Below are 44,837 nucleotides of genomic sequence, written 5' to 3' on the forward strand. Positions count from 1 at the left end.
CATGACGGCCGCTGCGCCAGAGGCGGCTGTTGTTGTAGCCATTGCCGTTGCTGCGAGTGCAGTAGCCCCAAATGCGGAGCCTGCGTTAAAGCCAAACCATCCAAACCATAATAATCCAGTTCCTAGTAAAACATAGGTAATCCTAGCCGGCGTATGTTCTTTACATTCATTTCCTTGCTTTAAATAGATAGCGGAAGCGAGCGCAGTCAATCCAGCAGACATGTGCACAACGGTACCCCCTGCAAAATCCAATACGCCCATTTTAAATAAAATGCCATCAGGATGCCATGTCGCATGCGCTAAAGGCGCATAGATAAAGATGAAAAAGAGACATATAAAAAGTATATAAGAGGTAAAGCGGATACGTTCTGCAAAAGCACCGGTGATCAATGCCGGGGTTATGATTGCAAACTTTAACTGGTACATCGCAAAAAGTGTAAAGGGTATGGTAGGTGCTCCGCCCCATGGCTCGTGATCAAGCACGCCATTAAACATGAAAAAACTCATAGGGTTTCCTATCACTCCACCAATTGAATCACCAAATACCAAGCTAAAACCAAATGCGATCCACAATACTGCCACAACGGCCATGCATATAAAACTTTGTAACATGGTTGAAATAACATTTTTCTTTTTCACCATACCACCGTAGAAGTAGGCCAAACCCGGCGTCATAATCAAAACTAGCGCTGTCGAGGTGAGCATCCAAGCAACATCTGCGGCGTTATACTCATACTCATTAACATTTTCAGGCAATGATGGATTAAAAAAGGCCACTACCACTAAAATGACCATGATAATAAATGGAAATAATGATTTTTTTTGTGCTGTAGACATGTATTTCAGATTTTATAATGCAATTATATACAAAAATTACAAGATTTCAATTATTTTTTTGAAAAACTCAAAACTAAATACACAATAATTTGTTTGAAAACCAAAATTCACAGCAATTTTCGATAAAGAAAGCAATGAAAAAGATTCGATACAACCATGGAAAACCGTAAATAAAACACTAAATTGTTCTAAAAAAGGCATGAAAGTATTTATAACGAAAAAGATTCCACAAGCGGGCATTGATACTTTAAAAGAAGCGGGATTTGAAATTAGTGTGCATGACGAAAGTGATAAATTATCGCAGCAGGAACTTATAAAAGCCTGCCAAGATGTCGATTTACTGCTGAACGTAGGCCAGGGAAAGTTAGATTCAACCTTCTTTAGCGCGTGTTCGCATCTTAAAGGCATCGCACTAACTAGTGTTGGGTATGATCATGTAAACCTAGACGCTGCAACGAAGGCAGGTGTGCCGGTCAGTAATACCCCGGATGTACTGAGCGACGCGACAGCTGACATTGCATTTTTACTGATGCTCGCGGTATCACGAAAAGCTTTTTTCAGAGCCAATCAAGTGCTTAATGGCGCTTGGGCAGATTTTGAATTCACGAAAGATCTTGGCATCGAATTATACGGCAAAACCTTAGGTATATTTGGACTGGGAAGAATAGGGTTATCACTCGCCAGAAAGGCACAAGCAGCATATGGCATGAACATCATTTACCACAACAGAAGTAGAAATACCGAAGCAGAGAAACTTGTGGAGGCGACCTACGTGAATTTCGATACCTTATTAAAAGAAAGTGACGTCCTATCAGTCCATACCAACCTGACGCCCGAAACGCAGCACCGCTTTAATGCGCAGGCTTTCCAGCGCATGAAAGATTCGGCGATCTTTATCAATACAGCTCGAGGCAAGATACATCACGAAATGGATTTAACGGAAGCGTTACGGACGGGTGAGATTTGGGGCGCCGGACTCGATGTCACGGATCCTGAGCCTATGCAAGCGGACAATCCACTTTTAAAGATGTCAAGTGTTTGCGTATTTCCACATATTGGATCTGCAACTATTGAAACGCGTACACAAATGGCAATCCTCGCGTCTAACAACTTGATCGCGGTCTTGAAAGGTAATAAAATGCCGCAAGTGGTGAATGCCGATGTCTATAAAGAAAAGTAGGTCTTCGTATGGCGTTATGTAAAAGGGTTATTCGATTTCTCGAACAACCCTTTTTATAATATTGTATTGTTAAACTTATTTAGTGAGCTGGGTTACCGTCGACACGACGAATCTCGGCTCCTAATGCTTTTAGGCGCTCTTCAATATCCTGATAACCACGCTCTATTTGCTCTATGTTGTAGATGACCGATTTCCCCTGTGCAGATAAGGCTGCGATGAGCAAAGACACCCCAGCGCGGATATCGGGCGATGTCATTTCAATACCGCGTAGCTTCGTTTGTTTATTTAAACCAATGACTGTTGCGCGATGTGGATCACAAAGAATGATCTGTGCGCCCATGTCAATCAACTTATCCACAAAGAACAACCGACTTTCAAACATTTTTTGATGGATCAACACATTGCCTTTTGCTTGAATCGCTGTTACCAACACGATGCTTAATAGATCTGGCGTAAAGCCTGGCCATGGCGCATCGGAAACGGTGAGGATAGATCCATCAATAAAAGTGTCTATCTCGTAAGATTCCTGCGCAGGGATATGAATATCATCGCCCCGTAACTCAAATTTTATTCCCAATTTCGCAAATATGGTAGGAATAATACCTAATTCTTGAAAGCAAACATCTTTGATGGTAATTTCTGAGCCGGTCATTGCGGCAAGGCCAATAAACGACCCAATCTCAATCATATCGGGCAACATACGATGTTGCGTACCGCCTAAACGTTCAACACCTTCAATAGTCAGGAGGTTCGATCCGATCCCAGATATTTTTGCTCCCATCCGATTGAGCATTTTACAAAGTTGTTGCAAATAAGGTTCACATGCAGCATTATAAATAGTTGTAACTCCTTTGGCCAAAACGGCTGCCATAACCACATTTGCCGTACCGGTAACAGAGGCTTCATCTAGCAAGATGTACGCACCTTGCAAGGCAGTAGCATCTACATTAAAAAAATTGTTTTCCGCATCGTATATAAACTTTGCACCCAATTTCTCGAAACCCAAAAAATGGGTATCTAACCGACGGCGTCCAATTTTATCGCCACCTGGTTTCGGAATAGCTGCTTTCCCGAAACGCGCTAGCAAAGGTCCTACTATCATAATAGATCCACGTAGCCCACCACCCTTATGTTTAAACTCTTCTGATTTGAAATAGTCAATATTGATATTTTTCGCCTCAAATTCGTAGGTATCTTTATTTAGACGGTTGACAGCCACTCCCAATGCGGCGAGCAAATCAATTAGCTTGTTAACATCCTTTATATCAGGAATATTGCTAATTGTCATTTTTTCTTCTGTCAGCAATACAGCAGACAGTATCTGCAAGGCTTCATTTTTAGCGCCTTGAGGGATTATTTCTCCTTTTAATTTTTTTCCTCCAATTATTTCAAATGCATTCATACAGTTTTCGGATACGATTTTATTATAATTAAAAAAGAGAGCAATTGGTCAACGATCTTCGCCACACAATTGCTCTCCTAGCACGTAGTTAGCAAAAAGGCTTATCTCTTGAAGCCGCCTTTTCTAGGAACAAAATTCTTCTTCCCACCAGCGCCGCCGCCGCCGCCATTAAATTTCCTATTATTATCGCGATGTCCATGGCTATGCCCTGAACCGCCGCTTTTCTGATTATTGTTGTTATTATTATTTGACGTCGTAGCCGTTTTTGTCCTATTCCCCGGAGGCGGCGTTTTAAAGTCAAGCTTCGTCAACACGGTATCTGCCGGCAAACGCAGCTGACCTTTTGATAGTTCAAACAAATCCTGAATAATATGCTCATCCTGCACAGAATCTTTGTTCCATGTGGTGTAAGCCATTTTCATGAAATTAGCCACGGAGATAGCCATCTTATCGCGGTACTCTGGCGTTGGCATCGCGAGCGCTTTTTCGATCATGCGCTCCACGGTATATCCGTAATGTTTGAAACGGATATTATGCTGCGGATAGTTGAGCAGTTCCGGCTTTTTATGGATAGCATCACGATCTGGAACGGGATAAGGCGATTCCACGTCAATTTTGAAATCTGAAATGATATGGAGATGATCCCATAATTTATGTTTGAAATCCGAAACGTCGCGCAAATGCGGGTTTAAAACCCCCATCATGTCTATCACGACCTGCGCGTAGCGGTTTCGTTCTTCGTGAGTGGGAAGTGTACATATATAATCAACCATATTCTGTACATTCCGTCCGTATTCAGCCAAAATCAGTTTCGGCCGGGTGCTATTGTAATCGAAATCCATATCGTTAAGTTTCACGCTAATTCAACGTAAGAACAGCGCAGTTATTATTTTATTCTAAACTAATATTCCTTAGACTATTCTAAGTTTTGCAAATTTAAGCAACAATTGTTTCTGTCCCAACTCTTTGAAAAAAATTGTAGCTTTTATATCGGGTTTATTGCCTTCGAGGTTTACCACCTTCCCAAAACCAAAACGTTCGTGTTCAACTTGCATGCCAACTTGAAGGCCAGCCGTATCTGAAGGCGCAAAGCCTTCGCTTGGCACGTGCGCTTTTGGCAATATAGACGTAGTCTTAACGACCTTCGGCTTCGGTTTTGAATAGGAGTCTGTTTCCTTTTGTTTCCAGGCAATGCGCTCCGATTGAAACCCAGCATCCATCCCCGTAGACACACTTCGCGGCTGAAAGTCAAGCTCTAAGCAAGCGGGATTCAGTTCATCCAAAAAACGACTAGGTTCACAGTTATTCAATGTTCCCCAGCGATAGCGGGATGTGGCATAAGACAGATGCAGTTTTTTCTCTGCACGGGTAACAGCCACATAGAATAGCCGACGCTCTTCTTCCAATTCTGAACGTGAGTTGAGCGACAGCTGTGATGGGAAAAGATTTTCCTCTAGCCCAACGATAAATACCACAGGAAACTCCAACCCTTTGGATGAGTGAATCGTCATCAGCGATACCGTATCGGCATTTGGGTCTTTATCCTTATCGTCATTGGTTAGCAAGGCAATATCCTGCATAAAGATATCTAGTCCTTTTTCTTCTATATCTTCTCGCTCTGAAAACTCCTTAATACCATTTAGTAGCTCTTGGATATTTTCGTAACGGCTGAGGCCTTCGACTGATTTATCTTCGTATAAATCTTTAAGTATTCCGGAATGCTGGGCGATATGCATCGCCGTATCAAAAGCAGATCCTGTTCTCGCTACAGCTTGAAAACTTTGGATCATCAAACCGAAGTTTCCTACTGCCGTCGCACTACGCCCATCTAAAAATGTCTGCGCATTCGCAACCACATCCCACAAGCGGTATTGTTGCTTATCGGCAGCAACCAGTATTTTCTCTAGCGAAGTATCTCCTATTCCACGACGCGGGTAATTTATAACGCGTTTTAACGCTTCCTCGTCATTCGGATTAAACGTTAACCGGAAGTAAGCAATCAGATCTTTAATTTCCTTCCGCTGATAGAACGACGTTCCTCCATACAATTTGTAAGGAACGTTTAGCTTTCGCAAGGCTTCCTCCATCGCACGGGACTGTGCATTGGTTCGGTAAAGAATAGCGAAATCCTTATATTTTAACCCCTTCAACGATCGTTCCTGCGTGATTGCTTCAGCGACAGTTTTACCTTCCTCGTTATCGGAAAATGCTCGTGTCACTTTAATCTTCTCACCATCTTCATTTTCAGAAAACACGTTTTTCTCCAATTGGTTTTGATTTTTTTCAATGACGCTATTTGCTGCATTGACAATCATCTTTGTGGAACGATAGTTTTGCTCGAGCTTAAAGACCTGAACCTCGGGATAATCTTTTTGAAAATTTAAGATATTTTGAATGTTGGCACCGCGGAAAGCGTAGATACTTTGTGCGTCATCGCCCACTACGCATATATTTTCATTGACCGCTGCCAATCTCTTTACGATGAGGTATTGCGAGAAGTTGGTATCCTGATACTCATCCACCATCAGATATTTAAATTGATGCTGATATTTATGGAGTACCTCCGGATGTTTATTCAATAAAACATTCGTCTTAAACAGCAGATCGTCAAAGTCCATAGCCCCCGCGCGATAACAGCGTTGGGCGTAGGTCATATAAATCTGTCCGAGTTGCCCACGGCCATTGGCAATATCCTCTGCCATGATCGCTTCATTTTTATTATACTCTTGCGGAGAAATCAAATTGTTTTTGGCGGAAGAGATACGGCCATACACATGGTTGGCATTGTATAGCTTGTCATCCAGATTCATCTCCTTTATAATAGCACGGATTAAGCTTTTCGTATCATCAGTGTCATATATCGTGAAATTTTTCGGATAGCCTATAAGCTCAGCTTCCACGCGCAAAATGCGCGAAAAAACAGAGTGAAAGGTTCCCATCCAAATGTTTTTCGCTTCTGATCCGACCACGTTCATGATACGCTCGCGCATTTCCTTTGCCGCTTTATTGGTAAAGGTTAACACGAGGATATTGAAAGGATCTACCCCCTGTCTAATTAAGTGCGCTACCCTGTACGTGATAACCCGTGTCTTTCCGGATCCTGCGCCAGCTACAATCATTACCGGCCCTTTAATCTGTTCAACGGCAGAACGCTGTGAAGGATTTAATCCTGCTAAATAATCCAAATCTCTCTCCTAAATTTTATGAAAGTTGCAACAAAAAAGTATGGTAAAATTAGTAAAAATTATCGACACCTCAGTGGCAAATAAAAAAGCAAGCTATTTGCATAGGCTTGCCTGTATGTTGTGGTGTATGTGCGACGATTTTTAAAATGGCGCGTCGTCAGGCATATCATTCATCCGCGATGGCATTGTTATTCCACCACCATCGAAGCCACCGCCTAAATTGCCAAATGCATCTGAAGGATTGATTGCAGAGCTGAAGCTATCCTGCCCCCCACCGAAGGAATCTCCTGCCGGGCCACCGAAATCTTCCTCAAGATCGACGAACTTCACGTACTTACCCACAAATTTCAGGGGCACGATCCCCGTTTCGCCATTCCGGTGCTTTGCAATGATAACCTCCCCGACACCTGCAGTTGGGCGCCCTTCCTCATCCTCCGTTAAACCATAGTATTCCGGTCGATAAAGGAATAGCACCATATCCGCATCCTGCTCAATAGAACCCGATTCACGCAAATCGGATAACATCGGACGCTTGCTATTTCCTGGTCTGGATTCTACGGCACGACTAAGTTGTGAAAGAGCCAGTACCGGAATATTCAATTCCTTAGCGACGGATTTCAAGGCACGGGAGATCGAACCAATCTCCTGCTCACGGTTTCCACCACCTTTCCCTTCCGACTTTCCATGCATCAGCTGCAAATAATCGACGATCACCATTTGGATATCATGCTGCGCCTTTAAACGACGGCATTTGGCACGAAATTCAAAAACGTTCAATGCCGGCGTATCGTCGATAATAAGTGGTGCTTCGGTTAATCGACCAATACGGGAATGCAATTGCTGCCATTCGTGATCAGCTAGGTTTCCTTTTTTTAGCTTTTCCTGTTCGATTTCAGTCTCACCGGCGATAAGACGATTTACCAGCTGTACGGAAGACATCTCTAGCGAGAATACCGCAACAGCACGCTGGTGATCCACGGCAGCATTACGCGCCACAGACAGTACGAAAGCGGTCTTTCCCATGGCGGGACGCGCAGCGATGATAACTAAATCCGAAGGTTGCCATCCGGAAGTCATTCTATCGAGAGCAGTCAGCCCTGATGGTATCCCCGTTAAACCATCGGTACGGTCGCGCAGCAATTCTAAATTTGAAATTGCCTCACGCATGATATCGTCCATTTTACGCGAATCACGTCGTAAATTATTTTGTGCTATATCGAACAACGATTTTTCTGCATGATCTAGTAGATCAAAGATATCGGCAGTCTCATCATAGGAGCTATTTATTATTTCAGTAGAGACTTTTATCAGCTCTCTTTGTATATATTTTTGGGATATAATACGGGCATGGTATTCAATATTTGCAGCTGAGACTACTCTATCCGTAAGTTGTGTGATATAATAAGCACCGCCTACCATCTCTAGAGCCCCCATTTTACGAAGCTCTGTCGTGACGGTCAACAGGTCTATCGGTGATGTTTGTTGAAAAAGACTGAAAATGGCTTCATAGATTTTCTGGTGCGATTCTTTATAAAAGGAATCTGGCTTTAAGATATCGATAATCTCGCTCAGGGCATTCTTTTCGAGCATAAGAGCGCCCAGCACTGCTTCCTCCAAATCCAACGCCTGTGGAGGTAGCTTACCCAACCCACCAATTAAGTTATTAAGGCTCGCTCTCTTCTTGGCAAAATTAGTTTTGCCTGCCATATTATTCGAAAATTCGTTCTCTATCGCCATTCCAAAAAAGGTGTTTCTGTTTGCAATTTATGTGTCTTCTGACCGTGCTCGTAACGGGGAAACAAAAATATAAAAAATATACACTAACGTTTCATCTATTTGTAAACACCCCATTTAGGTTGCCTAAACAATCACGCTTATAGCGCTTTCAGACGAACAATTGCCGCGAAGCGTTTTTACACATTCTCTGTTGAAAACGTGTTTATTTCTAAAAAAGTACACTACCTATCAACGACTTAGCATAATGTTAACAACTCACCTCCGTGTTAATAACGCTTAAAATAAAATAACCATTAAAGGAAATATCTGCATGATAACTACCTACGCTCTTACTACCAAACAGTTATAAATAAGCATTTTCGATTTTTAGCCCATTGATGTTTTAGATATTTTTCAATATCGTATATTTGTTGAATGGCAAACGAGACATCGACTATAAAACCTTATAAAACAAAGGGCGGCGGAAAGAAGGAGCAAGTGGCGGATATGTTTAATAACATATCAAAAACCTATGATGTGCTCAACAGGATGATGACCATGGGAATCGATACCATATGGCGAAAAAAGGCAATCCGATCTCTCCGCAGCATTCAACCGCAGTTGATTTTAGATGTGGCTACAGGAACCGGAGACTTCGCCATCGAATCATTACGCATTTTGAAACCGAACAAAATCATCGGTGTAGATATTTCCTCCGGGATGCTCGCCGTTGCGGAAGAAAAAATTGCCAAGAAAGGATTGAAAGATCGATTTGAAGTGCGGTTAGGCGACTCTGAAAAACTTCAGTTTCAAGACAATATGTTCGATGCAGTTACGGTAGCCTTTGGTGTCCGTAACTTTGAAAATTTGCCCCAAGGGTTAGCTGATATTTACCGCGTTTTACGGCCCGGCGGAAGAGCCGTTATATTGGAATTATCCAATCCAAAAGCTTTCCCTATCAAACAGCTTTATCACTTCTACTTCCATCGATTCATCCCGGCTATGGGGAAGCTGATTTCCAAAGACATGAGCGCTTATTCTTATCTCCCAGAATCTGTTGCAAATTTCCCGGACGGCGATAAGTTCGCTGCCATCACACAGCAAGTGGGTTTTAAGCATACGAAAGTTCGACCGCAAACCTTCGGTTTTTGCACAATATATGAATGCACGAAATAGGCCTTACTCTTCAATTTGCAGATAAACGATAGATACATTTGCTGGATAATGAAAGGGCCGATGGCCCATTCCTACTACCTTAACTTTCAATAAATGAGAACAGTATTGATAACAGGAGCTAGCTCCGGAATCGGCCAAGCCTGCGCCACAGTCCTTGCCGCTGATTCCAATTATAGATTACTACTCTGTGCACGGCGTCTACAGCGCCTGGAAGAGCTTAAAGAGAGTCTGCTTGAACAACATCCGTCATGCGAAATCTTTTGCTTCGAATTGGATGTCAGAGATCGTGCATCTGTGGAGCAAACATTTGCGAATTTGCCTGACGATTGGAATAATATTGATGTTTTGATCAATAACGCCGGATTGAGCCAAGGATTGAACGCCATCCAAGAAGGAGACACGGGCGACTGGGACAGAATGATCGATACAAACGTCAAGGGACTGCTTTATGTAACGAAATACGCAGAACCACTTATGCGAAGTAGCGAGAATGCGCATATAGTTAATATTGGTTCGATAGCCGGAAAAGAAGTGTATCCCAATGGAAATGTCTATTGTGCCACCAAGCACGCGGTAGATGCCTTAACCAAAGCTATGCGCATAGACCTTTTGGAAAAAGGTATCCGCGTATCATCTATAGATCCTGGCATGGTCGAAACTGAATTTTCCGAGGTTAGGTTTAAAGGCGATAAAGAACTTGCTAAAAACGTATATAAAGGGTTGACACCACTTTCGGGTACAGATATTGCGGAAATAATAGCCTTTATACTGTCGCGACCAGCACACGTAAATATTAATGATCTTTTGGTCATGCCTACAGCGCAGGCAACAGCAACAATAGTTAAGCGAGACAGTTAAATAAGAAGGAGATAGTTGAAATCATTGGCGAAGAGTACTAAGCTCTAGATCGATAAAAAGATCTAACTTTCAGCCGACAACTTTTGAATTTTACGTATTACTTTGTATCTATTATTTTTTGACTTCTCACTTTTGATTTTTGGCTTTTCGCTTCTAACTTTTCACTTTTAAATTTCTACTTTTTACTTTTAAATTTTTACTTTTTACTTTTTACTTTTTACTTTTCAAAATGTCACTAGAACAAAGAATCAATCAAGATATCAAGGCAGCAATGATTGCCAAAGACAATGCACGTCTACGCGGTTTAAGAGCGGTTAAGGCAGCCATATTACTAGCTAAAACGGAGAAAGGCCATAGCGAAGAACTTACGGAAGACACAGAGATTAAAGTTCTCCAAAAACTTGTTAAACAGCGGAAAGAGTCTGGCGAAATTTTCAAGCAGCAGCAACGGGAAGATTTATATGCCATAGAATTTGAGGAACAACAAGTTATTGAAGAATATTTACCGAAACAGCTTGATCTGCAGGCAATAGAATCAGCAGTTAGAAATGTTATTGAAGAAGTTGGCGCATCGTCTGTCAAAGATATGGGCAAGGTGATGAGTGCAGTAAATCAAAAGCTGGCCGGCCAGGCTGATGGTCGTACTATCTCCGAAGTTGTAAAAAGACTTCTAGCATAAGCCTAATTATGGATTGCGTATGGACTGTAAAATCGTTTGCGGATCTGACATCGTCAGAGCTTTACCAGATTCTGCAATTGAGGATCGATGTATTTATGCTCGAGCAGAACTGCTTATATCCGGAATGCGACAATAAAGACTATTCATCGAGTCATCTTTTCGGCGTATGCGATGAAAAGATTGTGGCTTACGCTCGTCTTGTGCCGGCAGGTGTTTCTTATGATGATTTATCTATAGGAAGAGTAGTTGTCCATAAAGATTACAGGAAGTTCGGATTGGGAAAAGTTTTAATGCATCAAGCTATTGACTACTGGGACAGCATCGCCCCGCGACAGCATATCAGAATAAGCGGACAATTGTACCTGCAGCGTTTCTATGAAGAATTAGGTTTTGAGCGTGTGAGCGAGATGTATCTCGAAGATGATATACCGCACATTGAAATGCTTCTCAAAAAATAAAGGCCAGGGTAAAAACGAGGTATGGAGCTCATTGCGAGCCAGGCTGACGACGGCATGACAACCTTGGATTTGCAAGCGACGTACAAGGCTTACCTTTTAAGTCATTCTAGCGGCCATCAAACTTCCTCGCAATGACCTATTTTTTTAAGCAGCGCTGATCTAGAATCCTAACTAATCAGCGTTGCTTATTTTATTTCTGTGGCTTATTGCCGAAATTCTTATCGCGTTCAAAGGTTACCATATGCCGCTCCTTCTTCGCGTCATATATATCTGCTAGCGTGATCATAATTCCGGTTTCCTCCACTTCGCCAAATTCATCATTAAGCGCTGTTCCAAAGGTGCGCATTGTTGGCGAAAGATTCATGTACGTGTTGATTAGGGGAGGGATATTTTCACCCAGCTCCCTAACTTTTGTGTTTAAAACTTTATATCCTTCGCGATACGGCAAGCCTTCGAATATCCCGTTATATTGCGAAATATCTGTTTTATAGCCTATATTGAGCTTTTCATATGGCACAACCAGTTTATCCTTATCAGAGAAATAATGCTCCATAAAATACATTAGCAAATCTCGAGCAACAGCATTGTATTGCGGATACATCGTAACCTTTCCAAAAAGATATTTAATATCAGGATTGATCATCACAAGCGCGCCAAGGCCGTCCCAAAGGTTATCTAATGAAAATAATCCTTTCCGGTTATCTATAGCTGGTTGATATTTGGGTTGCACCCAAGAGCGTCCAAGCTCAAGTGTATAGGGAAGATAGTCTTTTTTGAAATCTTCAGAAAAGGAAAAGTAGTGTGCTGTTGAAAGATGAACGTTTCCCTCCGCATCTACAGCATCCGCACATTTTATAACCCGGTATCCGGCAATAATTTCTTCCTCGTCTGGATTCCAAGCGATCAGTTGGTCGTAATTATGCGCACAAGTATCGTTCTCATCAATGTCTAATGCCAAACCTGTTCCCCCTCCTGCTCCGCGAAAAGTAAGCTCACGTAATCGACCAATTTCTCGCATAATATGTGGGGCAGAATGATAATTTACGAGGTAAACCTCATTATTGCCATTGTTTGTGTAGCGTACGAAGGCTTCTTTCGTCAATTCTTCTTTTATTAACGCTCGATCTACCGGCGCGATAATTTCTTGCATATGTTATTTTTTGTCCGCCATTGCATAGACTATATTTCGCACTTCATTCGCCCAATCGCGTTCGTTTTTAGATTGGTCGAAATGGCTATACGGAATACGCTTTCCAAAGCGAATAATTACTTGTTGATTTCGTTGAGAAAACATTTCATCAGGCAAATAAAGCATTTCCAAATTTGCTTTAATTCCAACTTTCTGCCTCAGTCTAGCTAAATTATAGAAAAAATTGGAATTCCTGCCATCAATATAAACGGGAATGATATCTCTTTGGTATTTTTTTGACTTCGCAATAAAGCTTTTTTTCCATTCTAAGTCTGTGATTCTACCCTGAATTTTTCGGGATACTAAACCTGCTGGAAAAATTAGCAATGCGTTTTCCGAAGCGTAAGCTTGGTCAATCGCCATAATTCCGCTTTTCGCTTGGTTACCAACTTTATTCACCGGAATAAATAGCGGTTCTAAATTCCGGATATTCATCAAAATATCGTTGACTAAGAACTTAACATCTCGACGGTAGCGCCCGATAGCATGCATGATAGCAATACCATCAAGACCTCCCAAAGGGTGGTTTGAAGCAAAAATTACATGATCTTCAGGTGGAATATTCTCCGTTCCTTCCAAAATGACATTTACACCCAGCTCTTGAATCAAATCATCAACAAAATCAAGTCCAAACTGATCTTTAAATTTTGTCATGATATAGTTGATATCATCCTCATGGATCACACGCTCCAAATAGCTGATTAAAGGTTTAGGAATCCACTTTGCCAAGTTGGGGCTCTTCTTATGGATAACCTCACGTACCTGAATAAACTTCACGTTTTCTTCTTCTTCAACCATCGTCTTTTAACTACTTGTAGCAATCTGTTTTTTGAAGTCGTAAAATTAAGGAAAATATACATTAATGATGTAAAAAGTTATTTACATGCGCGAAGATGAACTACTATTTTCGGATAATTTATAAATTAGCCGATATTCAGACAGGCGCTAATTAAACGTTTTCGATTTTTTCCTGTTTAATAGTATAAATGGACTCATCATGTATATAGGCGAAATTTTATCAGAAAATTATGTCGACATCAAACCAGATGATAGTATTGGTTTGGCAATTGACAAGATGAGTGAGTTTCATAGCTCACATTTACCCGTTGTGAACGGAGGTGATTTTCTCGGGCTAGTGACAGAAGACGCACTTCTAGCGGCGCACGACGAAACGCAGCATATACGAAGTTTATCAGCATCTATGCGATTTCTATATCTATATGAATATCAGCATGTTTATGATGCACTCCAATATATGGCCGCCCATAAATTAATGCTTCTTCCGATCTTGGATAAGGAAAACCATTACGTAGGGGTACTTACATCTGCAGATCTTCTTACGGCGCTTAACGATACCCTAGGTAATAAAGAGCCGGGAACGGTAATCGTACTTGAGCTCGGAAAACATGATGTATCTTTTTCACATATCGCGCATATCTTTGAATCGGAGAACGTTCGCATACTTAGCACTGCCATCCGCGACATACCCGATACGACGAAGGTCGAAATGACGATCAAGATGGATAAGCAGAATATCTCTTCCCTTGTCGCTTCTTTATGGCGATTTGACTACATCATCAAATCGACCTTCAACGATGGCAGTAGAGATTCTGACATTCAAGAGCGCTACGACATTTTGATGAATTATTTAAATTTATAAGAATACCCTATTTTTTAGCATCTTTGCATAAGTTTTGTTAAAAACACCTCGCATGCAAAGAAGATCCATCGCGATATACGGAAGGGCTTTCAATTCGTCCGTCGTGCCGTATGTCGAACAATTGTTTTCCTATCTCAAAGAGAGGGATATTTTGATCTATATATATTCCGATTTTTACGACTTTTTGAAAGACCAATTCGATTGTCCGGATAACTTCTTGCTTTATTATAGCCATCAAGATTTACCTAAAGATATCCTATTCTTACTAAGTTTAGGCGGTGATGGCACAATGCTTTCCGCCGTTTCTCAAGTGCGAGACTCGGGAATTCCGATCGCTGGAATAAATTTTGGACGGTTAGGCTTTTTAGCATCCATTCACAAAAGTGAGATTATCGATGCACTGGATGCCGTTTTTTCGGGAAATTATTCATTGCAGGCTCGCGACTTGATCGAGGTTAACGGCGGGGATGACCGCATTTTTGGCGACGAGAATTTCGCATTGAATGATATCACCGTTTTCCGACATGACACGTCATCCATGATCACCATAAATGCCACACTGAATGGCGAACTCCTCAACTCCTATTGGGCAGATGGGATAATCATTGCCACACCGACGGGCTCTACCGCCTATTCTTTAAGCTGTGGCGGCCCCATCATTATGCCGGGTAGCGGAAACTTCGTGATTACGCCTATCTCACCGCATAATTTAAATGTACGACCTATCATAATTTCTGCCGACAGCGAATTGTCGTTAGAAATAGAAAGTAGGACAGATAAATACATACTGAGCTGTGATTCCAAAAGTGAAACGCTCGAAACAAGAACAAAACTTTACATTCGGCGGGCACCTTTTCGGATACACCTTATCCGGTTGGCTTCCGATAGTTTTTTCAGTACTTTACGAGAAAAGCTTCTTTGGGGGCTTGACGTCAGGAATTACTAAGAACAAGCCTTTCGTAATGGCTGCATACGATTATACATACAGTTCAATCTACTTGTTAAAAACTGCTTTGGCACAGCTCGTCTATTTTCTTTTAGCCTTCTCCCATTTCAGATGGATATGTGGATTGGCAGCGCGACAGAAAATCCCGGACAATCTGCAAGACCTTTTTTTACAGGAACAATCTGAAATTCGTAAGTTTGCATTGGCTATTCCTTGCGAAAAGGGAGTAAAATACGAGAGCGATAATCGGAATCGGTGGTTATTACGTGCAGAATTAGACATTCGAAGGACGACTTATCAAAAGATCTCCATCAACGTTTTGACACATCACGATATTCGACAACGTATGCCGCGAAACGTAGAGCAATATGCTGATCAGGGTAGTAATAAATGGTTTCCTTTACATCAGAGAAAGTGATGTGGGGCGTAAGCAATGGGGAATGCGGGTACAAGGATCAGGATAGGCCAGCAGGATTCAACATTAAACAAATGCATTCATCAATAACGAATGCTAATGATGAAACGGAATCTTATTTTTAGCAGGTGAAAAATGAGTTTTAAAGAAAAAATAAGCAAAGAAAAACTTCCCAGGCACGTAGCCATCATTATGGACGGTAACGGCCGATGGGCAAAAGGCATAGGCAAGCTTCGCATTTTTGGACATCAAAATGGTGTCTCAGCCGTGCGGGAAGCAATGGAAGGCTGTGTGGATATTGGCGTCACGTATTTAACATTGTACGCGTTTTCTTCGGAAAATTGGAACAGGCCTAAGCTGGAGGTGAAAGCGTTAATGGAGCTTTTGGTAAACACACTCGCTAAAGAAACCAAAACTTTTATGCAAAACGGCGTTCGGTTGAACGTTATAGGCAATATGCAGGATCTACCTACGAATTGCCAATCTAAATTGATCGATACCATTGAACTGACGAAAAACAATACGGCCTGCGTACTGACCTTAGCGCTAAGCTACGGATCACGGGCAGAAATAGTAGAAGCAACGAAAGCAATTGTGCGGCTCGTATCAGCCGGCGAACTGGATGTAGACGATATTTCGGAGAAAACGATTAGCGAACATCTATTTACCGCAGGTATGCCTGATCCGGATTTGATGATCCGCACAAGCGGTGAACAGCGCATTAGTAATTACCTTTTGTATCAAATGGCCTATACCGAGTTTTGTTTTCTAGACAAAATGTGGCCTGAATTTACGCGGGATGATCTTTATGAAGCTATCTATCATTACCAACATCGAGAGAGAAGGTTTGGGAAAACGAGCGAACAATTGTAATATTTAGTTTACCTTTGCGGAACCTATCAATTAGCTAATTAATAGCGTGGCTATTAATTATTTTCTTTTAACAAAAATTAACAACAGATTGGTGTACTTTAGCACCGAGAAAATTGAATAAATGAAGCGCTTAATACACTTAATAACACTCACCTTACTTATCGGAGGCCAACAATTATTCGCTCAGATTCGTGGAAACAATCCTGTCAATCTGAATGATCCGAACGAGATAACCTACCTGGACCCAAAGAACTATGTCATTGGAGGTATTCGTGTTTCTGGAACTGAATATCTAGATGGCGATGTGCTGGTAACCATTTCTAAGTTAGTTGTCGGGCAATATATTGAAGTTCCGAGTGAAGCTACTGCCAATGTCGTGAAGACATTAATGGCACAAAACCTCTTCGATGATGTGCAATTGTACGCAGAGCGTGTAGAAGGCGAAAACATTTTCCTGGAGATCCGCGTTCGCGAGAGGCCAAGACTAACACGCATTGATATCAACGGATTAAAGAAAGGCGAAACAGACGAAGTGCGCAAACGTCTTAACACCAATTCCGGAAAAATAGTAAACGAGAATCTGATCAAAACAACACGTGCCACAATTCAAAAGTTTTTGCGTGAGAAATCTTATCTGTATCCGGAAATAAAAATCCGTACGGAGAAAGACACCGCACAAGCAAATAATGAGATCGTGATTGTGGACGTTGAAAAAAATAAAAAAATCAAGGTCCATCGTGTTCATTTTGAAGGTTCAGAAGCTTTTTCTGATAAACAATTACGCAAATATCTGAAAGGTGTTAAGCCACGCCGTTGGTTCAGAATATTTGGCCCTGGTAAATTTAAAGATGACAAGTATAAAGAGGCTAAGGAAAATCTTGTCGCTAAAATGCAAGACAAAGGTTATCGCGACGCCCAAATATTATCTGATAGCGTCGTTCGGTATGATAATAACGAGGTTGATATATATGTAAATCTACATGAAGGCCCACGCTATTACATGGGTAATATCGAATGGTCTGGTAATTCAAAGTATAAGGATTCTGTTCTAAACCTAATTTTAGGTATTCAAAAAGGCGATGTGTACAGCGAAGAAAAGCTGACTTCGAAACTTATGGGACCAACCCGTAACAGTGACGATATTAGTGCTTTGTATCAAAATGATGGTTATCTAACATTCAGCGTTCAGCCTATTATCAAAAGAATCTATAACGATACAGTCGATATAGAAGTCGTCCTCAGCGAGGGTAAACAGTTTACGATAAACAATGTCATTGTCAAAGGGAATGATGTAACGAATGATAAAGTTGTTTTACGTTCTATTTATACCAAACCAGGTCAGAAATTCTCTCGGGAAATGTTGATGCGTAGTGTGCGCGAGATATCTCAACTAGGGATGTTTGATGAGCAAAAGATCAACCCTGTTCCGACGAATCTAAACTATGAAGAAGGAACTACCGATTTGGAATACACTGTGGCAGAAAAGCCGTCTGACCAAGTGGAACTTTCAGGGGGATACGGTGCGGGACAGGTGATCGGAACATTAGGGTTAACCTTCAATAACTTTTCGACAAGCAACTTCTTTAAGAAAGATGCTTGGAAACCTCTTCCACGTGGCGATGGCCAAAAATTAAGCGTGCGTGGACAGACATCAGGGAAGAGATACCAATCGTATAACTTCTCCTTTTCGGAGCCTTGGCTTGGTGGGAAAAAACCAATTTACTTTGGATTAAACGCCTATACATCCAGCTCGTCTTTCGGTGGTTTTAATTACCTAACGGGGCGGCAGATGGTAAGCGATGCTGAACTGAACCGTATTTGGATGACGGGTGTTACCGCTACATTAGGTAAACGTTTACAATGGCCGGACAATTATTTTCAAGTGAATACCTCGCTATCCTTCCAACGGTATAGATTGCAGAATTATGCAGGTTATTTCCTTTTTGATAACGGTACGGCTTACAACATGAATATCACGCAAGAGATCAGTCGTAACTCGGTGGATGCGCCTATCTATCCAACTTCTGGTTCGCATTTTCGGTTTTCTGTGCAGCTAACGCCACCATACTCAAGCTGGAACAATATTAATTACGAAACAGCGCCGGACAATGAGCGTTTCAAGTGGACTGAATACCATAAATGGAAATTTGACAGTCAGTGGTACACAAAGATTGCTGGTAAATTAGTCTTGAAAATGCAAGCACAGTTTGGATATTTGGGCAACTATACGGACAGAACACCGACTTCAACTTTCGAGCGTTTTAAACTAGGGGGAGATGGTATGCAGGGCTTTGACTTCCTTCAGGGATCTGAAATTATCGCTATGCGCGGGTATGCCAACGGTACAATTATACCTGAATCTACTGGTAATTTGGGCCAAAACATTGCGATTCAATCCGGTAGCCCCATCTACACGAAGTATCAACTTGAATTACGTCACCCTGTTATGTTGAACGAACAGGCTACTGTATTCGTCTTGGCTTTCGCGGAAGGTGGTAACACGTGGAATAAATTTAGCGAAGTAAATCCATTTAAACTGCGTCGTTCTGCAGGTGTTGGTGCTCGTATCTTCTTACCTATCTTTGGTATGCTAGGCATCGACTACGGCCATGCTTTCGACCCTATTCCAGGGATCCCGTCAAATAGATGGAGACAAAACTTTACATTCAGCATTTTACAAAATATGGGCGGTTTCTAAACGCCAACCATATGTTGAAAAAACAACAATACTAACAGCAAAATCCCGCTCCACATGGAGTGGGATTTTTTTTTGAAGGCAGCTGATACTTTTTTTGAGCGATATACTGGTGGAAATTTCGAAGAAATCTTTCCATATATTTACTTTCAGTGTGGCGACAGTGAAGCGCGTTAAATTTTGTTAAAGGTTCAAATACGGCCTATATTTCCTCCTTTTTTGTTATTTTTGCGAAGAGGATAAGCTTCGTTTTGTTAGCAAATTATTTCAAGCTTTTAAACCTTTTGGAACCATAATTGTCATAAGATTTGAAAGAAGAAAAGTAGCATTAAAGAATGATTACACGTTTACCCATGGGGCGCTAGTGATGATCACAGCTCCAATAACATGATAATCATTTGCAAAAAGAAGTATTAACTTACGAAAACAAAACATACATGAAAAAAATAGTTTTTACCCTTGCCTTCATCGCGTTATCTTTTGGCGCAGCTGTTGCTCAACGCGTGGCTTATGTGGATTCTGAATATATTTTGAAACATATCCCTGAATACGTGTCTGCTCAGAAACAGCTTGATGATTTATCGACAAACTGGCAACAAGAGGTTGACAAGCAATATGGCGAAATTGAAAGGCTTTATCAGGCTTATCAAAATGATCAAGCGCTGCTAAATGAGGATATGCGCCGTCGTCGGGAAGACGAGATTGTAAATAAGGAAAAACAAGTGAAAGAGTTTCAACGTCAAAAATTTGGCTTTGAAGGCGATCTTTACAAAGAGCGCATGAGACTTGTTAAACCTGTACAGGATAAAGTTGCGAAAGCTATCCAAGATGTTGCAGGTGCACAGGGGCTGGATTTGATTTTGGACAAAGGCAGTGAAGTAACGTTTTTATATGCTAACCCGACATTGGATAAGAGCAACGACATTATCACAAAATTAGGCTATAAAGCCAACCCAAGCTTGGCAAATTAATTTTTTTGTTTATACTTGGATAAAATTACAAATAGATTATTAACGATAGATAAAAAACAAATGCCGTGTCATGGAAATGTGGCACAACAGATTAAAATGGAAAGAATGAAAAATTTATTTAGAAGTGTAGCTTTAGTGGCGGTGATTTCCTTAGGCACGCAATATGTTAGCGCGCAGCAAAAAATTGGTCATGTGAATGCGGATGAGATATTCCAAATGACGGCCGAGTTCAAAACAGCAAACGAACAGTTGAGAACATTAAATGATACAAAAACGAAAGAGCTGCAAGGGATGTATGAAGAGTTTCAAAAGAAACAAACTGATGCTAATGAAAAACTAAGAAATCGTAGCGAGGCAAACAAGGCTGCAGTAGATGCGGAATTGCAAACGCTTGGTCAAGATCTTCAGAGCATGGAGCAACGTATCCAAGAAGTGCAGCGCGTGGCGCAAGAAGATCTAGGTAAAAAACAGCAGGAATTACTTACACCTATACAGACGAAAGTAATGAACGCTATTAATACGGTAGCAAAAGAAAAAGGCTACGCATACGTATTGGACACTTCAAACGGCAATGTATTGTATTTCCAAGGTGGTGAAGACATCTCAGCAGATGTGAGATCTAAGTTAGGTATCGCAGCGAACGCAACACCTGCTACACCAGCAGTGCCACCAGCTAGATAAAAATTTCTTATCAACAAAAATTAAAAAGAGGCTCCATAAAAGCCTCTTTTTAATTTTTTACTATTTATATACGCAAAAGTCGTTCGTTTCTTAGGTTTAGGCTAATCCTTCTTCAATAGCATCCCATAGGGCGATTCTCTTTTGCAATGCCTCTTTCGCGGTTTCTTGCATCTCCTTCCACTTTAATTCATCGTCACCACCAAGTTCAGCTATCATCTGCATAGCCAAAGGGCCATGCTCATCACCATCCAACTCTATATGTCTTTGGAAATAATAGATCAGTTTACTTAAATCCGCTGTGGGTGCCCCATCTTGAATCCCTTTTAATAGCGATGTGAACATATCGGGAATCAAATCCTCTCGTCCGAAAGTAAACGCAGAAGCGATACGATGTGCTTCTCCCCCTTCAATTGTAGAAAAGGTAAAGCGTAAAAAATCTTTGATACGCTCATCAATAGGCAGATCCGCTATAGCACTCATCAGTGGCTTATGCAATCGAAGCTCTCTTTCCAGCTGTAGCATGACATCCGTCTTTGCTCCTATTGCTGCCATAGCGTCCAAGTACATTTCAAAATGACTAAGCCGGCGGCCGTCAATGTATTCGTCAGATTCTTCAGCGAGTACGATCTCGTTAATTAGATAGCGCGTAGATGGTAGCGCACTGGCAAACCATGGAACCTCCACACAAGTGAGCTTTATCTGTAGCGCTTTTAAAAGCGACATAAAATCCCACACGGCGTAAACATGTCCTTCCGTAAATTTTTGTAAATCTCCAATATGGCTAATTTTCCGATAAAGCGGATGCTGCAAAAGCACATTCCGCTCATCGGCTATAAATTTATTAACAGCTTCTATTCGTTCCATAGCCAAAAATACTGATGAATAACCTTAAATAAACCGTATGCTCCAAAAAATATTTGAAAAATGACGATTTAAAGAAGATCATGGAAGGTAAAAAATATGCTATGTACCTATCGGCTATATTGGCGATGAATTAAAGCGTATCTGGCGATCTGCAAAACATTAGCAAACATTGGGATGTTGCGATTTCTTACACCGCATAGACGAAAGACAACGCAATGAAGGAATATGTCTACTTTGAGCAAAATTGGCTACATGCTAGAAAGGAAATTGAGAACGATGCTATGAAGCATTTCTTCGCGGGCTAGAGTCGCTTGATAAGGCTTGTGCTTCCGACCTGGTCTACAGCTGAAATCGTCGGTATCATTCGAACTAGCGAGTATCTATGCCCATTAGAAAGAATACGTGTTGCTCAGAAATTCACGAAGCAACCTTTAAAGATGGCCATTAAACAACGTCATCCAGCTGCTATTTTCAATGCTTACGTGTCTATGGGCTTCATGTACAAACAACAACATGTAAATAGTCCCCACTTGCAATCCTACCTTTGGCTAGGAAAGACAGTTAAAATTGAGCTGCCAATTGTTTAAAGCAAAAACCCTAAAAACTTGGGGAGTGTTTAGGGTTTCGCACGAACTACTATAACCTCTCCGTTACCTAGTCTAACGGTTAAGAGGGAAAGGCGAAGCAAAAATAATAGTTATCGAGATCGGCTCCTATCCCTGAAAACAGGTATATTACTCAATAGACGGAAAAACCGATAATGCCTCCATGATTGCATCATAAATATGTTCCAAATCTTCCGTTGACAAACAGTATGGCGGGACAAGATAGAGCGTATTCCCTAAGGGCCGCAAGAGTATGCCCCGTTCAAGAAAGAATATATAGAGACTGTGTTGTAAATTGCTGAAGTATGATGTCTCCTGACCGATCTCCCATTCTAAAGCCAATATAGTTCCACAAGATCTTGCGTGCCTCACTTGCGGATGGCCATTAAGCTTTGCTACAAACTGTTGATGCATGTGAGCGATCTTCTGAATGCTGCGTTGCGTACTATCCAATAACAGCAAATCTAAACTCGCCAACGCAGCGGTGCAAGCGAGGGGATTTGCGGTGAATGAATGTCCATGAAACAACGCTCGTGATTTTTCATCATGGTAGAAGGCATCGTAAATGTCCAGTGTACATGTCGTGAGTCCTAATGGCATCGTGCCGCCAGTTAATCCTTTTGAAAAACACATGATGTCAGGTTCTTCCTGTAGTTGGTTGGCCGCAAATAGCGTTCCGGTGCGCCCGAAGCCCACAAAGACTTCATCCTGGATAAGCAATACATTGCTAGCTCGACAGTGTGCCATCAGCGCGGAAAGATACATTGCCTCGTGCATAAGCATGCCTCCTGCGCCCTGAACTAGCGGCTCATACAAAAAACAGGCTAACTCGCCTTTATGTTGATCAACAATATTTTTAAGCTCTTCAATATTTTCGCGGTTCGGCACATCGATAAAAATTGTTTCAAATAGCAGGTCCTGGAATGGTGCAGTCCATTTTCCACGCGCACTAACAGACATTGCACCGAAGGTATCACCATGATAACCGTTTCGGAAGGCTAATATTTTGCTCTTGGGGCGCCCACTGTTGTAAGCATATTGCAGCGCCATTTTTAAAGCTACTTCCACGGCGGTGGATCCGTTATCTGAATAGAAGGCTTTACTTTGCAGGCGCGGCAAGAGGCTGAGCAACCGTTCAGACAATTCAATAGCCGGCCGATGCGTAAAACCGGCGAAAATGACTTGTTCCAGCTCGTAAAGCTGTTTACTCACAGATTCCGCGATATAGGGATGAGCATGTCCATGTAAGGTAACCCACCATGAAGACACCGCATCAATATATTGCTTTCCATCGGCATCGTAGAGATAGGCGCCCTCACCCCTAATGATGGGAATTGCTCTGGTCGTTTTCATTTGTGTATAGGGATGCCAGTTCACGGCTTGATCACGTGCTATCCAGTTTTGTTGTTTGGTTACCATGTTTTTCCCATAGGCTTTAATCCCAGCCTAGACAACATATCTAGATCGTCAGATATTGCTGGATTAGGCGTAACCAATAGCTTCTCCCTTTCACCGGTGAAAATAGAGTTCGCGCCAGCCATAAAACACCACGCCTGCTCTACCTCATCCATTTCTAAACGCCCCGCGCTGAGCCGAACCATTGACGCTGGCATCGCAATACGAGCAGTAGCAATCATACGGACCATATCCCAAATATCGACTTTCGGATTGTTTTCCAGCGGCGTACCTTTCACGCGAGCCAAAGCATTAATAGGTACGGACTCCGGGTGCTTCTCCATAGACGCTAATGTGCACAACATCCCGATACGATCTGCCCTCGACTCGCCCAAGCCTATAATCCCTCCGGAACAAACCGTGATCCCTGCATCGCGAACATGTGCAATTGTCTTTATACGATTATCAAATGTCCGCGTGGAAATTATTTCATCGTAGTATTCCTCCGAAGTATCTAGGTTATGGTTATAAGCGTATAAACCGGCCTGTTGCAGACGCTGCGCCTGTGATTCGGTTAGCATACCTAATGCACAACACACCTCCAGTCCCAAACCGTTTACCTGCTTGACCATCTCAATAATCCGATCAAAATCTCTGTTATCTCTTACCTCGCGCCAAGCAGCGGCCATACAGAAACGCGTTGACCCGCCATCCCGAGCACGTTTGGCGTGTGCCACGACCGTTTCGGTGGGCAATAATGCCTGTACCTCTATGTCCGTATGATAGCGGGCGGCCTGTCCGCAATACGAACAATCCTCTGGACAACCGCCAGTCTTAACTGAAAGCAAGGTAGATAGCTGCACCTCTTCAGGATTGTGCCAGCGACGGTGCACACCGGCAGCCTCAAATACCAACGACAAAAGCGGCTTATTATAGATCGCCAATAATTCTTCTTTTGTCCAGTTATGGCGTATATCTTCTTGGGTATGATTCATCTGTAGTCAATATCTTTTAATAGGTAAATAAAATGTTTAAGTACTCTTGTTATGCCGTCATTTGTTATCAGAAACAACTCCATCGCATTTATACACCTTGTGCCTTATCACATAGGCCTATGCTGTCTGCACATTGTTTTACATGTTGTTTATCGACTTGCTTTAAAGTCGGCACATGTATGAAAGGTATGTTTTGCGGTATATTGTCAAGTAGCACTGCATAAGTCCAGGGATTGAAGTCCCCATTAAAAACCACAACCGCTACACGAAGTTTCCGTTGAACAATAGCCTGCAGCGTTAGTATAGTATGATTAATACATCCTAGGTAGTCGCGCACCACGACGACTAATGCAAGATCTAGTTTAGCTATAAGGTCGATCATAAATTCCTTGGAATTTATAGGTACAAATAGCCCTCCGGCACCCTCTACAATTAGATGGTTATCGGACTCAGGTACCGAAAAATCGCTTACCCGCATATAAATATTATCCATTTCGGCTGCTTGATGTGGAGAAACAGCTGTATTTAACTGATATCGCTCCGGATGAATACGGATGGAATAACTTACTGCATTGCGGATTGTCATACTGTCGGATTGCTCTAAATCTCCGGACTGTATGGGCTTCCAGTAGTCAGCCTTGAGATGTTCCGCAAGAACAGCACTGACGATCGTTTTTCCTATTCCCGTTCCTATGCCGGTAACAAACCACCTTTTTACTGTTTCCATTTATTGATTTCTTTACAGAGTTCGTTTATTTCACCTACTGTATTAAAAGCGTGCAAGCATATACGCAGACGCTCCGTTCCTTTTTCCACGGTCGGCGGAAAAATAGGATACACAGCCAAACCGAGCTTCTCAATGCCTCGAACAGCGGTATGCAGAAGCTGTATGTGCGGAAATTTTACGGGCTGTATAGGGCTGTGCTGGACGCTATCCACGACCGATAGCCGACTTAAGTAGTGGGCTATGTTCCTGCACAACGTATTGCGCAATGCTGGATTTTTTTCCATGTATTGATAGGCTTCACGGATGCCTACGGCATTGAATGCATTGAAGCCCGTCGTATATATCAAAGGGGATGAGAAATTAATTAGATAGTCGCACAGCAATTTACTACCCAGAATAGCTGCTCCATGTAATCCAAAAGCTTTTCCATAAGTGATTACCGTAGCAAGAACATCATTTTGCAAGCCATATTGATGAACTAGACCGCGGGGAAAAAGTCCGACGGCATGCGCCTCATCAACAATGAGCCCCGCGCCATACTGTTGGCACAGTGCAAACACTCGCGGGATCGCTGTAAAATCCCCGTCCATAGAGTACAGGCTTTCTACAACGACGATACTGTTTCCGTTTGCTTTATTGAGCAGGGTTTCCAAATGGCCAAGATCCTGATGCCTGAATTTCCACTTGGTTGCGACACTTAAGGTACAGGCATCGTGTACAGACCGATGCACCAACTCGTCAATCAAAATAGTATCGCCACGCTGAGCGATAGCGGAAAGCAATGCAAGGTTGGCATTATACCCTGAATTTACCAATAGACAGTTGGCTACGTTGTGATTTGCAGCGATAAACTCTTCAGCACTGGCTACCACGCTGTTGTGCCCGTACAATACGCGAGAAGCCGACGGACCAGTCAGCGCATGTGGCATCGTTTGTGCCAGCTCTGCAAGTTTCTCTTGAAATTCCGCAGACCTTGCCAAGCCCAAGTAATCGTTAGAGTAAAAATCAACACGTCTATCCGGTTGCCTTTGCTGCCGAAACGTGCCGGTAGCTTCACGAGCTTCAATTTGACTTCTCCAGCGGTTGCTTATTTTATCCATTACTGGTGAAGCTCTATTTCTATCGCAGCAATCCATTCTTGGAATAGTTTCCGCTCTATGGTTGCTATTGCATGGGCATGCGCTTTCCAGTCGCTATCAAACTTTTTCAACTGCTCTATCATCTCCTCCAGATGCCCTTCTTCTTCCAGAATGATCGATTTTACATTCACCCGCGATTTTGCCGTTGTCAGCGCTTCTTGATATTCCGGATACAAAGCATCCGCCCTCACTTCTATGGCGTGGGTCACAAATAAGTAGCAGGCGTAGCGAAGATCTACACCGGTTATCTCAAAATTCTCTTTAACATAGCGGCTGCAAGACATATCTAGCCGATGTAAATACTGTCTTGTCGCGACCGGTGCGAGTAAATCTCCATCTTCATAATGTTTGCAGGTGCTATCCGTTAATTTGGCAAGTTGCTTCTTTAAATAGTAAGCATGTCGATGCTCTTCGGCTGCATGTTTTAATTGCACGATATCGACCATCGTGCGATGTTCGCATGCCGAAATCTTCCGCGCACCCATGTTTTCCATAAATGAGAGACTGTTCAACCACTTTGCATGAAGCTGATTATTTCCCACAATATGTTTTAATATAGTTTGCATATTTTCCGATTTCGAGCAAATGTAGTATCTTGCCGGCGGGTTTAAAGGTGCCACTTTTGATATTATGCCTAGTCCGGTTGAGATTCCATATCGAAGTTTTATTTCTTTTGATCGAAATTCGAACACGTCAGTTTATTTGCAGATAAGCAATGCCTTTATTAGCGCTATTCGGAGGAATATTCTCTCTCCCAATACCAAATTATTAGGTACGCGCGCCCTAAGCAATTTGTTGGGAACGCATCGAAACACGATCGTGTCTGTTTACGATGAGCTCGCGTCGCAAGGCTGGATTGATATTAAGCCAAATCAAGGAGCCTTTATATCTCCAACGATGCCGCAAACCGCCGATGGATCTTTGCTGGACATTACCTACGCTAATCAAACTGGATTTACATTTCGAAAATCAGCGCTATTAGATAGCCCCTATGAAAGAGGAAACTTCCAGTACAGCTTTAATGACGGCATTCCAGACGTACGCCTCACACAACTTGATGATCTGGCACGTATATACAGCGCTACCTTGAAACGGAAAAGTAATCGAAGAAAAATGGACTACCACAATCAAGATGGCAGTCCATATTTCAAGGAGCAACTTCAAGGTTACCTAAGTTTATCTCGTGGGCTTCAAATCTCAGCCGCCAATATGCTCATCACGCGCAGCGTAGAAATGAGCTTGTTCATTATTGCAGAAGTTTTGCTGGATCCTGGAGATATCGTTATTGTTGGCGCGCTCTCCTACTTTTCCGCAAACATGATTTTTCAAAAAAATGGCGCGTCTATACGCACTATACCTGTAGATGAAGAAGGGATAGATGTAGAGGCGCTAGCCGACATATGCCAAAAGCAAAAAATACGAATGGTGTATGTGACACCGCAGCAGCATTATCCGACTACGGTCACATTGAATGTTCAACGCCGCATGCGCTTGCTACAACTTGCACAAGAGTATCATTTTGCTATTGTGGAGGATGATCACGATTATGATTTTCATTATGAAAAGCAGCCTATGCTACCTCTCGCGACATTAGACACAAATGGCATGGTCATTTATGTAGGATCATTTGGCAAATCCCTTGTACCCGGCTTCCGAACGGGCTTTATCGTGGCACCCGAAAACATCATGCTAGAGATGCGGAAATTATTGGGCATTATCGATCGACAGGGCGATGTACTTATTGAACAGGCATTGGGGGAAATGATTGAAGAAGGAGTGATACATCGTCATCTTAAAAAGTCATTAAAGATATACCGCGAAAGACGCGATCAAATGACGCGTATTATCCAGCAACAATTTGGGGAGCACATGAAGATCACGAAACCTCCGGGTGGCTTAGCGTGTTGGCTTGAATTTAAGACTCCAGTAAATCTGCTGCAATTGGGAAAAGATGCAGCTAAAGAGCAACTATTTATTCCACGGAATATACTGTATCAAAACGGACAGCTCACAGCAATAAGGCTTGGTTTCGGGCATTTGACCAACGAAGAAATGGAAGACAGCTTTACTATATTAAAAATGCTGATGGAGAGGCAAATTAAAAATTAAAACGAAGCTGTCCCGTTTCAAAATTGGGAGGTTGTTCATTTCCAAAAGGGATTTCTAAAAGCGGAAAATATCGCTTTTTCTCCGCATCGAATATGCGAAGGAGGACGGACGCACAGCGAAAATCAAAGTCTACCGACTTAAATTGCGCATTCACCTGCATCTGTCCAAGATGGTCCTTTTCCAAACCGCGACCAATGGTTAAGTGTGGAGCATTAGCCTTATCAACCTTTATGACCTTTTCTATCTCCGCCACTATACGTTGCATCTTCTGCTTTAGAAACATCTTCGATTGCACAGTGGGATCGATAAAAAATGTACCGGAACTCGGGTATGTGGCAAAATGGTCGAAATACACATGTTGCGAATTTTCGTAACGCATAGCCTTGCTTAAAAGATCAATGACTTCCTCGATCTGCGGTTGGCTAACTTCCATTCGGCAGACAGAGATATGAGCAATAGAATTACAACTCGGATACCAGCTTCCTAGCAGATTACGAACGCGCTGCTTCAATGATGCCACAAAACGGACACCTTTTTCGCAAGGCTGAAAAACCACAGAAATTAGCATAGTGCGTATAGTGAAGTATTAAAAACCACTTCCTACAAGTTACACATTATTATATAATTAAAGAAAAGCTATCTAGCTTTCAAGATATCATTATTGGCACCCTTTAACATCACGACGGGCTTACCGGTCTTATTAGCTGATAGCTGGTATTGTACGGTATTGTTCCCTCCATCTATTTTCACGCTATGTATTTTATCAACATACACTTCGTTATTTGCTCCATTGATGACAACGCCTTTCAAACCTCCTTTCGCATGTATAATATTGTTGGAACCGTCAATTTGCAAAGTCTCCGTACCACTTGCTGCTATACTTTTCTCTATTTTAGTACCCTCAACTTTTACGATTCTGCCTTCCTTAAAAATAATGATCAAGTCGTTCTTTGGGGGATTTAGGGTATTAACTTGATAGGGGGATGCTTTGCTACCGGCAACGCCGACATAAAGTATCACATAAAGAATAATAATAGGGAGTTTCATAGTGTAAAACTTATTTCAGATTAGCTACTCAAATTTAGTTATTTCGAGTGCTCGATTACAATCATGTTATACAATTAACACTATTTAACGAAGATTACCAACGACTATTAGGTAGGCAATGGGGTTTGTTGTCGCGCAAAAGCTATTAGCCTACTCACGCAGTGATGTATATCTATCAACTAAAAAAGGAGCCAATTACGGCTCCTTTTTCAAATATCTAACAAATTGACGGTGGTTCTAACTCTATTTTACTGCGTCAACAACTGCTTTAAAAGCATCAGGGTTATTTAAAGCTAAATCAGCTAACACCTTACGGTTCAACCCGATATTTTTAGCATTTAATTTACCGATCAACTGTGAGTATGAAACTCCGTGTTGACGGGCACCTGCGTTGATACGCTGAATCCATAAAGCTCTGAACTCACGTTTTTTGGTTTTACGGTCGCGGTAAGCGTACTGTAAACCTTTTTCTACTGTATTTTTAGCAATAGTATATACTTTGCTTCTTGATCCGAAATAGCCTTTAGCTAATTTCAAGATTCTTTTTCTTCTTCTTCTCGAAGCTACTGCGTTAACCGAACGTGGCATATGTTTAAATTTAAATTTGGTATGAGGTGTTGCGTATTACAGCAAGCTTACAACCTGATACCCGGTCAAAAAATTATTTATTAATAAAGGATAACCTTACTTGCCAATAGCAAGCATACGTTTTACGTTACCCATGTCAGCATCATGAACATAACTTGTTGTAGTTAAGTTACGTTTTTGCTTTGTTGTTTTTTTGGTCAAGATGTGGCTTTTATAAGCGTTCTTTCTTGCAATCTTACCTGTTCCAGTCAACTTAAAGCGTTTTTTAGCGCTGGAATTGGTTTTCATTTTTGGCATAATCTTAAAAATTTATATCAATCTGTTAGAATAATTATTTTTTTGCAGCTTTTGGTGCAAGTGTCAAAAACATACGTTTTCCTTCAAGCTTAGGAAAAAGCTCAACTTTTCCGTAATCCTCTAATGCTTGTGCAAAACGTAGAAGCAGAATTTCACCTTGTTCTTTAAAAACAATGGCACGTCCTTTAAAATGCACGTATGCACGCACTTTCTCGCCGCTTTCTAAAAACTTCATTGCATGCTTCAGCTTGAAATCAAAGTCGTGATCGCTGGTATTCGGACCAAAACGAATTTCTTTGATAACAGTTTGCTTCGCGTTTGCTTTGATTTCTTTTTGTTTCTTTTTCTGTTCGTAAATAAACTTACTGTAGTCTATTATTCTACAGACGGGAGGAACGGCATTTGGCGAAATTTCCACTAAGTCAAGTTCCAGTTCGTCAGCAAGTTCCAATGCTTTACGTGTGGGAATAATTCCCTGTTCTACATTATCGCCTACCAGACGTACCTCTGGCACCCTGATGAATTCGTTAATGCGGTGTTCTGGTTCTTTCTTTCTCATTGGTGGTCTAGGACCACCACCTCTAGTTAATGCCAAATGTTTAAAATTAAACGGTTATTTCTTTAATTAATAATTCCTTAAATGTTTGCGAATCCATCGAACCGATATCCACAGACCCGTGTTTACGAACAGAAATTGTGCCACTTTCGATCTCTTTTTCCCCTACAATCAACATATATGGGATTTTTTTGACTTCCGCGTCACGTATCTTCCGACCGACTTTCTCATCACGAAGGTCAATCAGTCCGCGAATATCGGAATTATTTAGCGATTCTAAAAGATTTTTTGCATATTCCTCATATTTTTCTGACACAGGCAAGACGATAAATTGCTCTGGAGCAAGCCATAACGGAAACTGACCCGCACAATGCTCGATTAGCACTGCGATAAATCGTTCCAATGACCCGAAAGGCGCGCGGTGAATCATGACGGGACGATGCTTTTGATTATCACTTCCTGTATATTCTAATTCAAAACGTTCAGGTAAATTGTAATCGACTTGTATCGTACCCAATTGCCACTTGCGTCCCAGTGCATCTTTGACCATAAAATCAAGCTTCGGACCATAGAACGCTGCCTCCCCATATTCGACAACAGTCGCCAAATTTTTCTCGGCAGCAGCTTCTACAATGGCGGCTTCTGCCAACGCCCAGTTTTCGTCCGAGCCAATGTATTTTGTCTTGTTTTCTGGATCACGTAATGATACTTGTGCCGTATAATTATCGAAGCCCAAGGCTGCAAATACGTAGAGCACTAAGTCGATCACCTTCTTAAATTCTTCTTTCACCTGATCTGGCCGACAAAACAAATGGGCATCATCTTGCGTAAAGCCACGCACGCGCGTCAATCCATGCAATTCGCCAGACTGTTCATAGCGATATACGGTACCAAATTCTGCAAAACGCACAGGTAGCTCTTTGTATGACCGCGGCTTTGTCTTATATATTTCGCAATGATGCGGGCAGTTCATCGGCTTTAAGAAAAACTCTTCTCCTTCCACAGGTGTATGGATAGGTTGGAACGCGTCGGCACCGTACTTTTCATAATGACCGGATGTTACATATAATTGTTTGTGGCCAATATGTGGCGTTATAACAGGTTCATAGCCCGCCTTAAGTTGCGCACGTTGTAAAAAATCTTGCAGTTTTTGTCTTAAAGCAGCACCTTTAGGCAACCACAGGGGCAACCCCGCCCCCACCTTTTCAGAAAACGCAAAAAGCTCCAGTTCTTTACCGAGCTTCCGGTGATCTCTTTTCTTTGCTTCTTCAATCAGCTTAATATAATCAGCTAATTCTGACGCTTTTGGAAAAGTAACCCCATAGATACGTGTTAATTGCTTTCTACTTTCATCACCTCGCCAGTACGCTCCTGCCACGTTTGTCAACTTGATCGCTTTGATAACCCCTGTATGCGGTATATGCGGACCACGGCATAGGTCTGTAAAGTTTCCCTGCGAATAGAAGGTAATTTTTCCATCCTCCAGGTCTTTAATCAGATCCAGTTTGTACTCGTCACCCTTCTCTGTAAAATAAGCTAATGCATCCGCTTTCGATACGGCCTTGCGCTCGAAAACTTCTTTTTGTTTGGCCAGAGCCAACATCTTATCTTCAATCTGTTTGAATTCATCGGAGGAAAATTCCCGATCGCCGAAATCTACATCGTAATAAAAACCAGTTTCAATAGCTGGGCCGATACCAAACTTCACTCCCGGATACAGTTCTTCTAGTGCTTCCGCCAACAAATGGGCTGATGAATGCCAAAACGTCGACTTTCCCTTATCATCATTCCAGGTCAGTAGTTTGACGTGTGCATCGCTTTCAATAGCACGGGAGGCATCCCATACTTCGCCATTTACCTCTGCGGCTAAGACATTTCTCGCCAAGCCTTCAGAAATAGACAAAGCCACCTGCATAGCAGTGGCACCTTTTTCAAACTGACGGACAGATCCGTCAGGCAATGTAATGTTAATCATGAACGAATATGATTTATATAAATTAAGTGATTAAATACGTGAAAATTACACCAGTACAAACAAGCGTACTGTTAAGTGTTTGCAGAGGCTCGGATTATTGCCCTGCAAAAACAACTGTAATAACACGTGACAATTTTTCAAAGATACCGTTTTATACAGGTAAATTAAAACATTGTTTAAATGCATATCCACCTCATAGCGAACTTTATTCGCTTGAACGAAATCTTTGGGTATTATCGAGCTGAGTCAGATTTAATGACCATCTATCCACCAGTTAAGGGTGCGGTAATAATCGAAATATGGATCATCTTTTTTCAGATAACTTACGGTTACACCACAAAATTCATTTATCTCGTTACCTAGAAATGTTGGCGTATTTACCTTATAAATTACAGCCTGATCCAAGATCTGGTTAATGACATCCTGTTTCTGCGTTGACACATTGCTTTTCAAAAAACTTTTGAAATCGTACAATCTTACTGGGAAGCTGCTGGAAAAGTCCATTCTTTGAACGTTTGCTAGGCGAATGCTCTCGCTATGATCAGGTAGAGAGGAAAAAAAGATGATCGGTAATTTACCAATTCTCCGGACATCTGTAACAGCTACCGAAGCAGATCTTAAAAGGCCAGATTGCTCGAATCTATCGTAGAGCTTCTGTGAGAAACCGCACTGTAATCAATACACTATCTTGTCTATCCGCAATGTTATAAAGATAGCCGCTGAGGTATCCTTCAATCGCGGGCGTTCTGTAATCAATCCCTCTTATTCCGTCTAACGTGAGCGAGACGTTACTTCTGCCTATTGCCGGACGATAGAATTTATGAATTGATTTATCTCCAATTGCTTCTATGTATTCATAGGAGATTTCGCTCTTTCGCTGCCTGTCGCTTGAAGAGTTTGTTGCATTAAACTGGTAAATCTTACCCTGTACAATATCTGTCAAATTTACATCCAGTCTGTGGAATACACGGTAATCTTGAAATCCATTATTCCCGAAATTGTTTAGCTCAATATAAAATTCATAATTCTTACCATCATACACTTGCGTGTTAATGACCTTTCTAAAACGATCATTTATCAGCCAATACGAATCTCTTCCGAATTGTGCATCTATTTTCCCGAATTCTACAGGTGGAATCTCCATATTGTTCTTGCGACAACCCGACATTATATATAAGGTAAAGACGGATAAAAGTATGTATATAGTTTTCATTTATGTAATGTTTAATTTTTAGGATTATCTGTCCAATTAATGGATTTTTGTAGCTTCTTAGCTATAAATTCTATAAATACTCTTTGTTATGCTTACCGCGCTTTTCAGACGCGGGAAACGACTTCTACTATATATGTGATCAACGCAGAGGTTTAGGGAGTAACTGAATCTCAATCGAACCAGTACTTACAGCGTAACCGTCGTAGATCTTTAATTCCGGAATTTGTTTATAGTATTGTTACGGCGCCATGCTCATCTATACCTACCATATCATCATCAGCCTTTCTACATCCAACTACAAGCAGTAGTAAACACATAGCCAGTGAAATCTGTTGATGGAGGAAATGCCTTTCAGTAATAATTGGATACAATTGCTTCTTCATGTTCATCTATAGCGTCAAGATTTTAATAGCTGTATAAACGTAGAAAAAGTTTGGCAAACCCTCTGAGCACACACGCCAAGCTAATCCTCTGTAATTCGCTTGTCATACACTACGTTAAGACTATCTTACTGCTTCTGTGAGAAATCGTGCAGAGATCAATACGCTATCTCGTACATCTGCAACATTAAACAAATATCCCTCGAACCCTCCATCAATCGCTGGTGTACGATAATTGTTGCTTTTTATCGATTCTATTGTGAGCGATAGGTTTCTCTTGCCTATTGCTGGACGATAAAATTTATGATCAAACCTATCGCCAATGGCTTCTATGTACTCATAGGAAATCCTATTCTTTTGCTGCCGCTCGGTAGAGGAATTTGTCGCATCAAAACTATAAACCTTGCCCGCTACGATATCTTCCAAATCTACTTCCAATCTGTGAAAAACTCGGTAATCTTGAAATCCATTATTCCCGAAATTGTTCAACTCAATATAAAATCTATAATTTTTGCCATCATATGTAAGGGTGTTGATAACCTTCCTGGAATGGTCATTCATTAAAGTATATCCATGTCTGCCAAAGCGAGCATCTATCTTTCCAAATTCCACAGGTGGAATCTCCACATTGTTCTTGCTACAGCCTTCCATGATGGACAGGCTAAAGGAGCATAAAAGTATGTATAGGGTTTTCATGTGCATAAAGTTTAATTCAAAGGTTTATCTTCCACAAGCGGATTTGCACACGTCTTTCAAACATGTAAATTGCAATATCGCCTCACTATTTTGTTTACCGCGCTTTACAGACGCGGTAAACATGATTAATATCAATGTAATTAGCGCAAAGGTTTGGGGAGTAACTGAATATCCACCGAACCGGTACTTACGGCATAGCCATCATAGATCTTCAGTTCCGGAACGTGTTTATAGTATTGATTTCTCAACACGGGGTCAGAGAAATAAAACGTCACATCGCCCATTTTGTCGCTCGTATGTGTAGTTTTCCAAGTCACCACCTCTGTTCTGCTTTCTTCTTTTTGGGAAGAGGTGCCGAAAGACAAATCTAACTTCACGATCCATTTGGGAATGTTTCCCAATCCAAAGTCGAACTTAAAGTTTTTAGAACTTACATATTTGCTATTCACCGTTATCTGCCTTTCTTCAATATCACCCGGGTCAAATTCTTCGACCACGATCTTCATCGATACCGACTCTTCCATTATATTCCACTGCTCTAGCTGTATACCAGCTCCTTGTCTGGGTGCATACCATTTACCTTCCAGATCGTTGATTGATTTAACAGAAAACGTATGAAGATCTCGCCTAAACAAACCACCTTTCTTGATGCGATGCTCAATATTGCGGATGGAGAATAGATCTTGTGGAGATACATTTTCTTGCCTTTCATCTGGCACTGCACCTTCTCCCTTTCTCCCTTTATAAATAAAGAAACGCAATTCAAATTTTCCATCAGTCCACAGCCTTCTAACGATTTCCGCCCATGACAATGGGTTTTTGGAATTACTCTTTATTTCGAACGAAGTTAATCGAGGGTCGTTAGGATGATCAATAATCGTACTTAAGATTCTAGGATCAACCTTAATCCTATCGATATATTCTCGAACATGCTCGTTGAACCGCCCTCTTTGTGGCTGTGCTTTAGTAAGGTTGAAATAGATATAATCTCGTTGCCAGTAGAAAGGATCTGTTCCAAATTCGTCAAAGGCACGCTGTACGATTATACTCGGTGATATAATCTGATCGTCTCTATACCCATATTTCCTACCGTCGATATCTATTGCGCCCTTTGTCTTTAGACGCCCATCGTATACCGGATCTAAGAAAGTATAATCGTAGGATGTTGAACCCTTAACTTTCAACAATTGCGTCGGTTTTACTCGCTCATTATCTTTAACAATCAGACAGGGAAAACCTGGTACTTCTTCCAGTGAGAGTGAAAACACTTCGTCTCCGTTACCATAAAAGGTTTGACTGTCTCCACCTACGAGCGCTGTGACAGGTACCTCAGCATCAGATATATCCCATGTTTCTGCATTAAATTCCGTAAACATAGTGAGATCCGGAACAAGAATATTAAGCAGTGGCGCCTTGACTTCTAAATCTTTTATAAAATTTTCATCATTAGCATAAATTCCTAATACTTCTTTGAATGTTAAGCCGTCTTTGACAATATTATCTTTGACTAATCCGTAAAGCACGTCATAATCATTATCAAATTGCTTGAGCGCCTCTCTCTTTAAAAACTCTCTGACTGCTTGCTCGTGATACACAGCTTTTGACAAAACACGTGCGAACTGCACTTTCTCTGCACCGCTAACCTGCAAGATATTTGAATTGGTTGGTATACCTATTTCAGGATTTAGCTTCTCTTTTTGACAGGTGCTGACTAAGATGCCTGCCAACATGATTAAGTAAATTGGTTTTTTCATTTAGTTTATCTTTTAAGTTTAAAACACTGATTGCGAGGCTAACTATTTGAGTTTTGACAAATGCGCATGTACAATTAATCTCGAAGGAGTGATCGACATGATGGAAACAATTCTGCTACAAGCATTTAATCCCTGAAACAATCTTACAGGTTATTTTTTGATTATTAAATTCCTTAAAAGAAAAATGTAGCTATAATCAGACAGCAAATAGCACATTTTTTTGAAATAATTATTCGTCAATTTATATTTAAACAATAGACTATCAGCGGTATCATCGATGTTGCAAGTCTTTTAATACTAAAAAATGAGTATGTGAAATTATTTTACAATTCTAGCCAAGCACATTGAGGACTCATTTACGGTTGACTTATACAAAATGTACAATAAGACGTCGCCGTAAACAGACCGGCAAAATAGATCCTGAGCACATTTTGATAAATCCTAACACTAGCGTGATGAAGACCAACAATTTGTATATACATTTTTCATACCTTTGTACTCTTAAAATTTAAGACATGTCAAATCAAGTCCCAGAAGACGGTACGTTGCTTCCATTAATGGAAGATTTTTACACGATACAAGGCGAGGGGTATCATACCGGCAAAGCAGCGTATTTCATCCGTTTAGGCGGTTGTGATGTGGGTTGTCATTGGTGTGACGTGAAGGAAAGCTGGGATGCGAATCTACACCCGTTGACGGCAGCAGATGAAATTGTAGAGAATGCAAAGAGACATCCGGCGAAGACGGTTGTCATCACCGGAGGTGAACCATTGATTTATAATTTAGACTACTTAACGCGGGCTTTGAAAGCCGCCGGGATACAGACCTTTATTGAAACCTCAGGTGCTTATCCGCTGTCAGGATTTTGGGATTGGATTTGTTTATCGCCGAAGAAATTTAAAGGCCCACGCCCTGATGTGCTCAATGCTGCAGGGGAACTTAAAGTCATCATATTCAACAAAAGTGATTTCCAATGGGCGGAAGAACATGCGAAATTTGTTGGAAAAAACTGTAAGCTTTACCTGCAACCCGAATGGTCTAAAGCGTCAGAAATGACACCACTGATTGTGGAGTATGTAAAAGAAAACCCTCACTGGGAAATATCTCTGCAAACGCACAAATATTTGAACATCCCGTAAACCGTCTTGCACCTATCTAGGTAATTTGTTTAAATGAACCACTTCGCCAGAACGCACCGATGCGTCGCAGGCAAAAGCGATTCGTAAACTATTTAATGCATCATCCATAGGCTTGGAAAGATCTAGTCGCTCCACGATCGCCCGGTAGAAAAATCGCTGTTCACGATTGCAGAGCTCTTGATGGTCGGGTTCGTCTTTCAGGTTGATCCATTCATCTGCCTGCGTAAAGCGATTTTGTTCATCAATAGCAGCATGGTGTATTCGCAACGATTCCGTTTGTGTATGCGCAGCTACGGAGTCAGATTGGCCTTTCGACCCAGCTTTATCGGCCACAATAGATACCGATCCTTTAGGTCCGACGACATCTTTCACAAAGAAAGCCGTCTCACTCATCATAGGCCCCCAGCCGGCTTCATACCAACCTACCGATCCATCATCAAAACGAATCTGCAACTGGCCGTAATTGTAGTTGTCTTCCGGGATATCAGCAGTCAGTCTTGCACCAATAGCGTATACCTGAATAGGTTTCGCATCCGTCATTTGACACATGACATCAATATAATGTACGCCACAATCAACAATAGGGCTCAGGCTGTTCATCAAATTCTTATGCACATCCCACATATAACCTTGACTCTGCTGATTCAGGTTCATTCTAAAAACAAGTGGCGTTCCTAACTTCCGCCCTTCCGCAATAAATTGTATCCAGGAAGGATGATAACGTAGAATATACCCGACCACCAACTGTTTACCATACTGCTTTGCTGCCGCCACGACTCGCTCTGCGCCCTCCAAACTATCTGCAATCGGCTTCTCAACAAAAACATCCGCCCCCGCTTTAAACGCTTTCAAACTATATTCTTCATGCGTATCTGGATAGGTAGAAATGCAGACAGCGTCTGGTTTTGTTGCCTGTAGCGCCGTATCGTAATCCTGATATGTCGGATAGCTCGCCCCTAGTCTGTCATTCAATTCATCTTTACTACGCCCACGTGAAACTAATCCTACAATTTCAAACTCGTCCATATGATGATAAGCCGTAGCATGAGAAGCACCCATATTGCCACAACCAACAACCAATACGCTGATCTTTTCCATACCTATACCAGTTTGTAAGCTCCCGGACGGGCTATTGTTAATTCATCGGCCTTCATATCCCAATTGTAGTCGTCAATTGGCGGGCCAAGGCGCTCTTGGGAATTAATGGCCTCATCGTACGAAATGGATTTACCAGAGTAGGCCGATAACCGCCCCCAAATAGCGAGAAGTGTGGATTTCACCATAAAGTCACCGTCATTAATTACCTGCTTTGCACGAATAGCTTTGAAAAGTTCGTCGTGTTGCGTCTGGTACATATTATTGAGTCGCTGTTTGTTCTTCCAAGCCTGTTCGCCTATAATTTCATAATTGCTGTTTAACGCCACACTTGCGTAACCCTTCGTACCCATCGCATCCACGGTATTACGTGGCGTAGTACCGTTTTGTTGACGCCCAAAATGAAATCCCTTCAAGCCGTTATCATATTCGTATTCCACGGTAAAATGATCATACACATTTCCGAATTTATTCCAAGGTCTGCTTTGCCTTCCGCCGGTAGCTGTTACTTTCTTGGGCAAAGTATCCTTCATGATCCAAGACATATAGTCGAGGCTATGTATGGTTTGTTCTACAATCATATCACCGGAATAGCGTTGGTAATAATACCAATTGCGAAGCTGATGCACAAAATCACTCCATGAAGGCTCCCGTTCTTTATAGCTTAACTCACCTCCATGCCTGAAGGTTGATATGGATTTGACCTCGCCGATATCGCCGGCATGGATGCGTGAAATAATTTCCCTGTTCGGTAAAGAATAACGGAAACAAAAGCCACTGACAAGGCAGAGCTGCTTCTCTTTAGCCATTTTTACAGCGGCTTCCACTTGGTGTAAACCGGGAATGTCAACTGCTACTGGCTTTTCGCAGAAGACGTGCTTGCCCTGTTGAATGGCTAAGGCCAGGTGAGCCGGACGAAAGTTTGGAGGCGTACACAATAAGACGACATCCACATCGGATTTAATGAGCTTCTCATAACTATCGAATCCTATAAAAGATGTTTTTTCGGAAACCGCAATACGTTTTCCGTACTTCGCTCGTAATGATGAGAGGGTATTTGTGAGGTTGTCTTCAAAAATGTCTGCTAATGCAGTCACCTGCACATCAGGATCAGCATCCAAAGCTTGGAATATCGCGCCAGTTCCCCGCCCCCCACAACCTACTAGCCCTACTTTTATCGTTTTTGCAACTCCTAATGCCATAATATCATCAGCAATGGCTATGGACCCTGCAACTAAACTTCCACTTTTTATGAAATCTCGTCGATTAAACATGCGTTTGTAATAACGTTTATAAAATAATAATGCAACTCTATGCAAGAATATAGACAAAACGGTTGTCGTTCGGAATTAATTCTATAAATTCACCACCAAAATAGTAAATCCTAAAATTTATGCAAAATGCTATCAGAGAAGTTACACCGATTATTACTGACCACGCCGCTGTATTTGGGCTTTTAATGGCAGTGTTGGGTGTGGTTTTTTACACAGCAAGTCTGAAAAACAAATATGTGCAAGGTTTCTATGCAGTCATCCCCCCGTTACTCATGTGCTACTTCATACCGGGGATTTTAAACTCGCTACATATTATCGACGGCACTAACTCGCCATTGGCCGGTATAGGAAGTCGGTATTTTCTACCAGCTTGCCTCATCTTATTTACGCTTAACCTTGACTTACGCGAATTATGGAACTTGCGGAAACGTGCAGGTCTCATGTTTATTACCGGCACGATAGGCATTGTTTTAGGTGGGCCTATAGCCGTATGGCTTACCGCTCTAGTAGCACCAGACGTTGTTGGAGGTGCGGGTGCAGATGAGGTTTGGCGCGGTTTAGGAGCCTTGGCTGGCTCCTGGATTGGCGGCAGCGCTAACCAAGTTGCGTTACGCGAAATCTTGCAGCCATCACCGCAACTCTTCTCTTCTATCATTGCGGTAGATGCTCTTGTCGCGTATATTTGGATGGCTTTATTGCTATATGGAGCAAGCAAAGTGAAAGCTATCGACAGATTTTTCAAAGCCGATGCTTCAGATGTTGAGGCTTTGAAAGCACGCATGGATCAGCAGGCACAAACCCATACCCGCAATCCTGATACTAAAGACTTTATTTTTATGATCGCACTTGCACTTGGTGGAACGGGCCTCGCATCGTTGCTGTCCGCGCCAATTGCCAAATATATGGAGGCAAACTATCCGCAATTGGAAAAATTTTCCCTTACGAACGGTTTTTTTTGGCTGATATTGATAGCAACATTTATCGGAATAGCCTTATCCTTTACGCCAGCACGCAAACTGGAGCATGCCGGTGCGTCTAAAATAGGGACTACATTGCTCTATATGCTTATCGTTACCATCGGTATGCAGATGGACATTGCAGCCACCTTGGCGAACCCCGGCCTGTTTGTAATAGGGGTGATTTGGATGAGTTTTCATGCCCTGTTATTAATTGCGGTAGCCAAGATTATAAAAGCGCCATTCTTCTATCTAGCCGTGGGCAGTATGGCTAATGTTGGCGGTGTAGCATCTGCGACAGTGACTGCCGCGGCATTTCATCCGTCGTTAATTTCTGTTGGTGTTGTGTTGGCGGTCTTTGGGTACGCTATCGGTACCTATGCCGGTTGGTTTACGGCTATACTGATGCAGATGGTCTCTCCTATTTAATCTATAGTATTTTACGTATATTTAAAACATGGAGCAAGAACACATTTTCTTTGAAGGGCAAGTACTCTGGGCTCAGTTGGATCCAAATAGACATCTCAGACATTCAGCATATGCTGATTTTTGTGCGCAAGCCCGTAGCAATATGCTTAATAAAGCAGGGCTATCTTTGGATGAATTTGCCAAAAATCATATTGGCCCTATACTTTTTAGAGAAGAACTTATCTACCATCGTGAAATCGGGCTCGACGAACGGATTTATGTAAAAGTTGAAATGAATAAGCTTAACTTGAAAAACTACAGATTTTCTTTCCGACATGAAATCTACAAAGAAAACGGCGTAAAGGCGGCAACGGTCAATGTGGATGGTGCTTGGTTAAATCTGGTGGAACGTAAATTGACAAGCATACCAAAGGAATGGGAGCCGATCATAGCACACATTCCCCGATCAACTGATTACGAAGAAATAGCGGAATAAACCAGCTATTTCTTCATAGAGCGGAATATCAATTGGAGGTAATATAAATACAATTATTTAGGACGCATCAAGCCGCTTATGTGCCTGCTTTCTTTTGTAAGTTGACTGTTTCATACCGTCGATATTGCTGATGATACTGATATTCCCGTCAACTTCCAGCATGGCCAATCGCACGTCTCGGTAACGCTCAACGCCATGTTCCCGCATTGCCTCTTGCAGTTCCTCATTCGTTATTTTAAGGCGACTTAATGTTGTGAAATCCAAATTGCCGTGATGAATTAAGATCTCTGGTTTTTGATAGATGAAATTCCGCAGCCGCTCATTCTTATATAGGAAATTTTTGAGTATATAATTTAATAGGAAGAGTACCCCTGCCGCCACAAGTCCGCCCAGCAGGGAGGTGTCGGGGCCGACCATTGCATTTTGAACGGCATTTGAAATCAACAGAATCAATACCACGTCGCCTGTATTGAGTTGCGACAATTCTTTCTTCCCGGTTAGACGTATCGCAATGATCATAAACAAGTAGACCGCTAAAGAGCGAAACACAATATCAAAAATCCCCATTATCGTCCATTATTTTAACAAATTAACTTGATACAAATCTTTTCGGCGATCTTTAAGGATTTTGACTGTACCATATTCATGCAAATCGCGTAGCGCATATAGATCCACATCCGCTATGAGTACCATCTCGGTGTTGGGTGTTGCTTCTGCTTTAATACCATTATTAGGAAACGCAAAATCTGATGGCGTAAATACAGCCGATTGGGAGTATTGGATATCCATATTATTCACCCGGGGCAAGTTTCCTACGCAACCGGCAATGGCTACATAGCATTCGTTCTCTATGGCGCGGGCTTGTGCACAGCTTCTTACTCGCATGTAGCCATTTTGTGTGTCAGTCATGAACGGCACGAAAAGCATTTGCATACCTTGATCTGCCATGATACGGCTTACTTCCGGAAACTCTACATCATAGCATATCAGCAAACCAACTTTACCGCAGTCCGTATCAAACACTTGAATATCGTTGCCACCCACCATACCGTAGTACTTCATTTCATTGGGAGTAATGTGGATTTTCTTGTGAACATCCAGCTTTCCATTTCGGTGGCACAGATAGGAAGCATTGTACAATTTCTTGTATTCTATAACCGGCATCGAACCAGCGATGATATTCACATTGTATGATACGGCAAGCTGCTGCATCTTGTCTATAATCGCCTCCGTCAGCTCCGCTAATTTCTCCATCGCTGCACGTTCCGGAAGATCATTGTAAGGACTCATCAAAGGTGTGTTGAAGAATTCTGGAAACATGATGAAGTCCGTTCCATAGTCACTCACGGTATCCACAAAAAACTCCACCTGGTCGTAGAATTCCTCTATATCTTTAAATAAGCGCATTTGCCACTGCACAAGTCCCAAACGAATGGTTTGCCGAGTTGCGGAATTAGATTTTGCATCTGGCTCATAGTAAATATTATCCCATACCAACAGCGTAGCAAACTCGTTTGATTCCTTATCTTCTGGCAAGTAGTTTTTAAGTATCTTACTTACATGAAAGTCGTTTGACAACTGAAATGTCAACGTAGGATCGTAGATTTCCTTGCGTTTTACCTTCTCGATATACGTCCGTGGCGTCATCTTATCCGAATAGTTATGGTAGTTTGGAATTCGACCACCGGCGACGATGCTCTTCAGGTTCATTTGTTCACAAAGTTCCTTCCGTGCGTCATACAAGCGCCGGCCCAGCCTTAGCGAGCGATGGTCCGGATGTACGAAAACCTCTATTCCATAAAGGGTATCGCCTTCGTAGTCATGCGTGGTAAATTTTCCGTCGTCTATGATTTCGTAGTATTTTTTGTAGATATTCGTCTTTTTCGAATCGATAATTAGTGACAAGGCACAAGCGACCACACGTCCATTGACTTCCACACAAATTTGTCCTTCGGGAAATAGGCCAATCAGGTCTTCTATATTCTCTCGTGTCCATACCTCCCCAGAATCGCTGCCATACGCTTTAGCCATTGAACGCTTCAAATCTTTATAATCACTTTCTGTAAGATTTCGTACCTGTATATCCATAAAATTTTATTTGATTTTACAACAACTGAGGGGAAGATTGGTTTGGCAATATCGAAAAACAACAAAGAGGCTGTCTAAAAAGGTCTTTAAAAAAAAGAACCCCGTCATAAAAAATGGCGG

Annotated in this window: 43 protein-coding genes; 16 read left to right on the forward strand and 27 right to left on the reverse strand. The window is 41.8% G+C overall.

Annotated features, from left to right (window positions below):
- Window positions 1-837, reverse strand: an 837-nt coding sequence (locus tag DI53_RS01825) for an ammonium transporter (RefSeq protein ID WP_037494726.1), incomplete at its 3' end; no start/stop codon positions are given.
- Window positions 838-1,036: 199 nt separating this feature from the next.
- On the opposite strand from DI53_RS01825, the gene DI53_RS01830 reads away from it, so the two are divergent.
- Window positions 1,037-2,017: a 2-hydroxyacid dehydrogenase gene (locus tag DI53_RS01830; RefSeq protein ID WP_037494727.1), complete on the forward strand. Its 981-nt coding sequence runs from the start codon at window positions 1,037-1,039 to the stop codon at window positions 2,015-2,017.
- A 79-nt stretch (window positions 2,018-2,096) separates the two neighbouring features.
- Here DI53_RS01830 and murA read toward each other — a convergent pair whose 3' ends face one another.
- From murA to dnaB, 4 genes are all read right to left on the reverse strand, one after another.
- Complete coding sequence (gene murA / locus DI53_RS01835; RefSeq protein ID WP_037494729.1) at window positions 2,097-3,419, reverse strand: UDP-N-acetylglucosamine 1-carboxyvinyltransferase; 1,323 nt, start codon at window positions 3,417-3,419, stop codon at window positions 2,097-2,099.
- 101 nt (window positions 3,420-3,520) lie between these two features.
- Window positions 3,521-4,261, reverse strand: coding sequence for a DUF4290 domain-containing protein (locus tag DI53_RS01840; RefSeq protein ID WP_081939367.1), 741 nt, complete (start codon window positions 4,259-4,261; stop codon window positions 3,521-3,523).
- 69 nt (window positions 4,262-4,330) lie between these two features.
- Complete coding sequence (locus DI53_RS01845) at window positions 4,331-6,604, reverse strand: ATP-dependent helicase (RefSeq protein WP_037494731.1); 2,274 nt, start codon at window positions 6,602-6,604, stop codon at window positions 4,331-4,333.
- Between the two features lie 141 nt (window positions 6,605-6,745).
- Window positions 6,746-8,341 (reverse strand): replicative DNA helicase, encoded by a 1,596-nt coding sequence (gene dnaB, locus DI53_RS01850; RefSeq protein ID WP_037494733.1) that lies wholly within the window; start codon window positions 8,339-8,341, stop codon window positions 6,746-6,748.
- A 414-nt stretch (window positions 8,342-8,755) separates the two neighbouring features.
- Between dnaB and ubiE the strand changes: the two genes are divergently transcribed.
- The 4 genes from ubiE to DI53_RS01870 all read left to right on the forward strand — a co-directional run bounded on the left by ubiE (window position 8,756) and on the right by DI53_RS01870 (window position 11,491).
- On the forward strand, window positions 8,756-9,496 hold the full coding sequence (ubiE, locus tag DI53_RS01855; protein ID WP_037494735.1) for a bifunctional demethylmenaquinone methyltransferase/2-methoxy-6-polyprenyl-1,4-benzoquinol methylase UbiE: 741 nt from the start codon (window positions 8,756-8,758) through the stop codon (window positions 9,494-9,496).
- A gap of 93 nt (window positions 9,497-9,589) precedes the next feature.
- Complete coding sequence (locus tag DI53_RS01860; RefSeq protein WP_037494737.1) at window positions 9,590-10,354, forward strand: SDR family NAD(P)-dependent oxidoreductase; 765 nt, start codon at window positions 9,590-9,592, stop codon at window positions 10,352-10,354.
- Between the two features lie 229 nt (window positions 10,355-10,583).
- Window positions 10,584-11,033 carry a GatB/YqeY domain-containing protein gene (locus DI53_RS01865; protein WP_037494739.1) on the forward strand — a complete coding sequence of 150 codons (450 nt, stop codon included), beginning with the start codon at window positions 10,584-10,586 and terminating at the stop codon, window positions 11,031-11,033.
- Window positions 11,034-11,041: 8 nt separating this feature from the next.
- Entirely contained in the window at window positions 11,042-11,491 is a 450-nt protein-coding gene (locus DI53_RS01870; protein ID WP_037494741.1) for a GNAT family N-acetyltransferase, read from the forward strand.
- A gap of 190 nt (window positions 11,492-11,681) precedes the next feature.
- Here the strand turns inward: DI53_RS01870 and glsB are convergent, their stop codons facing one another.
- Together glsB and glsA are read right to left on the reverse strand one after the other, a co-directional pair.
- Entirely contained in the window at window positions 11,682-12,641 is a 960-nt protein-coding gene (gene glsB, locus DI53_RS01875; protein ID WP_037494743.1) for a glycine N(alpha)-acyltransferase GlsB, read from the reverse strand.
- A gap of 3 nt (window positions 12,642-12,644) precedes the next feature.
- A complete protein-coding gene (gene glsA / locus DI53_RS01880; RefSeq protein WP_037494745.1) occupies window positions 12,645-13,478 on the reverse strand; it encodes a lyso-glycine lipid O-acyltransferase GlsA in 834 nt (277 codons plus the stop codon).
- Window positions 13,479-13,677: 199 nt separating this feature from the next.
- Between glsA and DI53_RS01885 the strand changes: the two genes are divergently transcribed.
- The 7 genes from DI53_RS01885 (at window position 13,678) to DI53_RS01915 (ending at window position 20,921) form a co-directional block, all read left to right on the forward strand.
- On the forward strand, window positions 13,678-14,340 hold the full coding sequence (locus DI53_RS01885; protein WP_037494747.1) for a CBS domain-containing protein: 663 nt from the start codon (window positions 13,678-13,680) through the stop codon (window positions 14,338-14,340).
- Between the two features lie 52 nt (window positions 14,341-14,392).
- Window positions 14,393-15,286, forward strand: a complete 894-nt coding sequence (locus DI53_RS01890) for an NAD kinase (RefSeq protein WP_037494749.1) — start codon at window positions 14,393-14,395, stop codon at window positions 15,284-15,286.
- Window positions 15,287-15,302: 16 nt separating this feature from the next.
- On the forward strand, window positions 15,303-15,704 hold the full coding sequence (locus tag DI53_RS01895) for a hypothetical protein (protein WP_037494751.1): 402 nt from the start codon (window positions 15,303-15,305) through the stop codon (window positions 15,702-15,704).
- 132 nt (window positions 15,705-15,836) lie between these two features.
- Window positions 15,837-16,574, forward strand: a complete 738-nt coding sequence (locus DI53_RS01900) for an isoprenyl transferase (protein WP_037494753.1) — start codon at window positions 15,837-15,839, stop codon at window positions 16,572-16,574.
- A 121-nt stretch (window positions 16,575-16,695) separates the two neighbouring features.
- A complete protein-coding gene (bamA, locus tag DI53_RS01905) occupies window positions 16,696-19,272 on the forward strand; it encodes an outer membrane protein assembly factor BamA (RefSeq protein ID WP_037494755.1) in 2,577 nt (858 codons plus the stop codon).
- A 434-nt stretch (window positions 19,273-19,706) separates the two neighbouring features.
- Window positions 19,707-20,240 (forward strand): OmpH/Skp family outer membrane protein, encoded by a 534-nt coding sequence (locus DI53_RS01910; RefSeq protein ID WP_037494756.1) that lies wholly within the window; start codon window positions 19,707-19,709, stop codon window positions 20,238-20,240.
- A 105-nt stretch (window positions 20,241-20,345) separates the two neighbouring features.
- Window positions 20,346-20,921, forward strand: a complete 576-nt coding sequence (locus DI53_RS01915; RefSeq protein ID WP_037494799.1) for an OmpH/Skp family outer membrane protein — start codon at window positions 20,346-20,348, stop codon at window positions 20,919-20,921.
- A 96-nt stretch (window positions 20,922-21,017) separates the two neighbouring features.
- Here DI53_RS01915 and DI53_RS01920 read toward each other — a convergent pair whose 3' ends face one another.
- The 6 genes from DI53_RS01920 to DI53_RS01945 all read right to left on the reverse strand — a co-directional run bounded on the left by DI53_RS01920 (window position 21,018) and on the right by DI53_RS01945 (window position 27,212).
- Window positions 21,018-21,785 carry a DUF3050 domain-containing protein gene (locus DI53_RS01920; protein WP_037494758.1) on the reverse strand — a complete coding sequence of 256 codons (768 nt, stop codon included), beginning with the start codon at window positions 21,783-21,785 and terminating at the stop codon, window positions 21,018-21,020.
- A 734-nt stretch (window positions 21,786-22,519) separates the two neighbouring features.
- Window positions 22,520-23,809, reverse strand: a complete 1,290-nt coding sequence (gene bioA, locus DI53_RS01925; RefSeq protein ID WP_037494760.1) for an adenosylmethionine--8-amino-7-oxononanoate transaminase — start codon at window positions 23,807-23,809, stop codon at window positions 22,520-22,522.
- Window positions 23,803-24,780, reverse strand: coding sequence for a biotin synthase BioB (bioB, locus tag DI53_RS01930; RefSeq protein WP_037494762.1), 978 nt, complete (start codon window positions 24,778-24,780; stop codon window positions 23,803-23,805). Before bioB ends, bioA begins: the two co-directional genes overlap by 7 nt.
- Window positions 24,781-24,868: 88 nt before the next feature.
- On the reverse strand, window positions 24,869-25,507 hold the full coding sequence (gene bioD, locus DI53_RS01935) for a dethiobiotin synthase (RefSeq protein ID WP_037494764.1): 639 nt from the start codon (window positions 25,505-25,507) through the stop codon (window positions 24,869-24,871).
- Window positions 25,495-26,607 carry an aminotransferase class I/II-fold pyridoxal phosphate-dependent enzyme gene (locus DI53_RS01940; protein WP_037494766.1) on the reverse strand — a complete coding sequence of 371 codons (1,113 nt, stop codon included), beginning with the start codon at window positions 26,605-26,607 and terminating at the stop codon, window positions 25,495-25,497. The genes bioD and DI53_RS01940 overlap by 13 nt, the downstream gene beginning before the upstream one ends.
- On the reverse strand, window positions 26,607-27,212 hold the full coding sequence (locus DI53_RS01945) for a hypothetical protein (protein ID WP_037494767.1): 606 nt from the start codon (window positions 27,210-27,212) through the stop codon (window positions 26,607-26,609). The genes DI53_RS01940 and DI53_RS01945 overlap by 1 nt, the downstream gene beginning before the upstream one ends.
- A 136-nt stretch (window positions 27,213-27,348) precedes the next feature.
- Here DI53_RS01945 and DI53_RS01950 point away from each other — a divergent pair, with 136 nt between their 5' ends.
- Window positions 27,349-28,755 (forward strand): aminotransferase-like domain-containing protein, encoded by a 1,407-nt coding sequence (locus tag DI53_RS01950; RefSeq protein WP_241462346.1) that lies wholly within the window; start codon window positions 27,349-27,351, stop codon window positions 28,753-28,755.
- On the opposite strand, the gene DI53_RS01955 is transcribed toward DI53_RS01950, so the two are convergent.
- The 10 genes from DI53_RS01955 to DI53_RS02000 all read right to left on the reverse strand — a co-directional run bounded on the left by DI53_RS01955 (window position 28,745) and on the right by DI53_RS02000 (window position 37,261).
- Complete coding sequence (locus DI53_RS01955; RefSeq protein WP_131555148.1) at window positions 28,745-29,275, reverse strand: 2'-5' RNA ligase family protein; 531 nt, start codon at window positions 29,273-29,275, stop codon at window positions 28,745-28,747. The two genes, DI53_RS01950 and DI53_RS01955, sit on opposite strands and share 11 nt — an antisense overlap.
- A gap of 116 nt (window positions 29,276-29,391) precedes the next feature.
- On the reverse strand, window positions 29,392-29,802 hold the full coding sequence (locus tag DI53_RS01960; RefSeq protein WP_052071966.1) for a DUF3060 domain-containing protein: 411 nt from the start codon (window positions 29,800-29,802) through the stop codon (window positions 29,392-29,394).
- 243 nt (window positions 29,803-30,045) lie between these two features.
- Window positions 30,046-30,390 carry a 50S ribosomal protein L20 gene (gene rplT / locus DI53_RS01965; RefSeq protein WP_037494773.1) on the reverse strand — a complete coding sequence of 115 codons (345 nt, stop codon included), beginning with the start codon at window positions 30,388-30,390 and terminating at the stop codon, window positions 30,046-30,048.
- Window positions 30,391-30,486: 96 nt separating this feature from the next.
- Window positions 30,487-30,687 (reverse strand): 50S ribosomal protein L35, encoded by a 201-nt coding sequence (gene rpmI, locus DI53_RS01970; RefSeq protein ID WP_037494774.1) that lies wholly within the window; start codon window positions 30,685-30,687, stop codon window positions 30,487-30,489.
- 34 nt (window positions 30,688-30,721) lie between these two features.
- Window positions 30,722-31,246 carry a translation initiation factor IF-3 gene (infC, locus tag DI53_RS01975; RefSeq protein WP_037494776.1) on the reverse strand — a complete coding sequence of 175 codons (525 nt, stop codon included), beginning with the start codon at window positions 31,244-31,246 and terminating at the stop codon, window positions 30,722-30,724.
- Window positions 31,247-31,292: 46 nt separating this feature from the next.
- Window positions 31,293-33,218, reverse strand: a complete 1,926-nt coding sequence (gene thrS / locus DI53_RS01980) for a threonine--tRNA ligase (protein ID WP_037494778.1) — start codon at window positions 33,216-33,218, stop codon at window positions 31,293-31,295.
- A 252-nt stretch (window positions 33,219-33,470) separates the two neighbouring features.
- A complete protein-coding gene (locus DI53_RS01985) occupies window positions 33,471-33,722 on the reverse strand; it encodes a hypothetical protein (RefSeq protein ID WP_037494779.1) in 252 nt (83 codons plus the stop codon).
- Between the two features lie 136 nt (window positions 33,723-33,858).
- Window positions 33,859-34,431 carry a hypothetical protein gene (locus DI53_RS01990; protein ID WP_131555150.1) on the reverse strand — a complete coding sequence of 191 codons (573 nt, stop codon included), beginning with the start codon at window positions 34,429-34,431 and terminating at the stop codon, window positions 33,859-33,861.
- 503 nt (window positions 34,432-34,934) lie between these two features.
- Window positions 34,935-35,507 carry a DUF5025 domain-containing protein gene (locus DI53_RS01995; protein WP_131555152.1) on the reverse strand — a complete coding sequence of 191 codons (573 nt, stop codon included), beginning with the start codon at window positions 35,505-35,507 and terminating at the stop codon, window positions 34,935-34,937.
- 140 nt (window positions 35,508-35,647) lie between these two features.
- The gene (locus DI53_RS02000; protein WP_037494784.1) at window positions 35,648-37,261 is read right to left on the reverse strand and encodes a hypothetical protein; all 1,614 of its coding nucleotides are present in this window, start codon (window positions 37,259-37,261) and stop codon (window positions 35,648-35,650) included.
- Between the two features lie 515 nt (window positions 37,262-37,776).
- On the opposite strand from DI53_RS02000, the gene DI53_RS02005 reads away from it, so the two are divergent.
- The gene (locus DI53_RS02005) at window positions 37,777-38,400 is read left to right on the forward strand and encodes a 7-carboxy-7-deazaguanine synthase QueE (protein WP_037494786.1); all 624 of its coding nucleotides are present in this window, start codon (window positions 37,777-37,779) and stop codon (window positions 38,398-38,400) included.
- A 12-nt stretch (window positions 38,401-38,412) separates the two neighbouring features.
- Here the strand turns inward: DI53_RS02005 and DI53_RS02010 are convergent, their stop codons facing one another.
- Together DI53_RS02010 and DI53_RS02015 are read right to left on the reverse strand one after the other, a co-directional pair.
- The gene (locus DI53_RS02010) at window positions 38,413-39,498 is read right to left on the reverse strand and encodes a Gfo/Idh/MocA family protein (RefSeq protein WP_037494787.1); all 1,086 of its coding nucleotides are present in this window, start codon (window positions 39,496-39,498) and stop codon (window positions 38,413-38,415) included.
- A 2-nt stretch (window positions 39,499-39,500) separates the two neighbouring features.
- Window positions 39,501-40,769 (reverse strand): Gfo/Idh/MocA family protein, encoded by a 1,269-nt coding sequence (locus DI53_RS02015; RefSeq protein WP_037494789.1) that lies wholly within the window; start codon window positions 40,767-40,769, stop codon window positions 39,501-39,503.
- A gap of 119 nt (window positions 40,770-40,888) precedes the next feature.
- Between DI53_RS02015 and DI53_RS02020 the strand changes: the two genes are divergently transcribed.
- Both DI53_RS02020 and DI53_RS02025 read left to right on the forward strand, forming a co-directional pair.
- Complete coding sequence (locus DI53_RS02020) at window positions 40,889-42,154, forward strand: DUF819 family protein (protein WP_037494790.1); 1,266 nt, start codon at window positions 40,889-40,891, stop codon at window positions 42,152-42,154.
- 28 nt (window positions 42,155-42,182) lie between these two features.
- Window positions 42,183-42,629: an acyl-CoA thioesterase gene (locus tag DI53_RS02025; RefSeq protein WP_037494792.1), complete on the forward strand. Its 447-nt coding sequence runs from the start codon at window positions 42,183-42,185 to the stop codon at window positions 42,627-42,629.
- Window positions 42,630-42,686: 57 nt separating this feature from the next.
- Here DI53_RS02025 and DI53_RS02030 read toward each other — a convergent pair whose 3' ends face one another.
- Both DI53_RS02030 and DI53_RS02035 read right to left on the reverse strand, forming a co-directional pair.
- The gene (locus DI53_RS02030; RefSeq protein WP_037494794.1) at window positions 42,687-43,196 is read right to left on the reverse strand and encodes a DUF421 domain-containing protein; all 510 of its coding nucleotides are present in this window, start codon (window positions 43,194-43,196) and stop codon (window positions 42,687-42,689) included.
- Window positions 43,197-43,205: 9 nt separating this feature from the next.
- The gene (locus tag DI53_RS02035) at window positions 43,206-44,717 is read right to left on the reverse strand and encodes a bifunctional GNAT family N-acetyltransferase/carbon-nitrogen hydrolase family protein (RefSeq protein ID WP_037494795.1); all 1,512 of its coding nucleotides are present in this window, start codon (window positions 44,715-44,717) and stop codon (window positions 43,206-43,208) included.
- Window positions 44,718-44,837 lie beyond the last annotated feature (120 nt).

The sequence above is a fragment of the Sphingobacterium deserti genome (assembly GCF_000757725.1).
GTDB classification, from domain to species: Bacteria; Bacteroidota; Bacteroidia; order Sphingobacteriales; family Sphingobacteriaceae; genus Sphingobacterium; species Sphingobacterium deserti.

Coding starts and splice junctions, on each gene's coding strand:
- DI53_RS01830 (WP_037494727.1), top strand. CDS start 1,037: ATGAAAGTATTTATAACGAAAAAGATTCCACAAGCGGGCATTGATACT.
- murA (WP_037494729.1), bottom strand. CDS start 3,419: ATGAATGCATTTGAAATAATTGGAGGAAAAAAATTAAAAGGAGAAATA.
- DI53_RS01840 (WP_081939367.1), bottom strand. CDS start 4,261: ATGGATTTCGATTACAATAGCACCCGGCCGAAACTGATTTTGGCTGAA.
- dnaB (WP_037494733.1), bottom strand. CDS start 8,341: ATGGCGATAGAGAACGAATTTTCGAATAATATGGCAGGCAAAACTAAT.
- ubiE (WP_037494735.1), top strand. CDS start 8,756: ATGGCAAACGAGACATCGACTATAAAACCTTATAAAACAAAGGGCGGC.
- DI53_RS01860 (WP_037494737.1), top strand. CDS start 9,590: ATGAGAACAGTATTGATAACAGGAGCTAGCTCCGGAATCGGCCAAGCC.
- DI53_RS01865 (WP_037494739.1), top strand. CDS start 10,584: ATGTCACTAGAACAAAGAATCAATCAAGATATCAAGGCAGCAATGATT.
- DI53_RS01870 (WP_037494741.1), top strand. CDS start 11,042: ATGGATTGCGTATGGACTGTAAAATCGTTTGCGGATCTGACATCGTCA.
- glsB (WP_037494743.1), bottom strand. CDS start 12,641: ATGCAAGAAATTATCGCGCCGGTAGATCGAGCGTTAATAAAAGAAGAA.
- glsA (WP_037494745.1), bottom strand. CDS start 13,478: ATGGTTGAAGAAGAAGAAAACGTGAAGTTTATTCAGGTACGTGAGGTT.
- DI53_RS01885 (WP_037494747.1), top strand. CDS start 13,678: ATGTATATAGGCGAAATTTTATCAGAAAATTATGTCGACATCAAACCA.
- DI53_RS01890 (WP_037494749.1), top strand. CDS start 14,393: ATGCAAAGAAGATCCATCGCGATATACGGAAGGGCTTTCAATTCGTCC.
- DI53_RS01895 (WP_037494751.1), top strand. CDS start 15,303: ATGGCTGCATACGATTATACATACAGTTCAATCTACTTGTTAAAAACT.
- DI53_RS01900 (WP_037494753.1), top strand. CDS start 15,837: ATGAGTTTTAAAGAAAAAATAAGCAAAGAAAAACTTCCCAGGCACGTA.
- bamA (WP_037494755.1), top strand. CDS start 16,696: ATGAAGCGCTTAATACACTTAATAACACTCACCTTACTTATCGGAGGC.
- DI53_RS01910 (WP_037494756.1), top strand. CDS start 19,707: ATGAAAAAAATAGTTTTTACCCTTGCCTTCATCGCGTTATCTTTTGGC.
- DI53_RS01915 (WP_037494799.1), top strand. CDS start 20,346: ATGAAAAATTTATTTAGAAGTGTAGCTTTAGTGGCGGTGATTTCCTTA.
- DI53_RS01920 (WP_037494758.1), bottom strand. CDS start 21,785: ATGGAACGAATAGAAGCTGTTAATAAATTTATAGCCGATGAGCGGAAT.
- bioA (WP_037494760.1), bottom strand. CDS start 23,809: ATGGTAACCAAACAACAAAACTGGATAGCACGTGATCAAGCCGTGAAC.
- bioB (WP_037494762.1), bottom strand. CDS start 24,780: ATGAATCATACCCAAGAAGATATACGCCATAACTGGACAAAAGAAGAA.
- bioD (WP_037494764.1), bottom strand. CDS start 25,507: ATGGAAACAGTAAAAAGGTGGTTTGTTACCGGCATAGGAACGGGAATA.
- DI53_RS01940 (WP_037494766.1), bottom strand. CDS start 26,607: ATGGATAAAATAAGCAACCGCTGGAGAAGTCAAATTGAAGCTCGTGAA.
- DI53_RS01945 (WP_037494767.1), bottom strand. CDS start 27,212: ATGCAAACTATATTAAAACATATTGTGGGAAATAATCAGCTTCATGCA.
- DI53_RS01960 (WP_052071966.1), bottom strand. CDS start 29,802: ATGAAACTCCCTATTATTATTCTTTATGTGATACTTTATGTCGGCGTT.
- rplT (WP_037494773.1), bottom strand. CDS start 30,390: ATGCCACGTTCGGTTAACGCAGTAGCTTCGAGAAGAAGAAGAAAAAGA.
- rpmI (WP_037494774.1), bottom strand. CDS start 30,687: ATGCCAAAAATGAAAACCAATTCCAGCGCTAAAAAACGCTTTAAGTTG.
- infC (WP_037494776.1), bottom strand. CDS start 31,246: ATGAGAAAGAAAGAACCAGAACACCGCATTAACGAATTCATCAGGGTG.
- thrS (WP_037494778.1), bottom strand. CDS start 33,218: ATGATTAACATTACATTGCCTGACGGATCTGTCCGTCAGTTTGAAAAA.
- DI53_RS01985 (WP_037494779.1), bottom strand. CDS start 33,722: ATGGACTTTTCCAGCAGCTTCCCAGTAAGATTGTACGATTTCAAAAGT.
- DI53_RS01990 (WP_131555150.1), bottom strand. CDS start 34,431: ATGAAAACTATATACATACTTTTATCCGTCTTTACCTTATATATAATG.
- DI53_RS01995 (WP_131555152.1), bottom strand. CDS start 35,507: ATGAAAACCCTATACATACTTTTATGCTCCTTTAGCCTGTCCATCATG.
- DI53_RS02000 (WP_037494784.1), bottom strand. CDS start 37,261: ATGAAAAAACCAATTTACTTAATCATGTTGGCAGGCATCTTAGTCAGC.
- DI53_RS02005 (WP_037494786.1), top strand. CDS start 37,777: ATGTCAAATCAAGTCCCAGAAGACGGTACGTTGCTTCCATTAATGGAA.
- DI53_RS02010 (WP_037494787.1), bottom strand. CDS start 39,498: ATGGAAAAGATCAGCGTATTGGTTGTTGGTTGTGGCAATATGGGTGCT.
- DI53_RS02015 (WP_037494789.1), bottom strand. CDS start 40,769: ATGTTTAATCGACGAGATTTCATAAAAAGTGGAAGTTTAGTTGCAGGG.
- DI53_RS02020 (WP_037494790.1), top strand. CDS start 40,889: ATGCAAAATGCTATCAGAGAAGTTACACCGATTATTACTGACCACGCC.
- DI53_RS02025 (WP_037494792.1), top strand. CDS start 42,183: ATGGAGCAAGAACACATTTTCTTTGAAGGGCAAGTACTCTGGGCTCAG.
- DI53_RS02030 (WP_037494794.1), bottom strand. CDS start 43,196: ATGGGGATTTTTGATATTGTGTTTCGCTCTTTAGCGGTCTACTTGTTT.
- DI53_RS02035 (WP_037494795.1), bottom strand. CDS start 44,717: ATGGATATACAGGTACGAAATCTTACAGAAAGTGATTATAAAGATTTG.